This is a genomic window from Enterococcus italicus DSM 15952 (genome assembly GCF_000185365.1).
In the GTDB taxonomy this organism is placed as follows: domain Bacteria; phylum Bacillota; class Bacilli; order Lactobacillales; family Enterococcaceae; genus Enterococcus_G; species Enterococcus_G italicus.
In genome coordinates, this window is record NZ_GL622241.1 from 1,335,854 (window position 1) to 1,389,948 (window position 54,095).

General features: G+C 39.8%; 49 protein-coding genes, 2 pseudogenes and 1 other annotated feature. Of the genes and pseudogenes, 11 read left to right on the forward strand and 40 right to left on the reverse strand.

The window, feature by feature from the left end:
- Window positions 1-87: 87 nt before the first annotated feature.
- Both tkt and HMPREF9088_RS06265 read right to left on the reverse strand, forming a co-directional pair.
- Complete coding sequence (gene tkt, locus HMPREF9088_RS06260; RefSeq protein WP_007208325.1) at window positions 88-2,079, reverse strand: transketolase; 1,992 nt, start codon at window positions 2,077-2,079, stop codon at window positions 88-90.
- A 93-nt stretch (window positions 2,080-2,172) separates the two neighbouring features.
- On the reverse strand, window positions 2,173-2,412 hold the full coding sequence (locus HMPREF9088_RS06265) for a DUF896 family protein (RefSeq protein ID WP_007208326.1): 240 nt from the start codon (window positions 2,410-2,412) through the stop codon (window positions 2,173-2,175).
- Window positions 2,413-2,553: 141 nt separating this feature from the next.
- On the opposite strand from HMPREF9088_RS06265, the gene lexA reads away from it, so the two are divergent.
- Together lexA and HMPREF9088_RS06275 are read left to right on the forward strand one after the other, a co-directional pair.
- Window positions 2,554-3,177: a transcriptional repressor LexA gene (gene lexA, locus HMPREF9088_RS06270; protein ID WP_007208327.1), complete on the forward strand. Its 624-nt coding sequence runs from the start codon at window positions 2,554-2,556 to the stop codon at window positions 3,175-3,177.
- Between the two features lie 98 nt (window positions 3,178-3,275).
- Window positions 3,276-3,494: a hypothetical protein gene (locus tag HMPREF9088_RS06275; protein WP_376786156.1), complete on the forward strand. Its 219-nt coding sequence runs from the start codon at window positions 3,276-3,278 to the stop codon at window positions 3,492-3,494.
- 93 nt (window positions 3,495-3,587) lie between these two features.
- Here HMPREF9088_RS06275 and HMPREF9088_RS06280 read toward each other — a convergent pair whose 3' ends face one another.
- The 7 genes from HMPREF9088_RS06280 to obgE form a co-directional block, all read right to left on the reverse strand.
- Complete coding sequence (locus tag HMPREF9088_RS06280; protein ID WP_040366571.1) at window positions 3,588-4,100, reverse strand: adenine phosphoribosyltransferase; 513 nt, start codon at window positions 4,098-4,100, stop codon at window positions 3,588-3,590.
- 11 nt (window positions 4,101-4,111) lie between these two features.
- Window positions 4,112-6,397, reverse strand: a complete 2,286-nt coding sequence (recJ, locus tag HMPREF9088_RS06285; protein ID WP_007208330.1) for a single-stranded-DNA-specific exonuclease RecJ — start codon at window positions 6,395-6,397, stop codon at window positions 4,112-4,114.
- 109 nt (window positions 6,398-6,506) lie between these two features.
- Window positions 6,507-6,893, reverse strand: a complete 387-nt coding sequence (locus HMPREF9088_RS06290) for a LapA family protein (protein WP_007208331.1) — start codon at window positions 6,891-6,893, stop codon at window positions 6,507-6,509.
- A gap of 14 nt (window positions 6,894-6,907) precedes the next feature.
- Window positions 6,908-7,696, reverse strand: a complete 789-nt coding sequence (locus HMPREF9088_RS06295; RefSeq protein WP_007208332.1) for an SDR family NAD(P)-dependent oxidoreductase — start codon at window positions 7,694-7,696, stop codon at window positions 6,908-6,910.
- Window positions 7,697-7,708: 12 nt separating this feature from the next.
- Window positions 7,709-8,632 (reverse strand): ribonuclease Z, encoded by a 924-nt coding sequence (gene rnz, locus HMPREF9088_RS06300; RefSeq protein WP_007208333.1) that lies wholly within the window; start codon window positions 8,630-8,632, stop codon window positions 7,709-7,711.
- Window positions 8,633-8,652: 20 nt separating this feature from the next.
- The gene (locus HMPREF9088_RS06305) at window positions 8,653-9,204 is read right to left on the reverse strand and encodes a DUF1269 domain-containing protein (protein ID WP_007208334.1); all 552 of its coding nucleotides are present in this window, start codon (window positions 9,202-9,204) and stop codon (window positions 8,653-8,655) included.
- Between the two features lie 101 nt (window positions 9,205-9,305).
- On the reverse strand, window positions 9,306-10,619 hold the full coding sequence (obgE, locus tag HMPREF9088_RS06310; protein WP_040366574.1) for a GTPase ObgE: 1,314 nt from the start codon (window positions 10,617-10,619) through the stop codon (window positions 9,306-9,308).
- 232 nt (window positions 10,620-10,851) lie between these two features.
- Between obgE and HMPREF9088_RS06315 the strand changes: the two are divergent.
- Window positions 10,852-11,601, forward strand: a pseudogene (locus HMPREF9088_RS06315) (peptidylprolyl isomerase).
- A gap of 50 nt (window positions 11,602-11,651) precedes the next feature.
- Here the strand turns inward: HMPREF9088_RS06315 and fabZ are convergent.
- Window positions 11,652-12,089 (reverse strand): 3-hydroxyacyl-ACP dehydratase FabZ, encoded by a 438-nt coding sequence (gene fabZ, locus HMPREF9088_RS06320; protein WP_040366577.1) that lies wholly within the window; start codon window positions 12,087-12,089, stop codon window positions 11,652-11,654.
- Between the two features lie 183 nt (window positions 12,090-12,272).
- On the opposite strand from fabZ, the gene fabI reads away from it, so the two are divergent.
- Together fabI and HMPREF9088_RS06330 are read left to right on the forward strand one after the other, a co-directional pair.
- Window positions 12,273-13,028 (forward strand): enoyl-ACP reductase FabI, encoded by a 756-nt coding sequence (gene fabI, locus HMPREF9088_RS06325; RefSeq protein ID WP_007208339.1) that lies wholly within the window; start codon window positions 12,273-12,275, stop codon window positions 13,026-13,028.
- A gap of 72 nt (window positions 13,029-13,100) precedes the next feature.
- On the forward strand, window positions 13,101-14,021 hold the full coding sequence (locus HMPREF9088_RS06330) for a mechanosensitive ion channel family protein (RefSeq protein WP_007208340.1): 921 nt from the start codon (window positions 13,101-13,103) through the stop codon (window positions 14,019-14,021).
- Window positions 14,022-14,150: 129 nt separating this feature from the next.
- Here HMPREF9088_RS06330 and cbpB read toward each other — a convergent pair whose 3' ends face one another.
- The 4 genes from cbpB to racE all read right to left on the reverse strand — a co-directional run bounded on the left by cbpB (window position 14,151) and on the right by racE (window position 17,331).
- Complete coding sequence (cbpB, locus tag HMPREF9088_RS06335; RefSeq protein ID WP_007208341.1) at window positions 14,151-14,633, reverse strand: cyclic-di-AMP-binding protein CbpB; 483 nt, start codon at window positions 14,631-14,633, stop codon at window positions 14,151-14,153.
- Between the two features lie 75 nt (window positions 14,634-14,708).
- On the reverse strand, window positions 14,709-15,221 hold the full coding sequence (locus HMPREF9088_RS06340; RefSeq protein ID WP_007208342.1) for a metallophosphoesterase: 513 nt from the start codon (window positions 15,219-15,221) through the stop codon (window positions 14,709-14,711).
- Window positions 15,218-16,516 (reverse strand): XTP/dITP diphosphatase, encoded by a 1,299-nt coding sequence (locus HMPREF9088_RS06345; RefSeq protein ID WP_007208343.1) that lies wholly within the window; start codon window positions 16,514-16,516, stop codon window positions 15,218-15,220. Before HMPREF9088_RS06345 ends, HMPREF9088_RS06340 begins: the two co-directional genes overlap by 4 nt.
- The gene (gene racE, locus HMPREF9088_RS06350) at window positions 16,513-17,331 is read right to left on the reverse strand and encodes a glutamate racemase (RefSeq protein WP_007208344.1); all 819 of its coding nucleotides are present in this window, start codon (window positions 17,329-17,331) and stop codon (window positions 16,513-16,515) included. Before racE ends, HMPREF9088_RS06345 begins: the two co-directional genes overlap by 4 nt.
- A gap of 709 nt (window positions 17,332-18,040) precedes the next feature.
- Here racE and trpS point away from each other — a divergent pair.
- Window positions 18,041-19,048, forward strand: coding sequence for a tryptophan--tRNA ligase (trpS, locus tag HMPREF9088_RS06355; RefSeq protein ID WP_040366586.1), 1,008 nt, complete (start codon window positions 18,041-18,043; stop codon window positions 19,046-19,048).
- Between the two features lie 62 nt (window positions 19,049-19,110).
- On the opposite strand, the gene pheT is transcribed toward trpS, so the two are convergent.
- The 5 genes from pheT to HMPREF9088_RS06380 all read right to left on the reverse strand — a co-directional run bounded on the left by pheT (window position 19,111) and on the right by HMPREF9088_RS06380 (window position 30,493).
- The gene (gene pheT / locus HMPREF9088_RS06360; RefSeq protein WP_007208347.1) at window positions 19,111-21,531 is read right to left on the reverse strand and encodes a phenylalanine--tRNA ligase subunit beta; all 2,421 of its coding nucleotides are present in this window, start codon (window positions 21,529-21,531) and stop codon (window positions 19,111-19,113) included.
- 4 nt (window positions 21,532-21,535) lie between these two features.
- Complete coding sequence (gene pheS / locus HMPREF9088_RS06365; RefSeq protein WP_007208348.1) at window positions 21,536-22,579, reverse strand: phenylalanine--tRNA ligase subunit alpha; 1,044 nt, start codon at window positions 22,577-22,579, stop codon at window positions 21,536-21,538.
- 46 nt (window positions 22,580-22,625) lie between these two features.
- Window positions 22,626-22,829: a binding site (T-box leader), on the reverse strand.
- Window positions 22,830-22,879: 50 nt separating this feature from the next.
- Window positions 22,880-23,197: a winged helix-turn-helix transcriptional regulator gene (locus HMPREF9088_RS06370; RefSeq protein WP_007208349.1), complete on the reverse strand. Its 318-nt coding sequence runs from the start codon at window positions 23,195-23,197 to the stop codon at window positions 22,880-22,882.
- Window positions 23,198-23,274: 77 nt separating this feature from the next.
- Window positions 23,275-26,958: a helicase-exonuclease AddAB subunit AddA gene (gene addA / locus HMPREF9088_RS06375; RefSeq protein ID WP_143139669.1), complete on the reverse strand. Its 3,684-nt coding sequence runs from the start codon at window positions 26,956-26,958 to the stop codon at window positions 23,275-23,277.
- Entirely contained in the window at window positions 26,942-30,493 is a 3,552-nt protein-coding gene (locus HMPREF9088_RS06380; RefSeq protein WP_007208351.1) for a PD-(D/E)XK nuclease family protein, read from the reverse strand. The genes addA and HMPREF9088_RS06380 overlap by 17 nt, the downstream gene beginning before the upstream one ends.
- Window positions 30,494-30,681: 188 nt before the next feature.
- Here HMPREF9088_RS06380 and HMPREF9088_RS06385 point away from each other — a divergent pair, with 188 nt between their 5' ends.
- Both HMPREF9088_RS06385 and HMPREF9088_RS06390 read left to right on the forward strand, forming a co-directional pair.
- On the forward strand, window positions 30,682-31,203 hold the full coding sequence (locus HMPREF9088_RS06385) for a DUF308 domain-containing protein (RefSeq protein ID WP_040366590.1): 522 nt from the start codon (window positions 30,682-30,684) through the stop codon (window positions 31,201-31,203).
- 27 nt (window positions 31,204-31,230) lie between these two features.
- Entirely contained in the window at window positions 31,231-31,908 is a 678-nt protein-coding gene (locus tag HMPREF9088_RS06390; protein WP_007208353.1) for a YoaK family protein, read from the forward strand.
- 151 nt (window positions 31,909-32,059) lie between these two features.
- Here the strand turns inward: HMPREF9088_RS06390 and thrC are convergent, their stop codons facing one another.
- Complete coding sequence (gene thrC, locus HMPREF9088_RS06395; protein WP_007208354.1) at window positions 32,060-33,553, reverse strand: threonine synthase; 1,494 nt, start codon at window positions 33,551-33,553, stop codon at window positions 32,060-32,062.
- A gap of 143 nt (window positions 33,554-33,696) precedes the next feature.
- Here thrC and queG point away from each other — a divergent pair, with 143 nt between their 5' ends.
- Complete coding sequence (queG, locus tag HMPREF9088_RS06400; protein ID WP_040366592.1) at window positions 33,697-34,836, forward strand: tRNA epoxyqueuosine(34) reductase QueG; 1,140 nt, start codon at window positions 33,697-33,699, stop codon at window positions 34,834-34,836.
- An 8-nt stretch (window positions 34,837-34,844) separates the two neighbouring features.
- Here queG and HMPREF9088_RS06405 read toward each other — a convergent pair whose 3' ends face one another.
- Window positions 34,845-35,366 carry a hypothetical protein gene (locus HMPREF9088_RS06405; protein WP_007208356.1) on the reverse strand — a complete coding sequence of 174 codons (522 nt, stop codon included), beginning with the start codon at window positions 35,364-35,366 and terminating at the stop codon, window positions 34,845-34,847.
- Between the two features lie 80 nt (window positions 35,367-35,446).
- Here HMPREF9088_RS06405 and HMPREF9088_RS06410 point away from each other — a divergent pair, with 80 nt between their 5' ends.
- The gene (locus HMPREF9088_RS06410; protein ID WP_007208357.1) at window positions 35,447-35,650 is read left to right on the forward strand and encodes a hypothetical protein; all 204 of its coding nucleotides are present in this window, start codon (window positions 35,447-35,449) and stop codon (window positions 35,648-35,650) included.
- Between the two features lie 104 nt (window positions 35,651-35,754).
- On the opposite strand, the gene HMPREF9088_RS06415 is transcribed toward HMPREF9088_RS06410, so the two are convergent.
- The 17 genes from HMPREF9088_RS06415 to HMPREF9088_RS06495 all read right to left on the reverse strand — a co-directional run bounded on the left by HMPREF9088_RS06415 (window position 35,755) and on the right by HMPREF9088_RS06495 (window position 51,258).
- Window positions 35,755-36,117 (reverse strand): TIGR02328 family protein, encoded by a 363-nt coding sequence (locus tag HMPREF9088_RS06415; protein WP_040366596.1) that lies wholly within the window; start codon window positions 36,115-36,117, stop codon window positions 35,755-35,757.
- Between the two features lie 374 nt (window positions 36,118-36,491).
- The gene (locus HMPREF9088_RS06420) at window positions 36,492-37,169 is read right to left on the reverse strand and encodes an ABC transporter permease (protein ID WP_040366598.1); all 678 of its coding nucleotides are present in this window, start codon (window positions 37,167-37,169) and stop codon (window positions 36,492-36,494) included.
- A gap of 4 nt (window positions 37,170-37,173) precedes the next feature.
- Window positions 37,174-38,094 (reverse strand): osmoprotectant ABC transporter substrate-binding protein, encoded by a 921-nt coding sequence (locus tag HMPREF9088_RS06425; protein WP_007208360.1) that lies wholly within the window; start codon window positions 38,092-38,094, stop codon window positions 37,174-37,176.
- Entirely contained in the window at window positions 38,091-38,729 is a 639-nt protein-coding gene (locus tag HMPREF9088_RS06430; RefSeq protein ID WP_007208361.1) for an ABC transporter permease, read from the reverse strand. Before HMPREF9088_RS06430 ends, HMPREF9088_RS06425 begins: the two co-directional genes overlap by 4 nt.
- A 2-nt stretch (window positions 38,730-38,731) precedes the next feature.
- Window positions 38,732-39,895 carry a betaine/proline/choline family ABC transporter ATP-binding protein gene (locus HMPREF9088_RS06435; RefSeq protein WP_007208362.1) on the reverse strand — a complete coding sequence of 388 codons (1,164 nt, stop codon included), beginning with the start codon at window positions 39,893-39,895 and terminating at the stop codon, window positions 38,732-38,734.
- A gap of 161 nt (window positions 39,896-40,056) precedes the next feature.
- Window positions 40,057-40,530 (reverse strand): Lrp/AsnC family transcriptional regulator, encoded by a 474-nt coding sequence (locus HMPREF9088_RS06440; protein ID WP_007208363.1) that lies wholly within the window; start codon window positions 40,528-40,530, stop codon window positions 40,057-40,059.
- A gap of 80 nt (window positions 40,531-40,610) precedes the next feature.
- The gene (locus tag HMPREF9088_RS06445) at window positions 40,611-41,786 is read right to left on the reverse strand and encodes an MFS transporter (RefSeq protein WP_007208364.1); all 1,176 of its coding nucleotides are present in this window, start codon (window positions 41,784-41,786) and stop codon (window positions 40,611-40,613) included.
- 9 nt (window positions 41,787-41,795) lie between these two features.
- Window positions 41,796-42,554, reverse strand: coding sequence for an amino acid ABC transporter ATP-binding protein (locus tag HMPREF9088_RS06450; protein ID WP_007208365.1), 759 nt, complete (start codon window positions 42,552-42,554; stop codon window positions 41,796-41,798).
- Between the two features lie 11 nt (window positions 42,555-42,565).
- Window positions 42,566-43,540 carry a D-2-hydroxyacid dehydrogenase gene (locus HMPREF9088_RS06455; RefSeq protein ID WP_007208366.1) on the reverse strand — a complete coding sequence of 325 codons (975 nt, stop codon included), beginning with the start codon at window positions 43,538-43,540 and terminating at the stop codon, window positions 42,566-42,568.
- 12 nt (window positions 43,541-43,552) lie between these two features.
- Window positions 43,553-44,779: an aminotransferase-like domain-containing protein gene (locus tag HMPREF9088_RS06460; protein WP_007208367.1), complete on the reverse strand. Its 1,227-nt coding sequence runs from the start codon at window positions 44,777-44,779 to the stop codon at window positions 43,553-43,555.
- A gap of 11 nt (window positions 44,780-44,790) precedes the next feature.
- The gene (locus HMPREF9088_RS06465) at window positions 44,791-45,537 is read right to left on the reverse strand and encodes an amino acid ABC transporter ATP-binding protein (RefSeq protein ID WP_040367324.1); all 747 of its coding nucleotides are present in this window, start codon (window positions 45,535-45,537) and stop codon (window positions 44,791-44,793) included.
- A gap of 2 nt (window positions 45,538-45,539) precedes the next feature.
- The gene (locus HMPREF9088_RS06470; RefSeq protein ID WP_007208369.1) at window positions 45,540-46,250 is read right to left on the reverse strand and encodes an amino acid ABC transporter permease; all 711 of its coding nucleotides are present in this window, start codon (window positions 46,248-46,250) and stop codon (window positions 45,540-45,542) included.
- 15 nt (window positions 46,251-46,265) lie between these two features.
- On the reverse strand, window positions 46,266-47,087 hold the full coding sequence (locus tag HMPREF9088_RS06475; RefSeq protein WP_007208370.1) for a transporter substrate-binding domain-containing protein: 822 nt from the start codon (window positions 47,085-47,087) through the stop codon (window positions 46,266-46,268).
- A 26-nt stretch (window positions 47,088-47,113) separates the two neighbouring features.
- Complete coding sequence (locus tag HMPREF9088_RS06480) at window positions 47,114-47,872, reverse strand: amino acid ABC transporter permease (RefSeq protein ID WP_040366599.1); 759 nt, start codon at window positions 47,870-47,872, stop codon at window positions 47,114-47,116.
- Window positions 47,873-48,152: 280 nt separating this feature from the next.
- Window positions 48,153-48,839: a DUF554 domain-containing protein gene (locus HMPREF9088_RS06485; RefSeq protein WP_007208372.1), complete on the reverse strand. Its 687-nt coding sequence runs from the start codon at window positions 48,837-48,839 to the stop codon at window positions 48,153-48,155.
- 2 nt (window positions 48,840-48,841) lie between these two features.
- The gene (locus tag HMPREF9088_RS06490; RefSeq protein ID WP_007208373.1) at window positions 48,842-49,870 is read right to left on the reverse strand and encodes a 3-deoxy-7-phosphoheptulonate synthase; all 1,029 of its coding nucleotides are present in this window, start codon (window positions 49,868-49,870) and stop codon (window positions 48,842-48,844) included.
- A gap of 308 nt (window positions 49,871-50,178) precedes the next feature.
- Window positions 50,179-51,258: a S66 family peptidase gene (locus HMPREF9088_RS06495; protein ID WP_007208374.1), complete on the reverse strand. Its 1,080-nt coding sequence runs from the start codon at window positions 51,256-51,258 to the stop codon at window positions 50,179-50,181.
- Window positions 51,259-51,448: 190 nt separating this feature from the next.
- Between HMPREF9088_RS06495 and tuf the strand changes: the two genes are divergently transcribed.
- Window positions 51,449-52,636, forward strand: a complete 1,188-nt coding sequence (gene tuf, locus HMPREF9088_RS06500) for an elongation factor Tu (protein ID WP_007208375.1) — start codon at window positions 51,449-51,451, stop codon at window positions 52,634-52,636.
- Window positions 52,637-52,843: 207 nt separating this feature from the next.
- Here the strand turns inward: tuf and HMPREF9088_RS06505 are convergent, their stop codons facing one another.
- Both HMPREF9088_RS06505 and HMPREF9088_RS06510 read right to left on the reverse strand, forming a co-directional pair.
- Window positions 52,844-53,767 (reverse strand): SMP-30/gluconolactonase/LRE family protein, encoded by a 924-nt coding sequence (locus HMPREF9088_RS06505; protein ID WP_007208376.1) that lies wholly within the window; start codon window positions 53,765-53,767, stop codon window positions 52,844-52,846.
- Window positions 53,768-53,874: 107 nt separating this feature from the next.
- A pseudogene (locus HMPREF9088_RS06510) lies at window positions 53,875-54,095 on the reverse strand (GIY-YIG nuclease family protein); the annotation flags it as partial.

Consider the following 54,095-nt stretch of genomic DNA (forward strand, 5'->3'; position numbering starts at 1 on the left):
GAAAAAAGCCATAAAACCCAAAAGTTTGAGAGCAAACTTTTGAATTTTATGGTCATTTTGATTGTACCTAGATAATTCTAATCTTTTCTAGATTGACTGATACGTTGCGACAACATTACCCACAGTGAAGCCAAATTCTTCCATCACTTTGTTTCCAGGTGCAGACGCACCAAAGTGATCGATCGCAATAATTTTCCCTTTACATTTTGTATATTTCGCCCAACCAAATGATGATCCTGCTTCAATAGCTACACGCTTCTTAACTGATTTTGGTAAGACAGATTCTTTGTATTCATCCGCTTGCGCCTCGAACAGATCAAAACTAGGCATCGATACTACAGATACATCGTGGCCATTTTCAGCAAGTACTTTTTGTGCTTCAACTGCCAAAGCAACTTCGGACCCTGTTGCAAGCAAGATTCCTTCTGGTTTATCTCCTTTTTGCGGTGAGATCACATAAGCACCTTTTTTAACTTGACTATCAGCATTGTCGGCTGTTCCTGGAATGACTGGTAAATTTTGGCGACTTAAGACAAGTACAGTAGGTGTTTTTTTTGATTCTAAAGCAATTTTCCACGCTGCTCGAGTTTCATTTCCATCTGCTGGACGCAATACATGTAAGTTAGGAATTGAGCGTAGGCTCGACAATTGTTCTATTGGTTCGTGTGTTGGCCCATCTTCCCCGACTGCCACTGAGTCGTGCGTTAAGACATATGTGACTGGTACTCCTTGAATTGCAGCCAAACGAACAGCTGGTCGTAAGTAGTCCACGAATACAAAGAAAGTACCACCATACACTTTTGTTCCACCATGTAGTTGAATTCCATTCATTGCAGCTGCCATGGCAAACTCACGAACACCAAACCAGATATTGCGTCCTTCGTATTGTCCTGGTTCAAAGTCTTTCTCTGCTGCAACCATCGTGTTATTTGAACTAGATAAGTCAGCGGAACCACCCCAAAGAGTAGGAACATTTTTAGAAAGTTGTTGAATCATTTCTTTGCTTGATACACGACTAGCTTGGCTTGATCCTTCTTCATATACTGGCAAATTCGCTTCCCATTCAGCAGGCAAACGCCCTTCGAAACCATCTTTGAATTGTTTTGCTAATTCTGGATAAGCAGCTTCATAGCTAGCAAATAATTGATTCCATTCTGCTTCTGCCTGTGCTCCACGTTCTTGGATTGCTTTTGTAAAACGTGATTGGACTTCTTCTGGTACTGTAAATTCTGGATATTCCCAGCCATATGCTTTTTTAGCTGCCGCAACTCCTTCAATACCTAATGGCGCACCATGAACGCCTGACGTACCCTGTTTTGGTGCACCAAAACCGATAATTGTTTTCACTTCAATCATGGTTGGTTTATCCGACACTTTTGCTTCGTCTATCGCTTTTGAGATAGCTTCTAAATCATTGCCTTCTTTCACAAGGATATGATTCCAGCCATACGCTTTAAATCGATCACCAACATTTTCAGTGAAAGCTTTTGAGGTCGGTCCATCAAGTGAAATATCATTTGAATCATAAAATAGCACCAATTTATTTAGTTTTAAATGGCCAGCTAATGAAGCCGCTTCTTGAGAGACACCTTCCATCAAGTCACCATCCCCACATAGTGCATAGGTATAGTGGTCGACAATATTGAATGTATCTTTATTGTAAGTTGCTGCTAAATGCGCTTCTGCCATTGCCATACCTACTGCCATAGCAATCCCTTGCCCTAAAGGACCGGTCGTTGCTTCCACGCCATCGGTATGATTGACTTCTGGATGTCCTGGTGTTTTGCTATTCCATTGTCTAAAATTCTTCAAATCTTCGGTGGTCACATTGTAGCCTGCACAGTGCAATAAGCTATACAACAATGCGGAACCATGGCCAGCAGATAAAACAAAGCGATCACGATCTACCCATTTAGTTGAAGTTTTGGGATTAATTTTTAAATGTTTTGTCCATAATGCGTATGCCATTGGTGCTGCACCCATTGGTAATCCTGGATGGCCTGAATTTGCTTTTTGTACCGCATCAATACTTAACGTACGTAAAGTATCGACTCCTAGTTGATCAATTTTGTCGAACAATAGAAACGCCTCCTAATTTAGGTTTTTTTACTTTTATTCTCATAACTCATTATATAGTAAAAGAGAAAGATGCGCAATCTTTCTCTTTAGCTACTAGCGTCCGTGCAGACCCTTTTCTTTTTGAATTTTCTTTAACTTATCTGGAGTAACATCATTTCCTTTTGGATCTACTACTTTCATCCCTTCAATATGGTGTCTCATTCCACCACGAAATGCAGCCAAATATTCCTCGCGCAATTTCTTTTGCTCCAAAGTTTCTGTCTCAGTTAAGTTAGAGGTCTTCTTTTTATTTGCTAATTCATTAATTCTTGCTAACTTTTCTTTTGATAACATACATACTCGCCTCACTTTCCACTTAATGATAATTGAAAACGGTAAAAAAAACAAATAAGAAAGCTAAATATACGAACATTTGTTTGAATAGCCGACCTAAATATGATACACTAATTATATAAATGAAAGTGGGTGTACAATTTGGTGAAACGAACTGAAAACCGTCAACTTGAGGTTCTACGATTTATCCATCAACGCGTTTCGGAAAAGGGATATCCACCTACTGTTAGAGAAATCGGGGAAGCAGTACAACTCTCTTCTACTTCGACCGTTCACGGACACTTGTCTAGGTTAGAAAAGAAAGGCTATATTCTTAGAGACCCGACAAAGCCTCGTGCAATCGAGCTGACGGCAAAAGGTTTAGAAGCAATTGATATTGTTTCCGATAGCATCCCTCTTCTTGGTGTTGTTACAGCGGGTGAACCCATCTTAGCAGTTGAAGAAGCCGCTGATTTTTTCCCTTTACCACCTGATTTAACGAATGATCAAGGGCACCTGTTCATGCTTACAATCAAAGGAGAGAGCATGATTAACGCTGGTATTCTAGATGGCGACCAAGTCATCGTTCGTAAACAAGATATTGCCCAAAATGGTGATATCGTCATTGCGATGACTGACGAAAATGAAGCTACTTGCAAGACCTTCTACAAAGAAAAAAATTATTATCGCTTGCAACCTGAAAATGATTTTATGGATCCCATTATTTTACAATCTGTCAAAATATTGGGACGAGTTGTCGGCTTATATCGCAATTTAATCCTCTAGAAGCAAACTTTTAAAAAAGTTTGCTTCTTTTCTCTTTACAAACCAAACGAATGTTCGTATAATAAAAATACAAACAAATGTTCGCATCGGACAGAGGAGTGATTAATTTGAAAACTATTCGTCGTTTTGGATTTATTTTATTGGTGTTGTTTCTAGGTATATTTATTGGTCACGCTAGCTTCTTGGTCACTTTCTTGCTTGTTAGTCCTTTACTAATCATTTGGCTGTTGGCTTGGGATGATAAGCAGTATCAAATGCGCCAATATCGTCGAGCTAATCGAATGTACCAGTCTGAAAATTTTAGATACAAGTCATAATTTACATTCAAAAAGGTTAATGAACTTTAATTGGAAAACTTTTTTACCCATATTAAAAGGAGTGTGACGGATTTTCGTCATACTCCTTTTTCACTAATATTCCATTAACGTTAACATGTCATACCCTTCAATTTTGTCTCGGCCATGTAAATCTTGCAATTCAATTAAAAATGCACAACCAACAACAACTCCACCCAATTTTTCAACAAGTTCGATCGTAGCTTTGATTGTTCCGCCTGTCGCCAATAGATCATCGCAAATTAATACTTTTTGGCCTGGTTTAATCGCATCTTCATGCAAGGTTAATGTATCACTACCATACTCCAAATCATATGAAACAGAAATCGTTTTTCTTGGAAGTTTCCCTGGTTTGCGAACGGGTGCAAAACCAACACCAAGTTCAAATGCTACTGGACAACCAACAATAAATCCTCTTGCTTCAGGTCCAACTACCATGTCAATTTCTTTTTCTTGTGCGTAGTCTACAATTTGTTTGGTCGCTGCTCTGTATGCTTCGCCATCTGCCATTAATGGCGAAATGTCACGAAATACAATTCCTTTTGATGGATAATCTGGAATACTCGCTATGTAGTCTTTTAAATTCATTTTATTTCCTCCTATGAAAAGAACCAATCTTTTAAATCAGCAATATCTGAGAGCTGTAAAAACATCTCAGAGTCGATTCGTTGCTTCCTCTGTTGATAAATCGTGCTTGCCTCAAGTTGCGTCGGAACAACATCTTCAACATAGCCTAAGATACCATCGTTTATTGTAACAAATTTTAAATCAAAAAACACTTGAATCATGAAAATTAATAACTTTTTAGGAATCTGTAAATAATTCGCCAATTCATCCAATTTGTAGCGTATATCAAGTGTCTGTTGTTGCTTGATCACTTGGTACATTTTTTTGTACTGCTCTCTTGTGCCTAACCCATCCAGATACGCATCGTCAGTCGCTTCAAATACAAGATAATGGTGCGCATTTTTAAATTGCTGCGCTACTTTTTTAACCAATTTAACATCCGAAGGGCAGTCCAGGTAAATGACTTCTTTGTAGGATTTTTGTTTAAGTTGAGCGATATCTTCTTCATTTCGAACATGAATCGTTTCTGCTTGGAATTTTTTGTCACCTATTTTTTTCTCCGTAAATGATATAAAGATACTCTCTCTTACATTAAGAGGCGGCAATGATTGGCGTTTCGAGCGAAAGTCAAAGACCTGTGATCCCTTTATAAGATAGTCATCGACCATCAATTGTGGCGTGACATGGTTGTTCCAACTATTTAGTGTTAGTTCACCCACAATAGAAAGGTTATCCGAAGAAAAGTCAGTCAAATAACTACCAAATTGAAAAGCAATATACGGCAAGGAAGCTGAACCGTCAGAAAGCTGCCCTTTTAAATGATTTTTTTCTGCACCAATTAAGCGATTGTCCGTCGCTTTGATCTCAGAAAATAAAAATTTTGGGTAGCGATTGTCCATCCCGAAAGGAGCTAATGTTTGTAGAGACTTGATAAATGGTACCGTCGCTTCTTCAATCTTTAGCGTCCCATCGATTCTTAATGGCAAACCAGTAAAATGAATACCTCGCGTTAGCACGTAGTCATTTAGTGATTGCTGTAAAGTATCTATTTGATTCTGCTCGATAGACAGCCCGACTGCTGAGTGATGGCCACCAAATGACAAAAACAGTTCTTTTAGTGGGAGAAGTGTTTGAAAGAGATCAAAACTCTCGATGCTTCGACCTGAGCCTTTTGCTACTCCATTTACTAATTTTGTCAAAACAATGGTGGGTTTTCCTGTTTGTTGCATAATTCTTCCGGCAACAATTCCCAAAACCCCTTCATGCCAGTTTTCACCAACTATGACATGAATTTGATTATCAACATTTATTTTCTGGCTAGCTTCTGCAAATACATCGGCGACGATTTGTTTGCGCTCGGTATTTTTTTGATCAATTTCTTGTGCCAAAGTCTTAGCTTTTTGCTCATCGAATGTCGTCAATAATTCTACTGCAATCGTCGCATCGCTCAATCGACCCAACGCATTTAACCGTGGTGCAAGTGAAAAGCCGACTGATTTATCATCAAGTTCTTCTGGAACGACTTGGCTCACTCGAATCAGTTCTTGGAGCCCCATTCGTTCAGTTTGCCGTATAGCTTGCAAGCCAAATGCAACCAAAATACGATTTTCATCTGTCAGCGAGACCATATCAGCAATCGTCCCTATCGCGACTAGATCCAGACTTTCGACGACCAGCTCATCAAGTAAAGCACAGACAAACTTAAATGCCACTCCAACTCCAGCTAACTCTTTAAAAGGATAGTGCCCTTTTGGATGTCTCGGATGGATAATCGCATAGGCATTCGGTAGTTGTTCAGGTAGTTCATGGTGGTCAGTGACAATGACATCTACGCCCACACTATTAGCATAGTCAATCGCTTCATGGCCGGAGACACCATTATCGACCGTTATGATTAATTGGACACCTTCATTAATTTTTTCCGAATAGACTCGTTGATTTGGCCCGTACCCGTCAGCAAAACGATTCGGTAGATAAAATTCTACATCTGCTCCTAAAAAATCCAAGGCTTCTTTAAGGATTGTCGTACTTGTGATGCCATCTGCATCATAGTCACCGTATATAAGAATTTTTTGATTTTCTATTATCGCTTGCTGCACGCGTTCGATAGCTCGGTCCATATCATAAAATAAAAAAGGATCATGTAGTTTCTCTAATGATGGATGCAAAAAGTTCTCTAGTGCTTCTTCGTCCCGAATACCTCTTTGCCATAGCAACGTAGCAAATGTCTCTGGAAGCTGTCTTCCTATAACACTTGTCACGAAGCTATCGGATAGTTCATTTTCACTTATTAACCATTGATATGTTACTTTCGACAAACAATCACTCCTTAATGGTCCAAAATTGCCACTTAAAATCCAAGCAGAAAAAAAGTCAACCGAACATCTATGCTATCCTTTTGACTTTTTTTCTATTTTTAACGTTCGGTTATTTCGTTTGTGTCTCCTCAAGGGATGCTTGATTTACACTGTTTGCTTGATCAAATGTTTGCTGCATTTCAATTGCTTTATTTGCATATTCTCTTTCAAGTTCTGCTTTTCGTTCAGCTACTCGTTTTTCGATGACTGCATCATCGGTTATTTGCTGATTGCGTAAAGCTTTTAATTCTTTGTTTTGCTTGACATAACTAGAAGTTGCGACTAAAGCAATCACGACTGCGCCAATAAAAGCCGCACCAATTATCACAATAATTAGTGGTGCTTGAATGGCTGTAAAGCCAAAATTAATCGCTACTTGCTTGTTATTTAAGATAGCAAAAATCACAATAACCAACGTTAAAATCAATCCTAAAATAATACGCCACTGATTTTTCATCTACTTCACCTATTCTATTTTTTATTAAAAATACCACCAGCTAGATAGTCGCCGACTCGAGGAAATAGCACATACGCCTTAGCAGCAGCTGCCATAATCAATGGTTTATTGATTTCTCGTCTTGGTTTACCGATAATTTTTACGATTTTCCGTGCTAAGAAAGCTGGTTCCGTCAAGAAAGGCTGAACTTTAGATAAGTACACTTCTTCTGGATCAGCCTTGTCAAAGAAATTGGTTTCCATCGGACCTGGATTTACAGTAGTCACATGAATGTTAAATGACTTTAACTCTAAACGGATTGAATTAGAGAAGCCTAAAACAGCAAATTTTGTGGCTGAATAAATGGATGATTTAGGTGTCGCCATCTTCCCAGCAATAGAAGCCACATTGATGACGTGACCGCTGCCTTGTTCGATCATTTTGACAGCCACTCGTTTCGTAATATACATCAACCCTAAGACGTTTACTTCAAACATATTACGAATTTCTTCAAACGATGTATTCACAAAATCCTCAAACAAACCATAGCCGGCGTTGTTTACAAGCACATCAATCGCACCAACTTCGTCTTCTATTCGCGCCAATACGTGGTCGACTTGTTCCGGATTTGTCACGTCCATCTGATACGCATAGGCCGGCTGCTGACTATATTCCATGCAGCATTCTTTCACAGCGCCAATTAGTTGAATACGACGGGCGCAGACTATGACAATGGCGCCTTCTTTTGCTGCCTCATAACAAATTTGCTCTCCAAATCCTGAAGAAGCACCAGTTACTAAAACCACTTTTCCTTTTAATTTCATCTGTTTCTCCTCTCATCGAAAGGGAACAAGTACTTGATCAAAGTCCTTCACTAGAAGTGTATTTGGAAAAACTTCTTTTGCTTCTTGTTCCAACTCAATCGCTTCTTTTGCGAGATATCTAGCACTAATATGAGTCAGTGCTAATTTTTGTACCCCAGCTTTTTTTGCTACTTCAGCAGCTTGATGTGTTGTTGAATGAAAATAATCTTTAGCCATGCTTGCTTCATGTTTATTAAAGGTACTTTCATGAACAAGCACGTCCGCATCTTTTGCTAATTCAATCGACTGTTGGCAATATCTTGTATCCCCTAAGATTGTCACAATGCGCCCTTTCCGTGCCTGACCGAGAAAATCTTTGCCGTCAAGTACGCGACCATCTGGCAATGTCACACGTTCGCCACGCTTTAGCTGGCCAAAAATTGGGCCTGGGCTAACGGACATCGCTACTAACTTATCGACTTGTAATTCACCGACATGGTCTTTTTCTACGACACGATAACCAAAACTATCAATCCCATGATCCAATTTTTTGGCAAAGACCGTAAATTGGTGGTCTTCAAATACAATACCATCTGTCACTTCATAAAAGTTTAATTTGTAGCCTAGTCTTGAACGCGAAATTCGTAAAGATGTCCTCACGAATTCCTCTACCCCTTTAGGACCGTAAATGTCGAGAGATTCATTACCACCTTGAAACGAGCGACTACTTAGCAAGCCCGGCAAGCCAAAAATATGATCGCCATGTAAGTGAGTAATAAAAATTTTTTCAATTTTTCTTGGCTTAATTGTCGTGCGTAAGATTTGCATCTGCGTCCCTTCTCCACAATCGAATAGCCAAATTTTATTCCGCTCATCCAAAAGTTTTAAGGCAATGCTAGTGACATTGCGATGCTTGGCAGGTACACCCGCTCCTGTTCCTAAAAATTCAATTTCCATTTTTACCTATCTTTCCATCTTTATTCTTTGTGTTTTTCTTTCCAGAATTTCAAAGATGATTCTTTCGTTTTGTTTGTTACTTCATTGGCATTTTTAATCTCTTCTTCAACTTCTTCAAAATCAAACCGGCTAATGCCGCCACCTAATTCTTGCATAATCACTTCATTCAAGGGGCGGTTGTCTGTTTCTTCAGCGATAACAATCAAGCCGGTTTTGCCTTCACTAATTTGTGAAACGAGATGTTCAAATATCGTTTGAGCGGTTGATAGCTCCTTGGCATCTTTCGTCGCTCCGATCAAGCTTCCACCGAACCATCCGAGTAAAATAGCCAATGGACTAACCAATACACCAATCAACATTCCAATCATCCCACCCGTTGAGGTGCCTAATGAGCCAGTCGGATCAAAAAAATCTTCAATGGAAAACTTATGATTCCCATCATTTGAATGTTTAACAACGGCCATTTGTTCAATTTTTAATTGGCCTCTTGTGGCAACTTTTTTTACTTCAGAAAATGCTTGATACGCTTGTGAATTGTATTCAAAATTAGCGACAATGACTTTCTTAGCCATAAAAAATCCCCTACTTTCTTTTAACTACCTCCATTTTACCAATAAATAGTAAAAAGAAAAGAACCAAGTATGGGAATACCCAAACTTGGCTACTTTAATTGTTACTCAACAAATTCAAATTCAAAATTACCAATGCGAACAATATCGCCATCTTTGGCACCACGCGCACGTAATGTTTCATCGACACCCATTGAGCGTAATTGGCGAGCAAAACGCATGACTGTCTCGTCATGATCGAAATTGGTCATTTGGAATAACTTTTCGATTTTCTCACCATGCAATGTCCAAGACGCATCTGGTTCACGGTCAACTGTAAACTCAGGCTCGCTTGATCGATAATTGTACTGAACCACATCTTCTTCCATATCTTGTTCATATAAAAGAAATTCAGGTGTCACCTCTAATAAATCAGCTGTTGCATTTAACAGTGGTTGAATTCCTTTTTTTGCGATACTAGAAATCGGAAAAATTTGAATTGGATCAGCAAATTCATCGGTTTGCTGTGCTGCTATTTTTTTTCGAAATTCTGCAAGATTTTCTTCTGCATTCGGCATATCCATTTTATTCGCGACAATTAACTGCGGGCGTTCCAATAGACGGAGATTATGGGTCTCTAGTTCATGATTGATTGCCAGGTAATCATCATACGGATCTCTTCCTTCAAGTCCGCTCATATCAATAATATGCAAGATTACACGCGTCCGCTCGATATGACGTAGAAACTGCGTACCAAGACCCACACCTTGCGATGCTCCTTCTATCAACCCTGGTAAGTCCGCAACAACAAAGTCTCGACCATCGCTTGTATGAACCATCCCAAGATTTGGTACAAGTGTCGTAAAGTGATATGCACCAATTTTAGGTTTTGCTGACGATATAATAGAAAGAAGGGTTGATTTCCCAACTGATGGGAAGCCCACTAGTCCTACATCCGCTAGTACTTTAAGCTCTAATTCTAATTTTCGTTCTTGGCCTGGCTCGCCATTTTCGGCAAGTTCGGGTGCTGGGTTTTTCGGAGAAGCAAAACGGATATTTCCGCGCCCACCACGGCCCCCTTGTGCAACAACCAATGTTTGACCTTGCTCGATCAAATCACCAATCACTTTGCCTGTTTCAACATCACGCACGGTTGTTCCTTGAGGTACTTTTACAAGTAAATCCTCAGAGCCGCGTCCGTGCATCCCTTTACTCATTCCGTTTTCGCCTGGATCAGCCTTAAAATGACGATTAAAGCGAAAGTCCATTAGTGTCCGTAAACCTTCGTCTACAACAAAAACGACATTCCCTCCACGTCCGCCATCACCACCAGCTGGTCCCCCATCTGGCACATACTTTTCCCGTCGAAAAGCAACCATCCCATCGCCGCCTTTGCCAGCTTTGACGTCAATAGTTACTTGATCTAAAAACATGGACATGTATTTGTCCTCCATTCTACTTATTCTGATTACTGTGCGCATTTTTTCCACAAAGTCTTATCCATTGTACCTATCTATGAGCACTTTGTCTATCTTTTCATTATACCCGATAAGCAATTAGAATAAAAATATCAGACATGAGAAAAACAAATTGGATTTGTCTCCTTGAGCTATTGTTTGAACAATTCATCGTCTGTTATGATAGGAACAAATAAAAGAAAGGATTGAACAAATGATTAAGAAAAAGTTTGGCTTAGTAATTTTAGTAAGTTTGGGTCTCGTTTTGGGGGCTTGTCAAAGTAAAAGCAGCACGACAACTTCAGAAACAAAGACTTCAGTGACAGAGACGACCTCATCAACCGTGGACTTGAATAGTCTCGATCTACCACAATTAGATACTACAATTAAAGAGGATGAAACAGTCGTATTGATGAGTACGACTGATGGCGAGATCAAAATCAAATTATTTCCTAAAATAGCACCAAAAGCGGTTGAAAATTTTGTTACGCATGCTAAAGAAGGCTATTATGATGGGGTAATTTTTCATCGGGTGATTGATGAATTTATGATTCAAAGTGGCGACCCTGAAGGCACGGGTAGTGGTGGTGAAAGTATCTGGGGTAAAGGATTTGCCGCGGAAATATCAAATCAACTGTACCACATTCGTGGCGCTCTCTCGATGGCAAGTAGTAGCTAAGCCAATAGTCTAGGAAGTCAATTCTTTATTGTCCAAAACAATGAAGATGTTTCTGATGGACTGGCGATTCAGTACTATCCTGAAAAAATTATTAATGCCTACAAAAAAGGCGGTGCCCCTTCTCTAGATGGTAATTATGCTGTATTTGGCCAAGTAATCGATGGGATGAGTGTCGTCGATAAGATTGCAAGTGAAGAAGTAACCACTAATGATTCTGGAGAAAATTCAAAACCAGTCAATCCAGTTAAAATTGTAAACATCAAAATTTTACAAGAAGCAAAATAATAACACTGTAAAAGCAAAAGGAGTATGACAAAAATTTGTCACACTCCCTTTTATTTTGGTCCTACGATAAATGTGAATTCACACTGTGCACAGATTTTTCCTTCAACTGTTGCAATCGCGTCCGCTGTACCGACTGACCCTTTCATTTTTGTGATTTCAAACGATAATTTAATTGTATCGCCCGGTACTACCTTTTGACGAAATTTTGCTTTATTGATACCACCGATATAGGCAGTATGTCCTGCGAATTCCTCTGATTTTAAAATCAAAATAGAGCCTGCTTGTGCCAATGTTTCTACTATTAATGCACCTGGCATAACCGGATTTCCGGGGAAATGCCCTTGAAAGAAATCTTCGTTGATCGTGACATTTTTCGTTGCAATAATTTTTTTACCTGATTCAATCTCATCTACGTAGTCAATATAAATAATGGGATAACGATTTGGAATCAAATCCATCACTTCGGTTTCAGTTAAAAACTTTTTCATTGCCATCCTCTTTTCTCATGGATTAATACTTTGGTTATCAAAGTATCATAGATAAATGAATTTAGCAATAGTTATATATAAAGAATATATTTAGTTTGACAATCAAAGTTTTTTCGATAATAATAAGAAATCATAAATCTTTTTTGTGATAATTTCGTGTCTACAGGATTAAGGAGTGACAATATGAGTTTTTTAACAGGAAAAAAAATCGTAGTAATGGGTGTAGCCAATAAAAAAAGTATCGCTTGGGGCTGCGCACAAGCATTAACACAACAAGGTGCAGAAGTTATATACACCTATCAAAACGATCGCATGAAAAAATCTTTGGAAAAATTACTGGAAGGATCTGAATTTTTAGTCGAATGTGACGTTGCAAATGATGAGAGCATTCAACAAGCCTTCGCTACAATCAAAGAATACGCTGGCGAAATTCACGGACTGGTCCATGCGATTGCTTATGCAAATAAAGACGATCTTCAAGGTAGCGTGACAGAAATCTCTCGTGAGGGCTATGCATTAGCACAAGATGTAAGTAGTTACTCATTTATCGCAGTGACACGCTATGCTGAACCAATCTTAGCTGAAAATAGCGGTATCGTAACGTTAACCTATTTAGGATCTGAGCGTGCTGTACCAAATTATAATATGATGGGCATCGCGAAAGCAGCTTTAGAGGCTTCCGTTCGGTACCTAGCTGCTGATTTATCTCCTAAAAAGATTCGCGTCAATGCCGTGTCAGCTGGAGCAATCAAAACATTGGCCGTTACGGGTGTCAAAGACTATCAAAAACTAATTCAATTATCAGAAGATCGTACCCCTGACCATGTTGGAGTTACTATCGAAGAGGTCGGCAATGCATGTGCATTTTTAGTGAGCCCACTTTCTAGTGGAATAATTGGTGAAGTTATTTTCGTCGATAAAGGCGTACACTTATCATAAGCGACACCTCTTCTTTCTTTATTTTCTGTATGGTAAAATGAGAAAAACAGAAAGAAAGGAATCAAACTAGTTATGTTCGGTCTTTTTTTTGGTGTTGGCACTACCTCTAGTTCTGATAGTTCCATTATTGCACCTGCAGAAAAACAATTAAATGCGTTCCAAAAATGGTGGCAAGCCATTGATTGGGAAGCGATTATAGCCATTATTATTCAAAAAGCATTAATGCTTATTTTTCTCATGCTCTTATTTTTACTTATTTGGCGAATCGCGATAGCTGTCATTGATCGCACATATCAATCCTATGGCAAACGTATGAATCTGAATGCTGGTCGAATGACGACCATTCATACATTGATTCGTAATATTGTACAATACACGATTGGCTTCTTTTTCTTATACTCCATTCTCTCCGTCTTAGGTGTACCGGTCGGATCATTACTGGCTGGTGCTGGGATTGCTGGTGTAGCGATTGGCCTAGGTGCACAAGGGTTTATGAATGATATCATTACGGGATTTTTTATCATTATGGAGCAACAAATTGATGTTGGGGATTATATCCGACTTAAGAATTTAGATGTTGAAGGAACAGTTACGAGTGTGGGTCTACGTACATTGCAACTTAAAGCTGTTGATGGCACGGTCCACTTTATTCCAAATCGTAATATCACGACCATCAGTAACACATCTCGTGCAGATATGCAGGTGATTGTCGATGTTCGCATTAATCCAAGCGAAGGCATCGCAGATATCCGCGCGATTATCGAGCAAGCGAATCGACGGATTGAAGATTCTTACAAAGACAGCATCACTACTCCCCCTTCTGTGTTTGGTCTAGTAGATATTGGCAATGGTAATTATGCTATCCGTACAACACTTTATACCAAGAATGGCTTTCAGTACAAAGTGAAAGAAGAACTCTTGAGCGATTCAATCAACTCATTATTGGCAGAAGGCTTTACTATTCCAAACGAACCTATAATTACGAATAAATAAATACAGTAATAAGCTGAGACAGATTTTTCAGCAATTAGCAAAAAGACGGTGTAATCCAGAAGTTGTTTCTCAAACTTTTAGATTCTACCGTCTTTTAGTTGTTATGGTTCAAAAGCATCCCTCTCGTTATTATGCGTGGTTTTTCATGGGTGCTTTTGCAAGTAGTATGTACTCTTTTTCCAAACGATGAACCAAATGATTCACCGCTTTTAAGATTTCTTTTCGTGTAATGATTCCACAAAAAACACCTTGTTCATCAACTCGTGGTAAAAAGGAGCGGTTAACCAATAGATGCAAAATATCTTCCAAATCATTGTCAGCTACACAAGGGACATTCACTTCCATCACGTCAGCAACTGTTAAATTTTCAATTAATTTTTCATCAAAGCCAGTCAGGCCCATCATGCGATTCACAATGTTCGCCAGACTAATTAAGCCAACTAGACGATCATCTGAGTCTAATACTGGAATTTGATTGTATCCGACTTTTGACAATACTAACAACGCATGTTCCAAAGGATGGTTATACAAGACAGTCGCAACATTGTCAGCCGGAATAATAAAATCGGTTTCTGGGATTTCCATTAATTCTCTTGTTTTTTTTCCTATCACGTATGCGTCCTCCTATGATAATTCTGACCATATTATACCAATTAACTTTTTTGAATAAATGAAATTATCAATTATTTACTTTTTTTTAAAAGAAAAAGTCAAATCGGGGATCTTCTGAGCAGATCGATCATAGTAACTGACATCAAAAGTATCATCGTTGCTATCGATAATTGCAAAACTTTTGTATGGTAGCCCTCTTGGTTGAGAGATGCTGCCAGGATTTACATATAATGTGCCATCAATGTACTCACATCCAAGTTTGTGCGTATGACCAAACAATGCAATCGTTGCTTTTTCTTCCTTTGCACGAAGTTCTAGCGGTGTCATTGTAAAATTCACTTGATAGAGGTGACCATGTGTCAGATAGATCCGGTCATTTTTTGTACGCACGAGTTGTTCTTTTTTATAACCTGTATCATAATCGCAATTACCTTGAATGACGACAATTGATTCCCATAGCAGATCCTCAGCTGGTAATTCCGAATCGCCACAATGGAGAAATACATCAACTTGTCCTTTAAATTGATCGTAAATTTTTTGGACAATGTCACGATCACCGTGACTATCACTCATTACTAAATACTTCATTCTTCTACTCCTTCCAACCATTCAAGCCAATGCTCTTCTAATTTTTTAATTGCTCTTGCACGATGACTTAGTTCATTTTTCTCTTTAGCAGTCAATTCGGCAGCTGTTCTCCCGCTTTGGTCGATCACGAACAACGGATCATAGCCAAAGCCATTATCCCCTCTAGGAATCCTGCCAATGCGTCCTTCCCATTCTGCCTCGACGACCAATGTTTCTTTATCGGGAGCAGCTAAGGCAAGTGTACAATGAAATTGTGCCGTACGTTTCTCATCAGGAACGTCTGTCAACTCATACATTAATTTGGCATTGTTGGAAGCATCGTTTTTTTGTAAACCAGCAAATCGTGCGGAATGCACGCCTGGCAATCCACCAAGTGCATCGACCTTTAGACCGGAATCATCGGCTAGGACGGGCGCTTGAATGATCGTCGCTATCGTCTCTGCTTTTAAGCAAGCATTCTCAGCGAACGTCTGACCTGTTTCCGCCACATCGGGCAATTCTGGGAAATCTTTCATTGTTTTAATTTGATAGCCACTTTTCTCAAATAATGCTGCAAATTCACGTGCCTTGCCTTCGTTACCTGTCGCAATCACGATTACTTTGTCTTCTTTCATTGGGGTAAAGGGTGTATAAAGATGGCTCTTTAGTTCTTGAATTTCTTCTTGTGCCACGGCCGTACCGCTAATCAACACACCATTCAATTCATTAATGCCAAATGGCCGACCATTATTATCAAACTGGACCGCTAAAAACTCACCTGCTTCATTCACACACACAGTCGCTTCAACAAGAGCTTGTAATTCTTCATGTCTATCTGGATCGATTAAAGGAATCTCTGGCGTAATGAAGGCGACTTGAATCGCCGCGAACCCTTGACTAATTCCTGAATTCGATTGATTGTTTCTACGAGTAAGTGTGTCGCACGCTTGCTGAAGGGCTAAATACATCGCATTGGCTGCAACAGCTAAAAAACTCCCATCATCTTGCTCAACAACCACTTCGATATGTAATTTTTTTCCTCCTAGATTGGTATCGCTAAGAACCCCATTTAATAGTTGTTCTAGAAAAAGCTCGCTACTTTTTTGCTTTTTAGTCAGCTCTTGGTTATTTGCCATCGGAGCTATCAGTTGTACAAGCTTCAACTGATAGCCGTCCTGACTGTCGGACAAATTTACTGCACAACTGACAATTGTATCTCCTTGGTGAATGGTAGCCGATCCTAATGCATACTTTCGGTTATTGGTTTCAATTTTTGTTTGTCGTTTGCTCTTTTCATAGCGGCCATCGTATCTCATGACTTTTCCTCCCCAAGTGCGATATGTTTAGATGAAATCGTGTTTTCTTTTAACCATTCTTTTGCAATCTGATCAAACATTTTCGTCGATCCTGTCGTGTAAAAAGTCATCGAACGCTCCGTCGTAAGCGTCGTATTAGCCATTTGGAAATAATCAAGCAAGGTACTAACTTCACCCACTGTTTCAGCACCCGAATCAATTAATTTGACCTTGGAGCCCATCACATTTTGAATCAAAGGACGCAAAATGGGGTAATGCGTGCAGCCTAAAATTAGCGTATCAACAGGTTGTTTTTCAAAATAGCGAAGACTTTCAGCAACGATTTTTTTGGCCACTGATGTCTGAAATTGATTACTTTCAACAATCGGTACAAATTTTGGGCAAGCTAGGCTAAGAATTTTGGCTTTCGGTGATTTTTCTTGTAACACTCGTTCATAGCTTGCACTTTTGATAGTCCCTTCTGTGCCAATAACACCAATCTGATTGGTGTGTGTCGCTTTGATGGCAGCTCGAGAACCTGGCAAAATAACTCCAATCACTGGAATCGATAATGTTTTCTTTATTTCCTCCAATGCTACTGCCGTTGCTGTATTGCAGGCAATGACGAGCATTTTGATGTTCTTATTTAGTAAAAAACGGGTCATTTCCCACGTAAAGGCTATTACTTGCTCTGCTGGTCTGGGTCCATAAGGGCAACGCGCTGTATCCCCAAGGTAGATAATATTTTCATTCGGCAGTTGTTTTAATGCTTCTTTGACAACTGTTAATCCGCCAACACCGGAATCAATAAAACCAATCGGCTGGTTTTTGTCCATACTTTATCCCTCTAGTCATTCAAAATTCTTTTCACATAATCTTCTTTTCACATAATCTTCTTTATTATACCCATTATTGCTAAAAATGAAAAACGTCTGCCGTTTATTCGATAAAATTTTAGCAAGTATAAGCATCTTTATTGATTACTTCAAGTAAGATATAGTTGAAATCTATTAAACAGAAAGTGAGGAATGAAGATGGAAAAAGTAAACCGATAAGCACTTGGCTTAGTTCTCGTGCGCATTATGTTAGGAGTATCAATGCTCGTATACGGGATTGCTAAAGCAACCGATTTGCAATCAACACTTGGCTTTTTGGAAGTATAGGGGTTCCCACCTTTATTACCTATCTTGTGATTGCAATTGAGATTGTAGGCGGAATTTTATGATTGGTGGTATTTTAGTACCTCTAGTTGCATTAGGATTCGTCTGTGTTTTAGCAAATGTAGTATAAAAACTTCTACTGGCATAAGTAGCGAAGCTAAAAAAAGATCAACTCATATAATTACCAGTTTAATTAGAAAAAAGCAAGGTACATCCAGTTACCTTGCTTTTTTTTTGCATGGACTTCTCTCAGATGCGACCGAATAGGAGGCCAAGTCGTAATCGTTGCTACAAAATTTTCTACTCAGAACCAATGATGCTTTGTTGTCATCATCTTGAAAAAAAGGTAAGATAAAGTTAATCATTTAAAGAAAAGGTGAATAATTTGAATACAATACTTACTGGGGACCGCCCCACCGGCCAACTTCACTTAGGGCATTATGTTGGTTCATTAAAAACACGCGTTGCCATGCAAGAAGATGTCGAGAATAAATTATTTATTATGGTCGCTGACGTACAAGCATTGACAGATAATGCAAAGAATCCTGAAAAAGTAGCGAAAAATGTCTTACAAGTCGCTCTGGATTATTTAGCTGTCGGCTTAGATCCGAAAAAATCTACTCTATTTGTTCAATCACAAATTCCAGAATTAGCTGAATTGACAATGTATTACGCAAATTTAGTTAGTGTCAATCGATTGAAGCGTAACCCCACAGTCAAAGCTGAAATCGAGCAAAAACAATTCGGTGAAGGTGTACCGACTGGCTTCTTCATCTACCCAATCTCACAGGCGGCAGATATCACTGCCTTTAAAGCCAATCTTGTTCCTGTGGGTGAAGACCAAAAGCCGATGCTGGAACAAACTCAAGAAATTGTTCATTCATTTAACACCACCTATCGCGAAGTCTTAGTTAATCCAAAAGCCGTTTTACCTCCAAAAGGCATGGGGCGCCTTCCTGGTATCGATGGCAATGGTAAAATGAGTAAATCTCTAGGCAACGGGATCTACTTAGCTGACTCAGCAGATACTCTTAAGAAAAAAGTTATGAGTATGTATACAGACCCGAATCATATTCATGTCGAAGACCCAGGGAATGTCGAAGGCAACATGGTCTTCACTTATCTAGACGTTTTTGGCGAGGATAAAGCATATATTGAAGAACTTAAAAATCACTATCGCCAAGGTGGATTAGGTGACGTAAAAATTAAACGCTACTTAATTGATGTATTAGAAGCGACGTTTGGTCCGATTCGTGCCAGACGTGAAGAATTGGCGAAAGATCCTGAATACGTGATGTCCGTATTGCAACAAGGAAGTGAAAAAGCCCGTGAAGTCTCTGCGCAGACTTTATCTGAAGTAAAACAAGCCATGGGCATTCAATACTTTGCATAATCAATGCAAATGAAAAATACCTATCAAGCAGTTTGGAAACAAACAACTTGATAGGTATTTTTTTATCGGATGACAGCTTTAAGTGATTCTTGTAGATTTTTCTCTACTTTTTGCATTGCTTTTTGAATTTCTTCGTCTGTCAGCGTCGTTTCTGGGTTACTAAAAGTTAATGAGTACGCAAGAGATTTCATGCCTTTTTCGATTGAAGAACCTTGGTACACATCAAATATTTTCACTTGAGTCAAATATTTACCAGCTACTGCTTGAATGGCATCAACTACATCTTGATTGGCCACGTCATCTTTTACCAACATGGCAATATCACGACTGACGCTTGGGTATTTCGATACGGATTGATAGCGTACCTCGCCAACAGAAAGCGCGATAACCGCTTCTAGATTCAGCTCAGCAACATATGTTTCGGCAATGTCATATTCTTTTGCAGTCGCAGGATGAACTTGACCGATGAAGCCAATGCGGTGATCTTCGTAGTAGATATCCGCTGTTCTACCTGGGTGAAGTTCTGCGATAGCATCTGTCGCAACAAAACGAATTGCCTTTGTTAAAGATAGACTGTCAAATAATGTTTCTAACACTCCTTTTAATTGATAAAAATCAACCGCTTGTGGTTTTGTTTGCCAGTCTTTGCTTTTGATTTCACCCGTTAGCGCAAAGGCAAGATGTGTTTCTTCTTTTGGTAGTTCTTTTTTAGGATTGCCTGCTTGATAAAAGACGCGACCTACTTCATAGAAAGCAAGTGATTGGTTCTTTCTCGCGATATTATAAGCCAAGTCATCTAACAACCCGCTAATTAAATTCATTCGTAATACAGCACGGTCTTCGGTCATCGGCCAGTCAAGACGTGTTGGTTCACTTGCTTGCATGGTAAATTGATTGGATTTTTTTTCAGTCGTTAAGGCATAGCTGATTGCTTCTGAAAAGCCAGCGCCTTCGATTACATTACGAATGGCTCTTGTGATGCGTTGGGAACGAGTCAATGCACCAGCGACTGTCTCGCCAGTTGGTAAGGTTGAAGGTAAACGATCATAGCCATAGATACGAGCCACTTCTTCAATGATATCTGCTTCAATGCTGATATCCCAGCGACGAGGTGGAATCGATACCGTGTATTCTTCCCCTGTTAGTTCATAGGCAAATCCTAGTGCATCAAAAATCCCTCCGACACCAGCTAGTGACAAAGATGTACCTAAGTAGCGATTAATGCGATCCAATTTAATGGATACAGTTACGTCTTTTGGCTCCACATGACTAGCGACTACTGCCTCTTTTAAGACCGTACCTCCAGCTAATTTGGCAATCATCGCAGCTGCGACATCACATGCTTGAGCGACTGTTGCTTGATTGATGCCTTTTTCAAAACGCGCAGATGATTCACTACGCAAATGGAATTGTTTGGCTGAACGACGAATTGAAATCGGATCAAATAGCGCTGCTTCTAACGCGACAGTTGTCGTTTCAGGCACGATTTCTGAGTCCAGGCCGCCCATCACACCGGCTAAAGCAATCGGTTTTTCGCCATTGGTAATCACTAATGATTCCGGTGATAAAACCCGTGTTTCCCCGTCCAGAGTCACTAATTCTTCTTTATCAGTAGCCTGACGGACAACAATTTCTTTTGATCCGATTCGGTCGTAATCAAAAGCATGTAATGGTTGACCAAATAGCAATAGAATATAATTGGTTACATCAACGACATTATTGATTGGGCGAATGCCTGCATTCATTAGGCGATTTTGTAACCAGACAGGACTCGGCGCAATCGTCACATCTTCAATAATGCGCACTTGATAAGCTGGAACGAGTTGTTCATCGGTCACACGCACTGCGATTTTTTCACTTGCAGGCTGATCACTTTCAACCAACACTTCATCAGAAAATTTCGGTGTTTGATTATAGATGGCACCCACTTCATATGCCACACCCCGCATGCTTAATGCATCAGCTCGATTTGGCGTGATAGATAATTCGATGATACTATCATCCATCTCTAAGTATGGAAAAACACTCTCACCCGGTGTTGCGTCAGCTGGTAAATAATAAATGCCTTCTGAGTATTCTTTTGGAACTACACTGTCACTAATACCTAGTTCTTGTAGTGAACAGATCATACCATTTGATACTTGTCCGCGCATTTTTCCTTTTTTAATTTTTACATTGTCTTTAATTCTGGCACCAGGTAACGCAACAATAACTTTGACACCAGCTTTGATGTTAGGCGCGCCACATACGATTTGGGACAATTCTTCTCCACCGACGTCGACTTGACAAACGTGTAAGTGGTCTGAGTCAGGATGATCGATGCATTCAACGACATTTCCGACAACCAAATTCTTCAAGCCTGCCTCTGGGACGGTCACTCCTTCTACTTCTATCCCAGTGACCGACATTTTATCAGCTAGTTCATTGGGTGTAACACTTCCCAGATCAACTAATTCATTCAACCATTTATATGAAACGAACATGTACTTACTCCCCCTTGAATTGAGTCAAGAAACGACTATCATTTAAATAAAAATTACGGATATCATTGACTCCATAACGCAACATTGCAATCCGGTCTGGACCTAAGCCAAATGCAAAGCCACTATATTCTTCAGGATCAATTCCTGACATTTTTAAGACATTTGGATGCACCATACCAGCACCGAGAATTTCAATCCAACCGGTATGCTTGCAGACATTGCAGCCTTCACCGCCACATTTGAAGCAGCTAACGTCAACTTCTACAGATGGTTCTGTGAATGGGAAGTAGCTAGGACGAAGACGAATTTTTCGATCTTCACCAAACATTTTTTTCATTAATACTTCTAGTGTTCCTTTTAAATCACCCATTGTGACATTTTTGTCAATAACTAGTCCTTCAATTTGGTGGAATTGATGACTATGTGTAGCATCATCGGTATCACGTCGGAACACTTTTCCTGGTGAAACCATTCGTAATGGTCCTTTAGAAAAATCGTGTGTTTCCATCGTCCGTGCTTGGACAGGCGACGTATGTGTACGAATCAGTAATTCTTCCGAAATATAAAACGTATCTTGCATATCGCGCGCTGGATGGTCTTTAGGTAAGTTCATGCGTTCAAAGTTATAATGATCTTGCTCGACTTCATTGCCTTCGATGACTTGATAGCCCATACCGATAAAAATATCTTCAATTTCTTCCATAATTTGAGTTAACACATGACGTGTTCCGCGATTTACTTGCTTACCTGGCAGCGTAACATCGATGGTTTCTTCTGCTAAAGCTTTGTTTAACGCAGCTTGTTCCAACTGTGCTTTTCGTTCTTCGATTCGTTGACTTAGATTATCACGAATTTCATTGGCGAAGCTTCCTACTTTTGGGCGTTCTTCGGCAGAAAGATCTTTCATCCCTCGTAATACTTCGGTAATTGGACCTTTCTTGCCTAATGTTTCGACACGAATTTGATTTAAATCAACTAGATCTTTCACTGATTCAATTTTACTAAGTGTTTCTTCTTTTAGCTTCTCCAGCTTCTCTTGCAATGACATGGACTTGTTCCTCCCTTTTCCACAATAAAAAAAGCCTCTCGTTCCATAAAGGAACGAGGGCTCGCGATACCATCCTAATTCGTGAATTACTCACGCACTTCATTACTTAACGACAGAATTGCCGGCTTGAATCAATCAAGCAAACTCCGGAAGTGAACTTCATCTTTCGTAAATTGTGCTTACTCTCAGTCTATGATAAGCTTCCCTGATCAATCACAAAAAGACTACTCTTTTCCATCAACATTTTTTGGTTTCATTTTGTTATGTGTAAATTCTACTAAAGAAATGACGAAAAATCAACTAGCTTTCCGGATGGCACCATTCTTCGCTCCATATTTTGACCGATTCAAAGCTTTCTTGTAAGCCTAATCCTTTGTCAGTTAATCGGTAATGACTATCGCTTTTTTCGATGATGCCTTCATCTTCTAAATCACGCAGTCGTTCAGATAACACCCGATCACTTAGCATTGGGATTTTTTTAGACAATTCAACAAAACGTTGTTCTTGTTGTTCGAGCAAAACTTGGATGATTAGTCCGTTCCATTTCTTTCCTAAAATTGAAAAGGCTTTTTCAAATTTAGGACAAAGAGTATAATCACATTTTTCTACTTCTATCATTTCAATCACCTCTTTATTGGTATTCTATCATAATTCTTACCAATTGTAAGAAGTAGTGCTCAGGGCACAGCATACCTTTATAAGGTTACCATTTTTTTCTGAGAAAGCAAGATAAGATAAACAGATTCTACTGGTTTTTTTAGTGCGTTTTGCAATGCTTCTTTATAGAGCATTAATTGGCCCCGGTAGCTATCAATAAGTGCTTCTTCAGTTTTAGCTGCTGAGATGTGATCGGTTTTAAAATCATACAAAATCACTTCGTCCTCAAATTCTATGTAGCCATCGATAATTCCGTGAATCAACACTTCTGCGTCATCGTCGCCAAAGTTATGATAGATTGTTTTCGCTTGCCGCAACATAGAAAATGGCTGCTCACGCTGCACACAATCAGCATGTAGGCTCATCATTTTTCTCAAATCCGACTCATAAAACCACCACAACGCCTCGTGGTCAATGGCCGCAATCAGGTCATCCGGAAATCCTTGGTGAAGGTAAAATTCTTCAAGCCACGCATCAAACGCTACTCTCTCCCAGTCAGTCGCTAATGGCAAGTGCTGTAAAATACGGTGAGTCGCTTGGCCGATGAACGTCGGATCAAGACGCTTGGTTTTCATAAATTCTGGGACAGCTAGTCCTTGATTGACCAGTCGATAGCCTTTTTTGTCCTCTTGGGATGCAAACCAGTCATACCGATTATCCTCCATGTCATCTGGATCTTGATAGAGTCGCTTGATTTCTGAGACGGACTGGTAGCTTGTCGTCATTGTCGCTTTTTGATGTGGGTATTGAAAGTCTAAGCGTCTTTGCAACACAGTCGGTATCGTTTCATACTCTTTAGCCGTCTCTAAAGTCGGATGAGTGACGTGTAATTGAGCAAACCATGTGCTTCTTTGCTCTAAAATTTCTTCGGCTGTATACCAATGAAGGGCAAATTTTGCTGGATGGTCAATTGTTTTTACGATTGACTCCGCATGCTCAAAATACTGCTGCATCTTTGGATGACGGACCAATGTTTTGCCTATCCAATCCATTAATGAAGTCTTGCTTACTAAGCGGCTTGCTTCATCTAAAAATTGCTCTTCTTCATATTGAACAGTCAACCATTTTTTGTAGGCTTCTTGTTTGTTTTTATAAGATCCTACTAAATACAACTTTTGCTCGGCTCGCGTCAAGGCGACATAAAGCTTACGCATTTCTTCAGATAATAGCTTTCTTAGTTTCACTTGCTTCAATGCCACAAAGGGAAGCGTCGCATAGTGGACACGTTGCGAGGATAGGTATTGGATTCCTATCCCTTCGTTCTCATCCAATAAATAGTTTTTCCGTAAATCTTGCATATTTAATTCTTTCGTTGCATCCATCAAAAAGACGACTGGAAATTCTAGTCCTTTACTAGCATGAATGGTCATGACTCTCACTGCATCACCGGTCATTTCAGCGACTGGTTCGACCAAATCCTTGTCTTTTTCGCGCATTTTTTCGACAAACCGAATAAATTGATATAACCCTCTAAAACTCGTCTTTTCATAATCCTCGGCTCGGGACACTAGCGCCATTAAGTTGGCATAGCGCTGCTTACCAGATGGCAACCCAAGCATGAAATCAGGATAGGCCGTCTCATCATAAATCAGCCATAATAAATCAGCCACGGCTACTTTACGGGCTACTTTTCGCCAACGCTCCAATTGATTGGCAAACTTCTGCACTTTTCTTTGCAAAGGATCATTGACGTCGTCGGTGCCATTTTTTAAATACACTTGAAATGCTTGGTAGAATGTCACATCGCGCTTAGCAAGTCGCAATGTGACTAATTGATCTTCAGTCAGTCCAACAATTGGCGAGCGCAACACACTGACAAAAGGAATGTCTTGTAAGGGATTGTCAATAATTTGTAACAAGCTCAATATCACTTGAATTTCAGTCGTTTGAAAATAGTTTTGGGCATCGTTAAGTTCAAGCGGTAGCTCATACTCTTTAAAAATATCAACCATCTTTAAATGATTGCCTCTAGTCGGTGTCAAGAGCACGATATCAGCATAGCGAATCGGCCGCATGGTCATCGACTTGCGATCCAGAATGGTCTGCTGATTGTTAAGTAATTGGCAAATCTTTTGCGCGACCAAATGGATTTCACCTTCTGCTTTTGTATCAAAGAAAGCAAGCTCCTCTTCATTTTCTTTTTCATAGAGTAAAATTTCTGGTTCAAAAAATTCGCTTTGATCTTCATAATAGGTTGCCCCAGCGACCAGTTTTGCTTCATCTTGGTAATCGATTTGGCCTACTTTCCGATCCATTAGTTGTTCAAAAATAAAATTGGTAAACGACAACACTTCTTCACGTGAGCGGAAGTTTTCTCGTAAATCAATTTTTTCCCCATCTTGGTGCTGCCGATAGTGATCATACTTATCAATGAATAACGTCGGGTCGGCAAGACGAAACGAGTAAATCGATTGTTTTACATCGCCGACCATAAATAAATTCCCCGGATTGGCTTGTGCCACCCTTTCAAGGATTGCTTGTTGCAAGCGATTGATATCTTGGTACTCATCCACTAAGACTTCTGAGAAGTGTTGACGGTAAAAAGTCTGTGGTGAGACATCGGCTTGTTCATTCGTCAATATCGCCAATGTCCAATGCTCTAAATCATTGAAATCCAACAGTCCTTTTTCCAATTTCCGCTGTTGAAACCGCTCAGCAAATAACTCAGTCAGTCGCGAAATTTCTTTCACAAGTGGTTGCGATTGACGCATTAAGTCACCCATCACTTTCGGATCATAAGGAAAGTATTCTTTCATTGTGTCAAACTGACTTTTGACTTCATCTCTGATCCGTTTGATAGGTTCAGATAGGATCTTCACTTCTTCTTTGCGGTAACTCGGGTATCGTTTAGCAAAAATGGGAGTCGTCAGGCGCACGTACATGTCATCAATTTGGTCAGAAAGGATGGCCTCTTTTAAAGCCACTAGTTGTTCGAATTCAGCTGCAAGTAATTGATAGGCTTTTTCTAATAAGGCTTCAACTTCACTTTGTTGCATCGCGCGCTGCAAGCGATTGACCATAGTCGTAATAAGCTCGACAAGTGCAGGCTTAATGATTGACTGATAAATTGGCAAATCAGCAATCGACTGCCCACTCTCATAAGCCTGACTCAGCTTTCTAAGCCAGACATCTGGCTGTGGATTCGCTCTTGAAAATTGAAAGACGCGTAAAATCATTTCTGTGACTGGTTCATCTGAACGGTCACTTGAAAAGTTTTGTAGTAACTGAAAGAACTCAGGACGTGAGGCGTCGTATTCCTCTTCCATTAATTCATTCCACACATCTTCTTGAATCAGTAGCGCTTCTGTTTCATCCGTTAATAAGCGAAAACCAGGGTCTAATTCGACTAAGTAATAATAGCGACGAATAACTTTGAGACAAAACGAATGCAGTGTTGAGATTTGCGCCATTGGTAAGAGCGTCAATTGTTTGCGAAAATGCTGAATCATCGCTTCTGACCTCGCCTGCTGAATGGTTTTGTGTAATTCGGTTTCGATTCGTTGCTTCATTTCTCTGGCGGCAGCTTCTGTAAAAGTCACGACTAATAGTTCATCGATATTCACACCGTTTTTCAGCTTTTCAATCACGCGCTGAACCAAGATCCGCGTCTTGCCTGACCCAGCAGACGCAGAAACTAGTAGATGGTGATCTGTTTCGAAGATTGCTTGCCACTGATCATCAGTAAACATGAATCCTTCAGGCTTTTTAGGAATGCTCATGATTGCCCTCCTCCATTTTTTGAATCGCCGCGTTTTTAGATAGCGTCTCGATTTTGTGATAATTATTTTCAGGTAACATGGCATCAAACGTGCAAACCGATCGAAACGGACAATGCTGACATGCTCGTTTTTGGTTTTTGAGTTGTAAAGTAGGATTTAAAGAAATGGTTCCTTGCAATAATTTTTCGGCACTTTGCTTCATCATTTGCCGATTGTGATCGAGTAAAACGTTTAATTCATCCTCTGTATAAAATTTATCTTTGCTTTGAGACACTATTTGATAGTGCTCATCTTTGTCCATGCGAATTGGAAAGACATCTGAGTTTTGTGATTTCTCTAGAGACTGATCATACGCCTGATAGAGTGAGGCATCATTCATAAAAATGCCGGTATACTTGTATTTTTTCAGTCGCTGTTGATCAAGATTTTCCTCTTCTTTCAAGATTGGATCTTGTACATGCAAGTAAAAGGCGCCCGCTGGTTTGGCAGTTTCTTGTCCAATTAGCTCGGCTGCATCCATTAAAGCTACATCTAAATAGGTCAACAGCTGCATCGCTAACCCGTAATAGGCATCAGTGATCGAAAAATCATGGGCACTCGATTTGTAGTCCACCACGCCGATATAAGCTTGATCGCCAACGTACACATGATCAATGCGGTCAATCTTGCCCCTGACATGGAGCTTACCACCATTATTTAACGGAATTTCTAGTCCGCTAATGCCTTTCTTCGCTGCAATTTGGCCAAATAATACTTCGGTCTGTGCAGGACTAAATTTTGAGCGTTTCGCTTGCTCTTGGATGACCCAAGAGACCCGCTGAATGGTTTGGGATAGTTGATGGTATAAAAACATCATCCGCGACGAGCTCGCTAATATTTGATAGCGTGCATCGCCAAAAATACTTTTCAACACTTCCTCGACCAAAGACTGCCTCATTTCTTCTGTCAAATTGGTCAACGATAACTGATCACGGATCAATAGACTTAAAAAGCGATCCAAGGCATCATGGAAAAATTCACCCGTAACAGCCGAAGTTAAGCCGTAAATATCGCGTTCCTTTAAGCGTAAGCCGTACTGGACGAAGTAGCGGTATTCACAGTTGTGATACGTCTCTAGTCGAGAGACCGAGCTATAAAGAGAGGACCCGTACAGTTTTTCAGCCTGCTCTTTCGTTAATGAAACAGGAATATTTTGAAAATCACTACTCATAAAGACCATTTCTGCTACTTCACGTAACGGCGACTGCAAGACCTTTTGTTTCAATTGACGCCACACTGTCGGTAATGGCAGTTTTTCTTGCTTAGATTGGCGTTCAATCTGACTAATCCGGCGAATCAGACCGCGATAGGTGCCGACTACTTCGGTCGGTACTATTTCTTTTTTTAGACTCGCTTTTTTTGTAGCGGTGACCATCTGCCAGTCGAGTAATCGCTGAATATAGGGCGACGGCTTGACGAATTGTTCAGTCTCTGAGCTAGCTGGGTAGCTGAGATACGTCCGCTTCGCTCCAGCCAAAAGTAAACTATAGCCGACATGTGGTTCTTTTCTTAGATTTTCTTTGACTGGGTCCATTAGTCGTTCACCTAAAAGTTGTTCGTTTAACCATTCTCTTTCATTTGAGTCAAGTAAGGTTTGATTTTCTTGCTTTCTAGGTAATGCTGTCTCGGTCGCACCTAAGACAAAAACGACATCGGCCTGTGCAGGACGAGCAAGATCGATGCGATTGACTTGAACTTGATCGATGGACGTAGGGATTTTCCCAAAGGTCACATTCGTCAAACTATGAATTAACAAATTCGTATAGACAGACCAATCAAATGGCGTGTCCCCAAATAGATGGACAAACTCATCGAAAGTCGCCATTAATGCCGACCATGTTTGTTCATGATTGCGTGCTTGATCGAGTTCACCGGCTTGGACTGCTTCATTTCGCCAAGCGAGCAATTGCTGATCGACCCCATTTTTTAGTAAGAAGTCATACAGCATGCGTGTAGCTTCAGCGAACGTCTCAGCTTGCTTTATTTTGATTAAAAAACCATGGATGTCTCTACGAAACGCCTGCCGTAGCTTGTTGGTTTTTAGTGATAGATCCGTCGTTTCGACAGGCATCTCCTGCTCTGCATCAAAAGAATAGACTTGCCAATCTTTCGCAGAAATCCATCGTTTGCCATGGAAATTTTGGGCAAGCGCGATGTTTTCTGTCACATCAATCAACTGTTGAAATTGTATTTGTTGTCTCGAAAAATCAGGATAGGCTTCTTTTACATAGTGTGGGACATACAATTCTGTACGATACAAACGAATAATATCAGTCAAACGATAATAATACCGATCCAAATCCACGATAGTCTCCAAAAACTGAACCAATGGATGCTGGACCATCTTTTTCTTTTCATTGACATAGACTGGAATCTCATACTCAGCAAAGATACTAGCTAAATACGGTCGGTACTTATCTTCCTCAGCTAAAAAAAGCTGGATATCTTTATACGTCTTCTCTTTGCCTAACTCGGTCTCGCCAGCCACTATTCGCCTGATTTCCAAGGCGACTTGATGCATCTCTGTTTGGATGGAATCAGCTTGCCACACATGGAGGTAATCATCCACGGCTTTGTCTTTTATGAAAGTCTGTCCATTTTGCGTCTGGCGGAAAAATTGCTCCACCACAAAGCGATTATCCGATTGATCGTTCGCCACCACTTTGTTATCAAAAAGAATCGGAATGCTTTGGTCTTTTGCGAAATTCAAGAAATAATCATACGTTTTTTGTGCATCAAAAAATAAATCCAACGGTGACGTATTCAGTGCCGGGTGATCTAAAAGCAAGTCAATTTTCACCTGTCCGAGCTGCATCAGCGTTGCGATTAAGCCTTTTTCATCTGGTTTAAAGGACGAAAAGCCAGTAATGATAAACATCGTCTTTGAAAACTCACTCACATTTATGAGCTTGCTCACCAAGTAATTGGTTAACTCAATCAAAGGCTGTGCAAGGGACACTTCTTTTTCAAGTAGCTGCTGCTCATACCGGCCAAAAATTTGAGATAGTTCATGCAGCTTTTCTTCGATTTCAGCTGATGCATTGTCCTTCTCACCCATTAAGTGTAATGCTTCAACTGACACGCCCCCTTGTTGAAACTCGGCATATAAAGAGACGAGTTGCTGGACAAACCCTAGCTTGCTAATCTCACCACGAAATAGCTGCAAATCTGCCTGGTGTTCAACTAGCACTTTTTGCATGATCATATTGGCACCTGACTCACTGATTGTCTGCTTTGTCTGATAGGTTTCGATTTCTTGCAGATAATACCAAGCTAATCGTTGAAAACTAAACACTTGCGCACGAATACTCGCAAAGCTCTCAGTTTGATCTTCTTTTAGTCCATGCAATAATGTCATTTCACGCTCAAATTTATTGTAGTTTGGAACCAAAAAAAAGACCTGATAATCAGTTCCTTTTTTTAGCCACTCCCGCGCCATTGTAAGGTATTCTTTTTGATGATCGACAAATCCATTACCTAAAATAAATTGTAATGACATACTCTTCCTCCTTACTTTGTTTGAGACTGTTCTCTTTATTTTACCATACGACTTCTTGAATGGAACAACAGATGACAATCAATTCAATTGCTGAAAACAAATGGAAAACAGCAATGATACCTTGCTATTCATTTCATTCTATGAAAAAATACGTTACAATAGAAAAAAAGAAAATGAGGTGCAAAAAAATGACACAATTTTTTGAAAAATTACAAAAATACGCGCTTTTACGTATGATTTTTTTGGTACTTATCGGAGGATTCATGCTTTTTCGACCAAATGAAATTTTTCATGGCGTCGTATACATAGTCGCCGGCTATACAGCATTTTTAGGTTTGCTAAATCTAGTCGTCGCTTTCCGCAACCGACAAGATGGCATGAGTAGTTTTGGCCTAATAAGTGGTGTGCTACTTTTGGTGGCTGCTTTAGCTATTTTGGTCCTTGCTAAACCAATCGTATCAATCATTCCAATCTTTTTTGGTATTCTATTTGTCATCTATGGTCTGGTAAAATTCGTCAAAAAGCCAGCTCGCCGAATTGTAAATGAGCCATCCCTACCTCGAAAGATTTTTTATCTCTTGATTCTATTGGTAGGAATCTTATTAATATTTAACCCATTCAAAACAGTTTTACTGGTTGCGCAAATTGCCGGAGCAGTAATTTTATTGATGGGAATTGAAGAAGGTATCAACTTCTTTAGACGCAACTAGAAAACATATTGAATCGAAGGTGACAAAATGAAAAATAATTTCCATGAGTTTCGGTCTGTTGGGCTTTTATTGACGTTTATAGGCGGCGCTGTGGACTTATACACCTATACGCATTACGGCGCATTCGCCTCTGCCCAAACCGGTAACTTAGTACTATCAATTTCTCAAGCTGTAAATGGTGAGTGGAGTGGCACGGGCCAAAAATTATTATCGGTACTCTTTTTCTTTTTAGGCGTACTTACTGGTAAATTTATGATGCGCTATTTCAGACTAAAAGGCTGGGCATTTTGGCGCCTTATTATTTTGTACGGTGAAGCAATTTTATTTTTACTGATTAGTTTTAGAAGTATTAACTCCCATCCAACACTCGTTACGATGGCAATTTCTTTTGCGACTGCCGCCCAGTGGATCTCCTTTGATAAAATCAATGGCCGCGCCTATACTAGCCTATTCACAACAGGAAATATGAAAGGCCTGGCTGCAGGATTACATGATTATGTCGTGACAAGGGATAAGGCAGCGTTTGATACATTTATGCATTACTTGCTAGTAGTGGGTGCCTTTGTCGTCGGATCAATCTGTGCAGCATTCTCTTATCGCTTTTTCCATGAACAAGGAATATTTTTAGTGTCCATTCTCTTTTTCTACTTAGCGATTAGCCAAACAATCCTAGTGTTAAAATTTTACCGAAGCGATTATGAATAGATTTTCAGATGGTAGATAGACTTGTTTAAATCGAAGCAAAAAGACCATAAAATCCAGAAGTTGGTTCTCAAATTTCTGGATTTTATGGTTTTTTTATGTTTACTCGTCGTTTAAATCAAATTTAGTGACGACTAATTATATTCTACGTTGACTAGTCGATTACTAAAATCTCTTTGACACAGTCACGCATGCTTTGAATCGCCACTTCTCGCTCGTGGCGAATCGGCAAGCGGTACAAGTCACTAACTGCTTTCGGAACCGATAAGTTGGTTTGCTCAAAGACCAGCGTAATCCAGTCAAATTCAGATTCAGCTGTAGCGGTGTCATCAAGAGCGTGCGCCACTACTTGAGGGAATTTATAAGGACTGGCCGTCGATACAATGACCATCTTCGTTTGATCCCCTGTTTCTTCTTTGTACCGATCACTGACAGCTTTGGCTACTGCAGTATGTGGATCAAGCACATAGCCATGACGATCGAATTCTTGTGCAATGGTATCGTTTGTTTGTTCAAATGACGCAAAATCAGCATAGAATTCGCCTAATTTTTCACGCATCTCAGGAAGAATATCATACTTTCCTTGATCAGAAAGTGCGGCCATCAACTGCTGAATGGTTTGGACATTGTCACCACCGATTTCAAATAATAGTCGTTCCAAGTTACTAGAAATTAAGATATCCATTGATGGTGAAGACGTGACAAAAAATGGTCGATTGCGATCGTACGTACCTGTAGCAAAGAAATCCGTTAAGACATTGTTTGTATTGGATGCACAAATCAGCTTATTAATCGGCACACCGATGGCCTTTGCGTAGTGTGCCGCTAAGATATTACCAAAATTTCCAGTCGGTACAGTGACATTAATGGATTCGCCATTTTTGATTTCATCTTGCTTCACTAATTGTGCATAGGTATAGACATAGTAGACGACTTGTGGAATCAGGCGACCAATGTTGATAGAATTCGCGGAAGAAAATTGTTTGTTTTGACTAAGTAACTCTTTTCGTAATTGTTGATCATTAAACAATTCCTTGACTTTACTTTGAGCGTCGTCAAAGTTTCCCTCGACTGCAACAACATAAGTATTGTCGCCACGTTGCGTACGCATTTGTCGCTCTTGAATTTTGCTGACACCATCTTTTGGATAAAAGACAATAATCTTCGTACGAGGCACATCTGCAAAACCTTCCATTGCCGCCTTACCTGTATCACCAGAAGTCGCTGTCAAGATGACTAGCTCATTTTCGACGGCATTTTTCTTAGCGGCAGTCGTCATTAGATGTGGCAAAATCGACAAGGCCAAGTCCTTAAAGGCGATGGTCGGCCCATGAAACAACTCCAAATAACTATCTGATCCGACTGTTTTTAATGGCGCAATCAATGGCGTTTCGAACTTTTCATTGTAGGCATTTGTGATACAAGCTTTTAATTCCTCTTCAGTAAAATCTGTATAATAGGCGGCTAAAATTTCATAGGCCACCTCTTGATAGGTCGCATGCTGCAACACGTCAAAATCTAGTGTAATAGCTGGTTGCTTAACTGGTACATAGAGTCCGCCGTCTTCAGCTAATCCTTGAAGAATGGCTTGCGATGCTGTGACCAAATTTTTATCGTTACGGGTGCTTTTATAAAGTAGTTGTGACATAGTCTCCCCCTCTTATATCATTTTCGCATAATTTTCATCATTTTATCATTTAATTTCTGAATAAACTAGCATTTACGAAAAAATCGCGGAAAAAAGTCATTTAGTCTGATTCGTGGTATAGTTTTAGGTGGGAGGTGACCGACTTGCTAACCTTAAAAGAAAAAATTATTGCAGAAAGTAAGCGAATCGGAATTGATAAAATTGGGTTTACTACGGCTGACCCTTTTATTGAATTAAAAGATTCTCTAGAAGAACAAAAAGCGGCTGGCCATACTTCAGGCTTTGAACACCCGAATATCGATGAGCGGATTTACCCCGAACGGACTTTTGATAATCCAAAAAGCATCATTGCCATCGCTCTTGCTTATCCGACTAGAATTCATGAAAGAATGCCCAGAGATCAAAGGCGTGGGCAATTTGCTAGAGTTTCGTGGGGAATTGATTACCATGATGTATTAAATGAAAAGCTGCAGCAGCTCATTGCCTTTATCCAGGCAGAAACTGCAGGTGTCGATAGCCACTTCAAGCCCCAAGTCGATACTGGTGAATTCGTCGATGTTGCCGTAGCACAACGCGCGGGTTTGGGATTCATTGGTAAGAACGGCTTATTGATTACGGAGGAGTTTGGCTCATTCGTCTACCTAGGAGAAATTGTGACCAATCTTTCGCTTGAACCTGATGAACCTGTAGCCAATGGTTGTGGCGATTGCACGCGCTGTATCACAGGCTGTCCGACGACGGCTTTACTAGGCGATGGTCGCATGAATGCCAAACGCTGTCTCTCTTATCAGACGCAAACAAAAGGCATTATGCCAAATGAATTTCGTAAAAAAATGCATACTGTCATTTACGGTTGTGATATTTGCCAGCTGGTCTGTCCTTATAATCGTGGCAAAGATTTCCACTTCCACGAAGAAATGGAACCAAAAACCGATGAAGTCTATCCGCCACTCGTCCCTTTGTTATCAATTTCGAACAAAGAATTTAAAAAACAGTATGGTCATTTGTCAGGCTCTTGGCGTGGGAAAAAACCTTTGCAACGAAATGCTCTCATTGCTCTTGTTAACTTAGGTGCTAGGGAAAACTTACCAGAAATTATGCGTTGTCTGAAAGATCCACGTCCAGTTATCCGTGCGACAGCAGTATGGGCAACCGCTGAATTAACGAAGAAAGAACCAGCGGAAACCATTGCTCTTTTTGAAGAATTGCTCCTGGAAGAATCAGATGAAGAAGTTCAAGCGGAAATTAAAAAAAATCTCCACTATTTAGCGAAGATTTCCTAAGAGTCAACTTACTTTTCAATTGAAAAGTAGTTTCTTTGATTTAAATAACGAAACACTGGATATAGAATCACGTAAAAAATACCATTTACGACTGCATGTACCGCGTCAAAGGAAACTCCTTGCAAATAGTACACCCAATAATTAGTCATGCCATAAATAAAATAATCAAATATGGACATGATAAAGCCGTATAAGAAGCCTGCCACTACCGCAAAGATAACTTGTAAGATGAGACTTTTTTGAAACACAGGTATTTTTTTCAAAAATTGGAAAACCAGTAAAATAATTGCATAAGCTAAAATTTGTTCGACCGTCCAAATACCAATCCCAAAATAAAGACTCGTAATCACTAGCGATAGTGCTGCGACAATGATGCCTCTTTTGACACCATTATAAAAGGTGAATAATAGAAAAATAGTCGTTAGTGGTTGAAAATTGGGTATGAATTGAAAAGCAAATCGCCCAACAACACAAGCTGCCGTAACCATTGCCAGTAATGTTAATTCTCTCGTTACGTATCGTTGATTCATAAATTTATTCCCCTTTTAATAAATTATTGGATCATCAGCATAATTAGTTTACATAATTTTATTATAGGAGGTTTTTTGAGATGAATACAGCCAAAGAAATCGAATTAAGTGTCCAACAGGTATTGGAAACAATGCGAGCAAGTAGCTATCTTTGTGATAGCTATGGCAATAAAATTGAACAGGTCACCGCTATTGGAGAGTCACTTTTAAAGATTGAGTTTGCGAACAATCAAAAAACACTGATTGAGCATGTATCACAATTTCGTTGCTTTATTGCAAAATAAGCGAACTTTTACAAAATGTTTACTTAAAATTGATTTCAGTACGATAAGCTAACTATATCAAATAAGCATTCTAAAACCCTCACTCTCCCCCTATAGTGAGGGTTTTAGATGTATACACCTTTATTTGCTAGGTTCTCTTTGCATTCATTCAAATAGTCTAGATTGTGTTCTGGATAGATTGGATGATGGGAAACTGTTTCGCTAAGAGTTAAAAAAGCATCACATTTTTTCCCTCTGTACAAGGGATTCAGCCATTCCTCACTCACCTTGTATCCCCTTGACTTCATTTCGTCCATTACCAACTGGTGATAGTCAACTAAATAAGAAGGCGGATAATGAAAAACATAGTTCACCGTTGCATGAGGTTTTCCCCAACCGTTTCCCCGTAAGGCACAGCATTCGCGATGCTGACCTAATAATTGCTGGCGCGGCAGCTTTTCAATTAAATCTTGATGCCATAAACGCATGAATCCCCCATTCCTTTCGAATTCTTTCAACTAATTAGCAAAATAACCTATATTAAGGTACCACAGCCCAATCACTATAGACTATAAAACTGCTCGCAAACGAAAAAAACTATGACAAGATGGTCCGAGTACTAACTTCGGAAATTTAAAATATTCTCAAACTATTAAAAATTTTTTTAAATATTGTCAGGAAAGCTGCTTTTGGAACCCATTTTCATATTGATGAGTGTGAATGTATGTCGAAAAAATCAAAGTCAGCCAAATCAACTTACGACGAAAAAAGCCATAAAATCCAAAGCTTAGAATAAACTTCAGATTTTATGGTCTTCTTGCTTGTATCTTAGTGATTTCCTACCAACCACTTTTACTCGCTTCTATGAATCAGTCCGAGATGTCTTCGTTGTCGGATCAAGTCTCCGTTCAACAATCCCTAACACCCAGTCTGTCATAATGGCCATTAATGCTGTAGGTAACGCTCCCGCTAAAATAATCGCCGTTCCATCAGTTGCATTCGTCCCCCGGATAATAATATCTCCTAAGCCCCCTGCCCCGACAAAGGCACCGATTGCCGTAATACCAATAGCTACGACTAAGGCATTTCGAATCCCCGCCATGATCACAGATACCGAAAGCGGTAGTTCAATCATAAATAAACGCTGCGTAGCCGTCATCCCCATTCCTTTTCCGACATCAATAATATCTCGATCAACTTGGATCATACCTGTGTAGGTATTTTTGATGATTGGCAACAGTGAATACAAGGTTACTGTCACAATCACTACATTTACCCCTAATCCTAATCCAATCATTAAAATCGAAACCATCGCGAGAGAGGGGACTGTTTGAATAATATTCGCTAGACGAATAACCCAGTCAGCCAGGCCACGTTTCTTGGAAATTGCGACTCCAATTGGTATCGCGATGATTGCAGCAAACAACACACCGTAGATTGAAATCAAAAAGTGACGAAGAAATTGACTAAAGACGTAGGTACCATTTTCTTTAAAATAATACACAAATTGCTCCAAAACATTCATATTTTGCAAATCCATTTCATCACTCTCCTTCAAAATACCTATTTTTTTCAAGAAATTCTTTGGCTACGACACTTGGTTCGACTAAGTTATTGTCTGCCTCAAAATTCAGCTTTTGCATTTCATCTGTTGAAATCGTACCAGCCAATTTGTCAATAATTTCTTGTAGTTTCGGTTGTTCTTTTAGAAGTTTGTTGTCAATTATCGGCACCGCATCGTACGGTGGAAAGAATTTCTTGTCATCTTCTAACATGACAAGATCATAGCTACCAATCCGTCCGTCGGTTGAATAACCTAATACGATATCCATTTTACCTGCCGCTACTGCATCATACACCAAACCAATTTGCATAGGTAAGATTGTTTTAAATTCAAATCCATATGCTTTTTTAAACCCTTCATAACCATCACCAGCCCGGGTAATCCAAGCTGGATCGACGCCAGCAGACAATTGATCAGCTACATTTTTCAGGTCACTGACTTTTGATAAATGATATTTTTCCGCTGTCTCTTTTGTCACTAAGTACACATATGTATTATCAAATCCGTATGGTTTTAACCACGTTTCATTGTAGCGTTTTTCAAATTCTTTACTGACAATATCATATGCTTCGGTCGGATCTTTGACCGGATCAAGTCCAAGTGTGGTCGTTAAATCCGTTCCCGTATAACGTGCAGCCGAAATTTGTGCATCGCCATTCATCATCGCTTGATGATTAATGGTGGTTGTCGCCAAGTTATTGATGATAGTCACTTTATTATCTGTATAGTGCTCAATCATACCAGCAACCAAACTAGCTAAAATCTGAGATTCCGATGTAATTCCGCCAGTTATCGTAATAGTCTTTTTTGAATCACTGCTAGAAAGTCCAGGTAAAGAACAAGATGCTAAAAAGACGAGGAAACTGAAACACAGTACGATGATGTAAGATTTTCTTTTCATTCCTCTACCCCCTTCAATGCACTAGGAGTAAGCATTTTTTCGACTAAGCCTAATAAATAGTCAGCTAATAAAGCTAAGATGGTCACTGGAATTGTCCCAGCAAAGATGAGTGCTGGTTGATAATTATTTAACCCACTAAAAATCAGATCACCCAACCCACCTGCGCCAATATAAGATGCTAAAGTCGCCCACGCAATCACATAGACGGCCGCTAAACGGATACCAGCCATAATCGTCGGCATTGCCAAAGGAAGCTCGACTGAAAAGATTGACTGTACATTCGTCATCCCCATTCCTTTTGCTACGTCTACGTAATCTCGGCTAACATTTTTCATCCCGATATAAGTATTTCTTAATATCGGTAACAACGAATAAATAAACAAGGCGACAATCGCTGGCGTCTTTCCTACACCAAAAATTGGAATCATTAGTGCTAACAACGCCAAGGAAGGAATCGTTTGTAAAGCACTGGTTAAGCTAATCACGACATTAGCTATTTTTTTAAAGCGCGTCAATAAAACGCCAAATGGCACAGCCACAAGCACACCTAAAACCAGAGCAAAAGCCGAGATATACAAATGTTGAATACTTTTTTGTATTATGTCATTTCCATATTCTGCAAAGAAGTTTTCCATTACTAGACCTCCTCTTTGGCTGATTCAACTGCTCCACTAACTGTTTCTTCTTCGCCCCAAATAACATCATAGACAATATCCACTAGTGAAGCTCGCGTTAGAATGCCCACAAGTCGTTTCTCTTCATCGACCACTGGCACATACTTAATTCCTCTAGTCAAAATCCTACGCAAAGTATCCCGTAAAAGTGCCGACTGTTTTACAAAGAAGACTTGTGGATTCATGACTTCTCCGACTGACTTCCCTGATCCCCGTTCACGGTCGATGACTTCGACATCGATATAGCCTTCAAGGTGGTTCGATTCATCCACGACTAGTAGTGTATCCACTCGTTTTTGCCGCATCAAGCGAATGGCTTCTTGTAATGAGTGTTCGCGCGTAATCGTAATTGGATTGGCCAGTGCTACTTCACCAACTATTGTTGCATCCGGTTTCGCTTGCAATAAGCGGTCCTCACCGATCAGCTCTTCGACAAACTCATTGGCTGGATTCCGTAGTATCTCGTCAGGCGTGCCAAATTGAATTACTTTTCCGCCACTCATGATCACAATGCGATTCGCTAATTTTAACGCCTCATCCATATCATGGGTAACAAAGACGATGGTTTTTCCTAAACGCTCTTGCAAATCTTTCACCAAATCCTGCAAGGCGTCTCTCGTGATTGGATCTAGTGCGCCAAAAGGTTCATCCATTAATATAATATCCTGATCAGCAGCCAATGCGCGCACCACCCCGATCCGCTGTTGTTGCCCACCTGAAAGCTCGCTTGGATAACGATCGAGCATCTCTCTAGGTAGTTCAACAAGATCAATCATTTTTTCTGCTGTTTTGTTTCGTTCTTCATCGCTAACTTTTAACAGTTTTTGCACTAAGGTAATATTATCGCGAATCGTCATATGTGGCATAAGACCAATACTCTGAATGACATAACCGATCTTTCTTCTTAATTCTACCGGATTAAGAGATTGTATATCTTGGCCGTCGATTAAGATCTTCCCCTCAGTTGGTTCATTCATCCGATTAATCATACGCATACACGTAGTCTTCCCGCTACCACTCGTACCAATAAAGCAAATAAATTCACCCTTTTCAAAGGACACATTGACATCCTCGACGGCGATTTTTCCACCCTTGTAAACTTTTGTAACGTGTTGGAATTCGATCAAAACACTTCACCTCTTCTTCTTTTTTGTGTCTACATAAATAAGTATGGGTGAAAGACTAAGAATGCACAATTATTTTGCACGAAATAGATTTTATTCCAGCACAGACGTTTTTCTATAAAAATAAAAAAAGCTTTCAAAAGAAAGCTTTTCCCTATATTTTATCAATCTTTGTGATTCTTTTTATTTAAAGAGACATTCTCTTCAGAAAGATGTAGTCCTCTAGGTCCAATATGGGTAGAGAAGACAATGTTTGTTTTTGTATCACCAAATTTTTGAAGTTGATTTATGAATTCATCCAATTCAACCGTATTCGGAAAAAATACTTTTAACATCATCGAATATTCACCAGTTACACAGTCACACTCCGTAACATTCGGCACATTTTCAATGAATGTATAAAAATTTTGTTTATCTTTGGCATTAACAGCGCAATGGATATACGCTTTTATTGAAAAACCTATTTTTTGATAATTTAATACGGCTTGGTAAGAATTAATAAATCCACGATTTTCCAAATTTTGTAACCGAACAGAAACAGAAGGTGAGGAGATAAAACATTCCTCTGCCATTTGTTTGACGGTTTCTCGTGCATTTTTTTGAAGAATATTTAATATATTTTGATCAATTGCATCCATTCATGACACCTCACTTTTTTTTATTTTAGCGAGTAATTCACCAAGATGCAAGTGATTTTTGCATTTTATGTTATATTTTCTTACATGTGGAGTGTTTTTCTGAAAAAAATCACGAAAAACAAACTGATTCCTGCAAAAAAAGCACAACTTAGATACATGATTGTAAAGTTTGTTAACGAAGCAACGACACCCCATAGTAATACGCCTCCGCCATATGCGACGTCCAATGAAGCTGAAAAAATAGCAGTCGCTTTCCACCTTTCTTGTGGCAAAGTATTTTCTAAGACGATGGTATTCATCATCGGAAGTAAGCATGCATAGCCAATACCATACAACACAGCAGCAACTATCAATCCCCAAAAAGAGGTCGTCCATGCAATTGTCAGAAAGGAAATACCAATACTAACAATGCTTCCAACAACCAAAACCATCGATTGAATGCGAATGAAGATACTCGGTAAAATGAAACGAATGCCAACCATTACCAAGGACATAATGGTAAAATAATAGCCTGCGCCACTGATATGCTTTTCATTTGCAAATTGTGCGATAAAGGAAACTACACCAGAATTGGCAAAACAAATAAAAAATAAAATGGCGCTCGGAATAAGGATCGTTTTGCGTTTACTTAGCGCTTCCCCCTCTTGTTTTAAGCTGCTCTTTTGCAGCGTACTATGAGCTTCATAGCCATCACGAATCAGGAAACTGAGTAAAAAGGCAATCAATACAAACACAAATGCACATTGAAACAAACGTTCGAAGCCAAACTTACTTGCAATGGTAAGTCCAATTAAAGGACCAATTGCGCTAGGCAATGCTTGAGCAATGCTAAAATACCCTAAACCGGCTGCTAATTGATCTTTAGGAATGCAATCGGCTGCAATCGTACTTGTCGCCGTACTTTGAATACTATTTGCTACTCCTTGGACCATACGTAAAACCAATAAAATGAGGATGGTTTTATAAAGTGTTAAAAAACCAAAATCAAGCAATAATAATACAATCCCTAAGATTAAGAGGCGTTTACGTCCATATTTATCAAGCCAGATGCCTACAGGAAAACGAGTCACTAACGCAGCTAGTCCTAAGATACCGACTATAAAGCCAGACATAGCTTTGGAGCCACCCAATTGACTGACGTAAATTGGCAGTGACCCCATTTGCATAGTGACTGCTGTCGTAGCAAACGTACTGACGATCATTGTTACTATAAAATTTTTTGACCAAATTTTTTCGGATTGTTGGACTTCTTCCATACGCCCTCCTTAGGCAGACATGACTTCTTTAAAGCGCACTTGAGATAGGAATTGCTTCGTGCGATCTTCTTTCGGATGATTAAAAACGTCATCCGGTGATCCTTGCTCAATAATGTATCCATCTGCCATAAAAATAACTTTGTCTGCAACCTCTTGCGCAAATTGCATCTCATGAGTGACGACAATCATTGTTTGCCCACTATCAGCCAGACTGCGCATGACACTCAAAACCTCACCGACTAATTCAGGATCGAGAGCCGAGGTCGGTTCATCAAATAGTAAAATTTCTGGTGTTAGCGCCATCGCCCGTGCGATCCCTACCCGCTGCTGCTGTCCACCAGATAATTGGATTGGATACATATCCTTTTTATCCTCTAGTCCGACTTGTCGTAAAGCATCCAGTGCGATTTGTTCCGCTTCTTTCTTTTTCACTTTGCGTGGTGTCACTAACCCTTCCATGACATTTTTCAAAATAGTCATATGACTGAATAGTTCGTATGATTGAAACACCATTGCCGTCTTCAAAGCAATTTCACGCGCTTGTTTTGCGCCAATTGATGCTAAATTGTACATCGTATCGGCAAGTTGATAATTCCCCTCATTGGGTTCTTCAAGTAGATTTAAACAGCGTAAGAAAGTTGTTTTCCCTGAACCACTGGGACCGATAATACAGACCACTTCACCACGATGGATGGTCAAGTCAATCCCTTTTAAGATTTCATTTTTGCCAAATTGCTTCTTTAAACCAAAAACTTGTGCTTCAATCATAAGACCACTCCTTATAATGATATTGTGTTCATTGATGCCCCAGATTCTAAAATATCGCGTGCATTGTTCAATGCAGTCTCGGCAATTTCTTTGACTGCAAGTTGTGTGTAATAGGCAATATGCGGCGTGATAAAGACATTCGGATAAGCCATCAAATCTTGATAAAATGGATTTTGCTCTTGTCCTACTTGAAAGTACTTCTCTTCATCTTCCAGTGTATCTAACATACAACCACCCTCACTGTGTTCTAACCAACGAATCAGTGCTTTCGTGTCAATAATTTTTCCTCTAGCCGTGTTGAGGATTTTAGCAGTCGGTTTCATTTTAGCAAAGAGTTCATCGTCAAAAAGATGCACCGATTCCTTTGTCAAAGGTATATGTATGGATAAGATATCAGCCTGACTAACCACATCTTCTAACGAAAGATAGCTGACCAGCGAGGCAAGCCCCTTGTCTTGTGTGCGACTATAGGCCAGGACAGTTCCACCCATAGCGACGATTGTCTGAGCGACTACTTTGCCAATTCGACCCGTGCCGATAATGCCGACCTTAATATCTTGAATCTCATCGCCAATCGCTGTTTTTCTGACTAACTGATCATCTGTGTGCATACGCATTGGAATATTGCGAGCGAGCATTAGGATTGCCATTACGGCAAAGTGTCCGACCGACGTAGGACTGTATGCGGGGACATTGGTTACTTGAAGGTGATATTTTTTCGCCCACTCAAGATTAACACCATCGATACCTGTCGATTTAATCGACAACTGCTTCATACCATAATTACTCAACATCCGATAAAAAGTCTCATTTTCGCGCATATCAACACTGGGATAAAGACAGATACCGTCATGACCTTTTGCATATTCGATGGTTTCTTTACTGATTTGTTCTTTTCTTATTGTGACAGGAATTTTATGAAGGAAGGACCATCGTTGAATGAATGGTTCCTCCTCTTCACTTACTCCATAATAAATTAATTTCATACACGACTCTCCTCAGATAGCTTTTGATACTTGTTCAACACGAGCAAAGCTGATGGCATCTTGCATCTGCTGAATGCCAAGTCTAATATCTTCAATCGTTGGTTTTGTAAAATTCAGACGGAAGAATTTTTCATATCCTTTACCGGCAACACTCATAATGTTACCAGGAATCACGATAACTTTGTGATCAAACAAGTAATCTAAGAAGGCTTCTTCGTCGACATCTTCTGCTAACTCACAACAGATAAAGTAGCCACCAGTCGGTTCAATGTAGTGTATAGCATCTTGGGGAAGCTTTGCTAATTCTTCTAACATGACCGTGAGTTTTTCACGATACAACTCTTTCAAATAAGAGACATGTTGTTCAAAATCATAATTTTTCATGAACTCTGTGAGCAATACTTGCCAATAAAAATTGGTGTGAGAATCAGAAACTTGTTTGGCTAATACTAATTTTTCAAAGATTGCTGGTGGCGCCATGACAAATCCCAGCCGTGTACTTGGTGCGAGAATTTTTGAGAAAGAGCCAGCATAGATAATCAAATCATCTGTATCAAACGACTTCATCTTAGGGATGGCATCGCCAAAGTAAAGCAAATCACCGTACGGATCATCCTCAAAAATGAGTAGACCATATTTTTTCGCTATTGCATAAATTTCCTGCCGTTTTTCCAGTGGAATCGATGTGCCTAATGGATTTTGAAAGGTAGGAATCAAATAGAGTAACTTAATGCGATGCTCTGTATCTTTTGCCAACAGTTCTTCTAAGACTTTCGTGTCGATGCACTCCTCATCAACATTCATCGGCACGGGAACAGCTTTTGCACCGTATCCTTTAATCGCATTGACTGCTCCGGAGAACGTTTGCTCCTCACAAAGGACGACATCCCCTTCATTACATAGAACTTTAATGACTAAATCCATTGCTTGTGTCGAACCCGAGACAATCATTAAGTCATCGTCACTCGCAATCGCAGACTGTTTGGCAATCCGTTGTTTGACTAATTCTCTTAATTCAGGTAAGCCTTCACTAGCACCATATTGGAGAAACGACTCTGGATCAAATTCGGTATACATTCTTTCCGAAATGGTCTTTAATGTCTCCATCGGAAAGGCATCAATTGATGGGTAACCATAGGCAAAAGAAATCACATCTTTTGCTTCCATATTTCTTTTCGCATTTTCTCGTAAGGGTGACCCTTGTAATTGGTTAATTCGATTCGCAAATTGATAGTGCATCTAGTTTCCTCCTATACAGCAAATTGATTCGTAAAACGTGAAAGAAAGGCTTTTGTCCGTTCTTCTTTTGTGTGTTCAAATACTTCTTGCGGTGATCCTTGTTCGACGACGTAGCCATTTTCCATAAATACTACTTTATCAGCTACCTCATAAGCAAATTTCATTTCATGTGTGACTAAGACCATCGTCGCACCAGTCTCAGCAATCTCACGAAGCAAGGTTAATACTTGGCCAACAAGCTCAGGGTCAAGTGCAGAGGTCGGTTCATCAAATAAAATGACTTTTGGATTGAGCGCTAATGCACGCGCAATGCCAATCCGCTGTTGCTGCCCACCTGAAAGTTGACTAGGATAAAAGTTGCCCCGCTCCGATAGACCGACCTGCTCCAATAAATGCGTTGCCAACTGATAGGCTTCTTCTTTTGATTTTTTTTGGGCCATCATGACCGGCATTGCAATGTTTTCAATCGCCGTCTTATTTTGAAACAGCTCATAATTTTGAAAAACCATTGCCGTTTTTCGCTGATGAGCTAAAATCTCTTTTTCTTTGGCCTTACCGACTTCGATTAATTGATTATCCAAGGTCATTTGTCCTTGATCCGCTCGCTCCAAAAAATTTAAGCAGCGAAGAAACGTCGTCTTTCCTGACCCACTCGGACCTAACAAGACGACCACCTCGCCTTGATGGACATCCAAATTGATTCCTTTCAGTACTTCTTTTTTGCCAAACTTTTTATGTAAATTTCTTACTTCTAACATGGTCATAAAGAAGCCCTCCTTAATTTCCGATTCATGCGTTGCTCGAATAGCTGCGCACATTTTTCGATAATAATACTAATCACCCAATAAATAATCGCAACCGCCACATAAGCTTCTAAAAATCGGTAGTTTTGCTGAGCTGAGATCTTCGCCGCAGCAAAGACATCCACGACACTGACCATTGATGCTAGTGCAGATGCTTTGATTAACGTAATCAGTAAATTACTAAACATCGGTACGGACACTGGAAAAGCTTGTGGCAATAACACTCGTCTAATTGTCTGGAAACTGGTCATTCCTAAAGATTTTGCAGCATCGAATTGTCCTTTTTTTATCGAAGAAAATGCTCCACGAAAAATTTCACTACTATTAATGATGGATAAAATACTTAAAGCAAAAATCGCAATCCAAATCATATTAAAATCTTTAAAACGAACCGACCAGTGCATCGCTTCTGCTAGATCATCAAATTTCTTTGAAGCAATCAAATAGCTTGCCAAAATAATTAACACAATCGGTATCCCTTTAAGTAAGGTGATAAATACTTGGAAAAAAGGCGCAATCACTTTGATTTTGTATTGTCTTGCTAGAGCAATCAATAGGCCAAAGAAGATACCTATGACTAAAGAGGAACCCGCCATGAAAAGCGTGGTTCCTATATAGTGACTAGCAATCTTTAAAGAATTTATCATTGTCGAAAAATCAAAACTCATAGTTGCTCACCCCTCTTAATCTTTTGGAACATAATCTCCATCTAAATATTTTTCAGATAGCTTCTTAATCGTGCCATCTTCTTTTAGTTCTTTCAATGCAGTATTGACCGCATCAATCAACTTTGTATCAGTCTTTTTATTAAATAACAAGTAAGCATCCGAGTTATGAACAGGTTCATCACCAATCTTTAGATCAACATCAAAGGTTTTATTGTAGTTATCAATTTGATATTTTGGTGCCAGGGTCGCATCCACCGCTCCAGACGTTAAGGCTTGAACGATTTGTTCGTTACTGTATTCACCATAAACTAAAGTAAAGGCATCAGGATTATCCTTTAAGTAATTTTCCGCCATCGCTGCTTGGTTCGTCGATGTCGTCACATAGACTTTCTTTCCTTTCAAATCATCAAAAGTGTTGTACGTTTCACCTTTATCTGGATCGTACGCGATATATGTATCCCAAACCACATAGCCGACATCACCATAAACAAATTTTTCTTTCCGTTCATCATTCACTTCATATTCATAAGCAGCCATTTGTGCTTTATTACTTTCAAGATTGGATAACGTCGTAGGGAAATCAGATCCTTCAAACGTAAAACTATAATCTTTCAATTTTTCGTCAATTGCTTTTACTACTGCGACATCATACCCATCATAGTCTCCATTTTCATCTAAATAAGCGTAAGGTAAGGCATCATTCCCTGTCGCAACGGTAACCTTTGTGACACTACTATCATCAGATGAACTTGATGCCGAACTACTGCTCCCACAAGCAGCTAATAACAGTGATAAAGCCATGACACTTAAACCTGAAACAAGAGTTGATTTTTTCATACATTTTCCCCCTAAGAGCTATTTTTTTATAATGAAGTTGTTTTAACCTTCTCTTTTTTTTGAAAAAAATGGAGCGATGGGAACGACACTTTTTTTCTAGATGCTTGTTCGAATTTCATTTGCTCCTCTAACCATACAAATGCTCTTTCAAGCACAAAACTTAATACAATAAAGATGACCGCAGCCCCTACATAACCTTCTAATGTATGGAAAGTAACAGCACCGATTGCTTTAGCTTTCCCTACTACGTCGATGACCCCGATTGTAAACGCTAATGAAGTATCTTGTAATAGTGCTACCGTTGTCGTTCCAAATGAAGGCAAAGCCACTCGCACCATTTGTGGTAAAATTACTTTGCGATAGGACTGGACTCGTGTAAGTCCACAAGCAATAGCGGCTTCTTTTTGTGTCGCAGGAACACTTAATATTGCGGCTCGAATCGTTTCAGATTGAAAAGCTGCCGTATTTAATCCATACGTAATATAAATGAAAAAGATTTTGTTCCAAGATGATACGTCAATATTTACCGCTTCTAACAAAGTCGGGACGCCATAATACACTACATAAAGTTGTACTAAAATCGGTGTCCCTCGTATAAACGAAACAAAAATGGCACTGAGTTGAGTCAATATCGGGATCTTTTCTACTCGTATGAAAGCAATGATACTACCTAAAACGAGTCCTACTAATGTTGCAATGACTACGATCATTAACGTAACAGGCAATGCACTTAGTATTTTGGGAAAGTATTGATACACTAATTCCCAATTGAAAAAACTTTTCATGGCCATTCCTCCACATTGCAAAAATCTGAATTTTCTGATTTTTAAAAGCATAACTTGTTTCACTAACTTTTCCTATATTTCCCTTGTCTATAATCGAAATATTTTATAAATTGTGAAGTTCACCTTATCTTCATCAAAATAAATCGATTTCATCTATAAATTATTAAGCACAAAAAAACCATAAAATCCGTAAGTTTCTTTGTAAACTTTTGGATTTTATGGTTTTTTGTATTAGTAATTCGTTCTTTTACACAGATTATTCGGATTTAGCATCAAAAAATTATAGACCGAGTGTAATCGACAAGAAGACAGTAATAATCATGGCAACAAATAATCCCGGCAAGAGATTCAGTGTTGGAAGCTCTTTGATTTTTAAAATTGCCAATCCTGAAGCAAAGATCAATATCCCTCCGATAATCATCGGCTCTACAAAAAGTGTCGGATCTAACGATTGCTGAAAAAGAAAAGCCACTAAGTAAATGCTTCCTTGCCAAATAAATAACACCAGCGCAGCCCACATGATACCAAAACCAAATGTTGCTGCTAATACAATCGAAGTAATTCCATCCAATACCCCATTTGTAATCAAAAAAGTGTAATCATGATTGATTGCTGCTTGAATCGGCCCTAGTATCGACAGACTGCCAATACAAAATAGTAACACAGCCGTTGTCAGGCCACTTGCTAAACTACCATTTGTACCTTGGTCAATTTTTGAATTCATCCTTTGTTGTATCTGCAAGCTTTCACCGATGACAGCACCGATTGCCAGACTTAGGATAAACACTATTGGGTACTGGCTTTTTTCTAGATTTACGACTGTTGTATGGAGACCGATAGCAATCGCTACTAATCCCATTGCCTGTAATAAAATCTTTTGGAAACGCACCGGAAATCGTTCCCTTAAAAATCCTCCGATGAGGGACCCTATGATAATGGTACTCACATTAAATAATGTTCCCCACATAGCTAGACATTCTGATGGATATAGTTAACCAAGTCGGCAGTCTTATCCCATCCTAAACATGGGTCAGTAATCGATTGACCATATTCTTGCGAGCCGCCTTCTCCGCGACCATCCGCCAAGTAACTTTCAATCATTAGCCCACGAACTAGTTTACTGATTTGTGGATTCCAAGCACGGTTAGTTAACACTTCTTTGGTAATACGGATTTGATCCAAGTATTTTTTCCCTGAGTTGTCATGATTTGTATCGATTAGCACAAATGGATTGCTAAAGGATTCTTTGTTGTACATCGCAGCTGCTTCTAATAGGTCTTCATAGTGATAATTGGGTTTAATTCTACCACAATCATCCAATCCACCACGTAAGATTAGATGAGACAATGGGTTTGAGCTTGTTGATACCTCTACCCCATTGTAGATAAAGGATTGCGAACGCTGAGCCGCATGCAGCGCATTAAACGCCACGGATAGATTCCCACTTGTTGGATTTTTAAGGCCAACTGGTGCATCAATTCCACTTGCAACAAAGCGATGTTGTTGATTTTCAACCGAGCGTGCACCAACTGCATGGTAACTTACGAGGTCTGACACGAGTTCAAAGTTTTCTGGGTACAACATTTCATCCGCTGTCGTCAAGCCAGTCTCTGTTAATACGCGACGATGAATTTTGCGTACTGCAACCATACCACGAATTAAGTTAACTTCTTCATCGGGTGATTGTTGGTAAAGCATCCCTTTGTAGCCATCGCCATTTGTCCGAGGCTTATTTGTGTAAACACGTTGAACAATAAATACTTTGTCTTTTACTTTTTCTTGTAATTCAGCAAGGCGCTGCGCATAGTCAAATACCGCTTTTTCATTGTCTGCCGAACAAGGACCGATTACTAGTAAGAAGCGTTGATCTTCCCCGGTAATAATTCGTTTTAATTCTTCATCGCGCGCAGTTTTGTAGTCTGCTTGCTCTTTCGTCAATAACGACGTATTCTTTACCAAATCCAAATTTATTTTTTTGCTTAGTTTTTCAAAACTCATACTATTCTTCCTTTCTACATGCCCTTTTCTATTTAAGAATGATATCTCAAAAACAAGACAAAAAAATCCTTAGCATCACCTGCTAAGGACGAATAATTATCCGCGGTACCACCTTAATTGAAGAATAACTCTTCCACTTTACGTCTATTTAATTCTAAACCAACCTGACGTACTTCAACTTGACACTATCATCGATTTGCAGCAACCATCGACTTTCTATAAGAGGGAATGCCAAATTTACTTCATTAGGAGGTAACGTCCATACGTTAGCTGAACTATAGCACAAGACTCGTTTTCACGTCAATACTTTATCTGAATAAACTCTCATTAAAGCGTATCACTTGGGAAATGGTATCGACCGTCACGTTAATACCATACGGCAATACTGTTCGTGGATACGCATGACCAAATGGAAAGTTATACGCAATCGGCAGTGACTCATCCGCAATGGTATCAAGCAATACTGATTTATATTCTTCATAGAAGCACTCATCTTGCGGTTTTCCTACAATAATTCCTGCAATTTGTGAGAAGACACCAGTCTCTTTTAAAATGCCTAGTTTTTGTTTGTACGCTTCTGGTGAGATTTTTTCTTCGCACGTTTCTATAAATAGAATCGCACCTTGCCATTGTGAGCTTTCTGGCCAGAGGTGATAGTTTGCTGTAATTGTCTTTTCATCTGGATACCGTTCCCCAGATAAAAAATCAGTCAAGCTTTCAAAGCAACCACCTAATAGATGGCCAGTAAAGCTCGGTGCCCCTTGCAACAGTTCAAATCCTCGGATATCTTGGTGACTACTACGCGCCTCTCCTTTAGCTTTGGCTGAAAAGTCTTTACGCTCCTCGTACCAGATTGCACTCGGTAAGATGGTTTCTTGAAGTGGCTCTTCTGCTATAAACTGCTCGATAGCTGATTTGGTATAGGGAAGCATGGCTGGCCCAATGTCTCCAAAATCGGTAAGAAAGGATGGACCATAAAAAGTCTGCAACCCTAGCTGATAAAACATCAGATGATTGATCGTCGTATCTGAATAGCCGGTAAAAATCTTCGGATGCGCTACTACAGCCTCACGAAATTCTTCATCCTCCATCAAATACGGCAATATCTGATACGTATCATCGCCCCCAATCGCGCACACAATACCTTTGATACGTTCATCCAAAAAGGCCGCCTTGATATCTTCCGCTCGCTTTTCTGGATAATTGCGAATATAGTCACTTCCCGCAAGTGCGTGCTTCGTAAATACAGGCTCTAACCCCATCTCTCTCATACGCTTTGTACCAATTTCTACATTACATGCACAGTGGTCATCACCTAAAATACCACTAGATAAACTTACGATGGCAACTTTGTCTCCTTTTGCTAGACGAGCTGGTTTTTTTCTCATGTCGTTCCTCCAATCTAAGTCACTAGACACTCAAAGACTAATCCTTGTTGCTCTTATCCTAAAAGAATCCTACCCAAAAAGCAATGGCAAGTGTAATTAATTGACTTTGACTTTATTTGACCTATAATGAAGGTATCAAAGATAGTGCTTACAAATTGTAAGACACTACAAATAATGGAGGGATTTTCAAATGGCAAAAGAACATTACAGTCGAACAAAACCACACGTAAATATTGGAACGATTGGACACGTCGATCACGGTAAGACGACATTGACGGCGGCGATTACTTCTGTTTTAGCCAAAAAAGGTCTAGCAAACCCTCAAGACTACGCAAGTATTGATGCCGCTCCTGAAGAACGCGAACGTGGGATTACGATTAATACCGCTCACGTCGAATACGAAACCGAAAAACGCCACTATGCGCATATCGATGCTCCAGGACATGCGGACTACGTAAAAAACATGATTACCGGTGCCGCTCAAATGGACGGTGCGATTCTCGTCGTCTCAGCGACTGACGGACCAATGCCCCAAACGCGTGAACACATTTTGCTTTCACGACAAGTAGGTGTAAAAGATTTAATCGTCTTCTTAAATAAAACAGATTTAGTTGATGACGATGAACTGATTGATCTAGTCGAAATGGAAGTTCGTGAACTCTTAAGTGAATACGATTTTCCTGGCGATGATATTCCGGTCATTAAAGGCTCTGCATTAAAAGCACTAGAAGGTGATCCTGATGCCGAAGCTGCCATCATGGAACTGATGGATACTGTCGATGACTACATCCATACTCCAGACCGTGATACGGACAAACCATTGCTATTGCCTATCGAAGATGTCTTTACCATTACCGGGCGTGGGACCGTTGCTTCTGGTCGAATCGATCGCGGTACTGTAAAAGTCGGTGACGAAGTAGAAATCGTCGGTATCAAACCTGAAACCCGTAAAGCAATCGTTACCGGAATCGAAATGTTCCGTAAAACATTGGATTTAGGTGAAGCTGGTGATAACGTGGGTGTCTTATTACGTGGTGTCGATCGCGATGAAATTGAACGTGGCCAAGTTTTAGCAAAACCAGGCTCCATTACTCCACATACTAAATTCAAAGGTGAAGTCTATGTCCTTACAAAAGAAGAAGGCGGTCGCCATACCCCATTCTTCAACAACTATCGACCACAATTTTACTTTAGAACAACCGATGTCACTGGGAATGTCGTGCTTCCAGAAGGTACAGAAATGGTCATGCCTGGCGATAACGTCACCATCGAAGTCGAATTGATTCACCCAATTGCCGTCGAAAAAGGGACAACCTTCTCTATCCGTGAAGGTGGCCGGACAGTCGGATCTGGTATCGTAACAGAAATCGAATCATAAAAGCTGAACGAAAGCTAGTCAGCCACAAAGAAAAAGCCCATAACATCCAAAAGTTGTTTTCAAACTTTTTGGATGTTATGGGCTTTTTGTCTTTATAGGTCATTCTCGGATTTTTAATTAGCATTTGCAGCCCTCTCGGAAATTTTAGAACTGATTTTCAGAATTTCTGATTCATTACTCAGAGCTAAACGCTTTTGACACATCCTCTTATACAATGCCTGGACTCAAACTTTTACAAGAATACAGCCATGAGCCGCCATGACCTTCCCCATCATTCGAGCAAAGAATCATTTTTTTCTTATCTGGATAGATTGCAACTGAAGTCGAACGCATCATTTTTTGATTGATTCGCTCAGGAATGAGCACTTGCTCGATTGGATTACCATTACGATCAAAAACCATTACGCGACCTTGCATATACATCGCGACATATAAATGATCTTGTACGTCAATACAAATTGAATCCGGTCCTTCTAGCCCTGTAAAGTTATAAGGTACGGAACTTCCATAGTTGGCAATCACTATCGGATCATCTGTCATCGTCAGATAGTGCAGACGATTTTGACTCATCTCAGTCACCCACAGACCATCCCCCGCTAAATTTAACACAACTCCATTTGGCACCGCCATATTCCCCATGACTTTGGTAATCGTTTGATAATCAGGTGCAACATAGTAGACACCGCCAGTCGGCTCACAAGAATACCCTTTAAAGTCCGTAAAATAGAAGCCGCCATTTTTATCAAAAGTTAAATCATCGACCACATAGCCTAAAGAAGAATCAACAACGACTTGGACGTCACTTCCATCAGCATTCATCGAAATCACACTACCAGTTGATTTCATATCTCCTAAGAAACAAACAAAGAGGCGTCCATCTTGACGGCGCTTGACCGTTGCAGGATTTTCATCTGGAAACGAAGCAATCTGCTTCAGTTCCATCTCATCTAACGAAAGACAATACACCCCACCACCAAACACATCAACAAAAAACAAATGCCCTTGACCATCAAAGCACAATCCTTCGAGCTGCATTTGACTATCCGACACTTTAAACCAGGGCTTTGCTTCTTTTATCGGAATAGCTCTTTCATTATATGGAACGGACGCTATTAATTCTGACTTACTCATTGTTTCACCTATCCTTCACGCTTCATCGTAATAAAACCGTTTACAGGTTCACTAGAATTGTATCATGAAAATTTGAGAACTATAATGAAATTTTTAGCCGATCTCTTTTATTTTTGCATTCCTTTATTACGGTTATAGCCCCGAGTGAATCCATTATAAGCCAAGATCGCCTCATGGTCCAATTCATTCAATGTTATACTACTGCTTTTACTAAGAGGAACAAATTGAATCGAAAAATTAGTCCCATAACGAAAAACCGCGTATACGTCAGGATTGCCTTTCCCTAAAAAGTGTTGACGAACGCGATCCAACATACGAGTACTCGGTT

Bases quoted from the DNA above. Each gene is read 5' to 3' on its own strand.
- HMPREF9088_RS06265 (WP_007208326.1), bottom strand. From the start codon at position 2,412: ATGTTATCAAAAGAAAAGTTAGCAAGAATTAATGAATTAGCAAATAAA.
- HMPREF9088_RS06280 (WP_040366571.1), bottom strand. From the start codon at position 4,100: ATGAATTTAAAAGACTACATAGCGAGTATTCCAGATTATCCATCAAAA.
- HMPREF9088_RS06290 (WP_007208331.1), bottom strand. From the start codon at position 6,893: ATGAAAAATCAGTGGCGTATTATTTTAGGATTGATTTTAACGTTGGTT.
- HMPREF9088_RS06295 (WP_007208332.1), bottom strand. From the start codon at position 7,696: ATGAAATTAAAAGGAAAAGTGGTTTTAGTAACTGGTGCTTCTTCAGGA.
- rnz (WP_007208333.1), bottom strand. From the start codon at position 8,632: ATGGAAATTGAATTTTTAGGAACAGGAGCGGGTGTACCTGCCAAGCAT.
- HMPREF9088_RS06305 (WP_007208334.1), bottom strand. From the start codon at position 9,204: ATGGCTAAGAAAGTCATTGTCGCTAATTTTGAATACAATTCACAAGCG.
- obgE (WP_040366574.1), bottom strand. From the start codon at position 10,619: ATGTCCATGTTTTTAGATCAAGTAACTATTGACGTCAAAGCTGGCAAA.
- fabZ (WP_040366577.1), bottom strand. From the start codon at position 12,089: ATGAAAAAGTTTTTAACTGAAACCGAAGTGATGGATTTGATTCCAAAT.
- fabI (WP_007208339.1), top strand. From the start codon at position 12,273: ATGAGTTTTTTAACAGGAAAAAAAATCGTAGTAATGGGTGTAGCCAAT.
- HMPREF9088_RS06330 (WP_007208340.1), top strand. From the start codon at position 13,101: ATGTTCGGTCTTTTTTTTGGTGTTGGCACTACCTCTAGTTCTGATAGT.
- HMPREF9088_RS06340 (WP_007208342.1), bottom strand. From the start codon at position 15,221: ATGAAGTATTTAGTAATGAGTGATAGTCACGGTGATCGTGACATTGTC.
- HMPREF9088_RS06345 (WP_007208343.1), bottom strand. From the start codon at position 16,516: ATGAGATACGATGGCCGCTATGAAAAGAGCAAACGACAAACAAAAATT.
- racE (WP_007208344.1), bottom strand. From the start codon at position 17,331: ATGGACAAAAACCAGCCGATTGGTTTTATTGATTCCGGTGTTGGCGGA.
- pheT (WP_007208347.1), bottom strand. From the start codon at position 21,531: ATGTTCGTTTCATATAAATGGTTGAATGAATTAGTTGATCTGGGAAGT.
- pheS (WP_007208348.1), bottom strand. From the start codon at position 22,579: ATGTCATTGCAAGAGAAGCTGGAGAAGCTAAAAGAAGAAACACTTAGT.
- HMPREF9088_RS06370 (WP_007208349.1), bottom strand. From the start codon at position 23,197: ATGATAGAAGTAGAAAAATGTGATTATACTCTTTGTCCTAAATTTGAA.
- HMPREF9088_RS06380 (WP_007208351.1), bottom strand. From the start codon at position 30,493: ATGTCATTACAATTTATTTTAGGTAATGGATTTGTCGATCATCAAAAA.
- HMPREF9088_RS06385 (WP_040366590.1), top strand. From the start codon at position 30,682: ATGACACAATTTTTTGAAAAATTACAAAAATACGCGCTTTTACGTATG.
- HMPREF9088_RS06390 (WP_007208353.1), top strand. From the start codon at position 31,231: ATGAAAAATAATTTCCATGAGTTTCGGTCTGTTGGGCTTTTATTGACG.
- thrC (WP_007208354.1), bottom strand. From the start codon at position 33,553: ATGTCACAACTACTTTATAAAAGCACCCGTAACGATAAAAATTTGGTC.
- HMPREF9088_RS06405 (WP_007208356.1), bottom strand. From the start codon at position 35,366: ATGAATCAACGATACGTAACGAGAGAATTAACATTACTGGCAATGGTT.
- HMPREF9088_RS06410 (WP_007208357.1), top strand. From the start codon at position 35,447: ATGAATACAGCCAAAGAAATCGAATTAAGTGTCCAACAGGTATTGGAA.
- HMPREF9088_RS06415 (WP_040366596.1), bottom strand. From the start codon at position 36,117: ATGCGTTTATGGCATCAAGATTTAATTGAAAAGCTGCCGCGCCAGCAA.
- HMPREF9088_RS06420 (WP_040366598.1), bottom strand. From the start codon at position 37,169: ATGGATTTGCAAAATATGAATGTTTTGGAGCAATTTGTGTATTATTTT.
- HMPREF9088_RS06425 (WP_007208360.1), bottom strand. From the start codon at position 38,094: ATGAAAAGAAAATCTTACATCATCGTACTGTGTTTCAGTTTCCTCGTC.
- HMPREF9088_RS06430 (WP_007208361.1), bottom strand. From the start codon at position 38,729: ATGGAAAACTTCTTTGCAGAATATGGAAATGACATAATACAAAAAAGT.
- HMPREF9088_RS06440 (WP_007208363.1), bottom strand. From the start codon at position 40,530: ATGGATGCAATTGATCAAAATATATTAAATATTCTTCAAAAAAATGCA.
- HMPREF9088_RS06445 (WP_007208364.1), bottom strand. From the start codon at position 41,786: ATGGAAGAAGTCCAACAATCCGAAAAAATTTGGTCAAAAAATTTTATA.
- HMPREF9088_RS06450 (WP_007208365.1), bottom strand. From the start codon at position 42,554: ATGATTGAAGCACAAGTTTTTGGTTTAAAGAAGCAATTTGGCAAAAAT.
- HMPREF9088_RS06455 (WP_007208366.1), bottom strand. From the start codon at position 43,540: ATGAAATTAATTTATTATGGAGTAAGTGAAGAGGAGGAACCATTCATT.
- HMPREF9088_RS06460 (WP_007208367.1), bottom strand. From the start codon at position 44,779: ATGCACTATCAATTTGCGAATCGAATTAACCAATTACAAGGGTCACCC.
- HMPREF9088_RS06465 (WP_040367324.1), bottom strand. From the start codon at position 45,537: ATGTTAGAAGTAAGAAATTTACATAAAAAGTTTGGCAAAAAAGAAGTA.
- HMPREF9088_RS06470 (WP_007208369.1), bottom strand. From the start codon at position 46,250: ATGAGTTTTGATTTTTCGACAATGATAAATTCTTTAAAGATTGCTAGT.
- HMPREF9088_RS06475 (WP_007208370.1), bottom strand. From the start codon at position 47,087: ATGAAAAAATCAACTCTTGTTTCAGGTTTAAGTGTCATGGCTTTATCA.
- HMPREF9088_RS06480 (WP_040366599.1), bottom strand. From the start codon at position 47,872: ATGAAAAGTTTTTTCAATTGGGAATTAGTGTATCAATACTTTCCCAAA.
- HMPREF9088_RS06485 (WP_007208372.1), bottom strand. From the start codon at position 48,839: ATGTGGGGAACATTATTTAATGTGAGTACCATTATCATAGGGTCCCTC.
- HMPREF9088_RS06490 (WP_007208373.1), bottom strand. From the start codon at position 49,870: ATGAGTTTTGAAAAACTAAGCAAAAAAATAAATTTGGATTTGGTAAAG.
- HMPREF9088_RS06495 (WP_007208374.1), bottom strand. From the start codon at position 51,258: ATGAGAAAAAAACCAGCTCGTCTAGCAAAAGGAGACAAAGTTGCCATC.
- tuf (WP_007208375.1), top strand. From the start codon at position 51,449: ATGGCAAAAGAACATTACAGTCGAACAAAACCACACGTAAATATTGGA.
- HMPREF9088_RS06505 (WP_007208376.1), bottom strand. From the start codon at position 53,767: ATGAGTAAGTCAGAATTAATAGCGTCCGTTCCATATAATGAAAGAGCT.